This is a genomic window from Buchnera aphidicola (Thelaxes californica), assembly GCF_005080825.1.
Taxonomy (GTDB): Bacteria; Pseudomonadota; Gammaproteobacteria; order Enterobacterales; family Enterobacteriaceae; genus Buchnera_I; species Buchnera_I aphidicola_V.
In genome coordinates this window covers 131,874-189,544 of the sequence record NZ_CP034852.1, presented here as the reverse complement: position 1 = coordinate 189,544, position 57,671 = coordinate 131,874, and the positions used below count along the sequence as shown (strand labels likewise).

Here is a 57,671-nt window from a genome sequence, read left to right as displayed (position 1 = left end):
AAGCCGAAAGAACAATATATTGAGCATTAACTTCAAAATAATTACGTAAATTTTCTCTACTATCTGATTTTCCAAATCCATCCGTTCCTAAAACATGATAATAATTATGAGGAATATATTTACGTACTTGATCTGCATATAACTTCATATAATCTGAAACGGCTACTGTTGGAAAAGTTTCTACCACTTTTGAAATATAAGGTATTTTAAGTGGTTGATTAGGATGTAGTAAATTCCATCGATCACAATCTTGACCTTCTCTGGCTAACTCTGTAAAAGATGTCACACTATAAATATCTGAACCTATTCCATATAATTTTTCTAAAATCAACCCAGCTTCACAAACATTTTGTAAAATAGATCCTGAACCTAATAATTGTACTCGATAATTAAATTTACCATGATGAGTTTTTAATTTATATATTCCTTTTAAAATACCTTCATTAGCACCTTCAGGCATTGCAGGCATCACATAATTTTCATTCATCGTAGTAATATAAAAATATATGTTTTCTTGATTTAATCCATACATTCTATGTATTCCATTTTCAATAATTGTAACTAACTCATATAAATAAGCAGGATTATATGATATACAATTTGGAATTGTTAAAGATTGAATATGACTATGTCCATCTTCATGTTGTAATCCTTCACCATTTAATGTAGTTCTCCCTGAAGTAGCTCCAATTAAAAAACCTCTTGCTTGTTGATCTCCTGCAGCCCACAATAAATCCCCAATTCTTTGAAAACCAAAAATAGAATAATAAATATAAAAAGGAATCATAGGAAAATTATTATTACTATATGAAGTTGCAGCTGCTAACCAAGAAGCGGCAGCTCCTAACTCACTAATTCCTTCTTGTAAAATTTGTCCCTTATGATCTTCTTTATAGAAGATGATTTCTTGACTATCTTGAGCAGTATATTTTTGTCCATCTGGATTATATATCCCTATCTTTCTAAATAAACCTTCCATTCCAAATGTTCGTGCTTCATCTGCAATAATTGGTACAATTCTATCTTTAATATATTTATTTCGTAATAATATATTTAAAATTCTTACAAAACCAATTGTTGTAGAAATAGATTTTTTTTGTTCTAAAAGTAAAGATTGAAAATCAACAAGAGTAGGTAAAGTTAAAGAATGTGTAAAATTAATAATACGTTGAGGTACATAACCTCCTAATTTTTTTCTTTGTTGAACAATGTACTGATATTCTTTTGAATCTGTTGAAAATTTAAAATATGGTAAATTTGATAAATCACTATTTTTTATTGGTATATTTAATTTATTTTTAATAATTTTAAGTGTATCGATATCTATTTTTTTAACTTGATGAGCTGCATTTCTTCCTTCAGCTACTTTCCCCATTCCATAACCTTTAGTAGTATGCATTAAAATCACAGTAGGTTGATTTTTTATTTTTTGAGCTTTATTGAGAGCAGAAAAAACTTTTCTAAAATCATGTCCTCCTTTTTTTAGATTTTCTAATTCTAAATCTGTTAAATTTTCTACTAATTTTGCAGTTTCTTTATATTTTCCAAAAAAATTTTTTCTAAAATAAGATATATCTTTTGAAGAAAAATTTTGATAATCTCCATCTACTGTTTCATTTATTAAATGTATTAATTTTCCACTTAAATCTTTACGTAATAATTGATCCCATTCACTACTCCATATCACTTTAATCACATACCAACCAGAACCAACAAAAATATTTTCTAGCTCATTAATGATTTTTCGATTACCACTTACTGGACCATCTAAACTTTGTAAATTACAATTAATAATAAATATTAAATTATCTAAATTATTTTTTGCAGCGACAGAAATAGCTCCTTTTGATTCAGGTTCTTCCATTTCTCCATCACCTAAAAATGTATATACAGTTTGAGATGCAGTATTTTTTAATCCTCTATTTTCAAGATATTTTAAAAATTTAGCTTGATAAATTGAACAAATAGCTCCTAAACCCATTGAAACTGTAGGAAATTGCCAAAAATCAGGCATTAACTTTGGATGAGGATATGAAGATAAACCATTACCATCTACTTCTTGCCTAAAATTGTTCATTTGATGCTCGGTTAATCTTCCTTCCAAAAAAGCTCTAGCATAAATTCCAGGAGAAATATGCCCTTGAAAATATATTAAATCACCACCATTTTTTTGATTATAAGATTTAAAAAAATGATTAAAACACACTTCATAAATTACAGCAGATGATTGAAAAGAAGCTAAATGACCACCTAAATCCAAATTTTTTTTTGATGCTTTTAAAACAACAATTAAAGCATTCCATCGAATTGCAGAACATATTCTTTCTTCTAATTGAATATTACCAGGATATACACATTCTTCTTCTGGAGATATAGTATTAATATAATCATTCATAAAATCAACATGATTCAACAATATCCCTGATTTTTTAGAAACATCAATAATTTTCAATAACAAAAATTTAGCTCTTTCCACTCCTTCTTTACATATAACAGAATTAATAGAATCAATCCATTCTTGTGTTTCAATTACATCAATATCTTTAATGATTTTATCATTTTTCATATTTAATTCCTTAAATAGATAATTTAAGTAATAAAAACTTTTTGTAAAATCTTATACTAAATGATTTATATACAAGTTATCAAATTATAACAATAATATAAAACTAAACTATAAATATAGTTATTGATATGTATATAATTTAAGTATTTATTTAAATAAAATTTTGTCATAAGATACAAATTAAATTATTACAAAAAAATTTATTAATGTTATCTATTTATAATAACTTTTATAATAATATAAAAATATATAAATATTTTGTTATATATTGTATTAATAAAAATATTGAATAATAATAAACTTTTCAAAAATATTTAAAATATATACAATAAATATTTTTAATTCATATATTCAAATTATATAAATATTATATATTTTATTTATTTTAAGAACTATATCTTTATTAAAAATAATATTTCTAATATTTAATTATATACAAATTTTTTATTAAAAATAAATTCACTGATTAATATAACTACTTCTTTTTTTAACGCTTTTAACATAGATAAAAACATTATAAAAGCTTCTTTTTTATATTCTTGTTTAGGATCCTTTTGAACATATCCACATAAATGAATACTTTTTTTCATATGATCCATAGATGCTAAATGATCAGTCCAAAAAATATCTAGTGTTTTAATCATAATATTTTTTTCTATCTTATTAAATTTTTTTTTTCCAATTTTTTCTTTTCTATTTTTGTAAAAATAATTGAAAAAATCAAAAACAAAATTTATATAAAATTTATAATCAATTTTATTATTTAATTTACATTTTTTTATAAAATTAATATTCATATTAAAATATTTTAATAGATGCTCTTCTATTTTTTGAATCCCAGAATAATTTAAGTATACTTGATCAATAACAAAAGGTTTAATAATATTTTTAAAAACATCACAAGACAATTTATATATATTTTTATTAATATTATCACTACATAATATATGATTTCTTTCTTGATATATTACAAATCTTTGATCGTTAATTATGTCATCATATTCTAATAATTGTTTACGAATTTCAAAATTACGATTTTCTACTGTATGCTGTGCATTTTCTATTGCTTTATTAATTAATGGATGTTCAATTGCATCATTTGAATACATACCTAATTTTTTTAATATCATTTGTATTTTTTTTGAAGCAAATATTCTCATTAAAGAGTCATCCATTGACAAATAAAAACGAGATGATCCTGGATCTCCTTGTCTACCCGCTCTCCCTCTTAACTGATTATCAATACGTCTAGATTCATGTCTTTCAGTTCCAATAATATGTAACCCACCAACAGAAACTACAAAATCATGATCTTGTTTCCACTTTTTTCTTTGATAAAAAAATTTTTTTTGATCATGTAATTTAGATGAAAATATATTTAGTTCAGTATTAATAAAACTTCCCCCTAATACAATATCAGTACCTCTCCCAGCCATATTGGTTGCAATTGTTACAGATCCTTTTTTACCTGCTTCTGAAATAATTTCAGCTTCTCTATCAAAAGAGAGAGCATTTAAAACATTATGAATAATTCCTTTATTTTTTAATAAAGTAGAAAGTTTTTCAGATTTTTCTATCGAAATTGTTCCTACTAAAACAGGTCTTTTTTTTTTTACACAATTCTGAATATCTTGAATAATAGCACGATATTTTTGTTGTTCATTGAAAAACATAAGATCTGGTAAATCTTTACGAATCATAGGTTTATTTGTAGGTATTAATACAGTATTTAAATTATAAATTTTATTAAATTCAAATGATTCTGTAATTGCTGTTCCTGTCATACCAGATAAATGTTTATATAAACGAAAATAATTTTGAAAAGTAATAGAAGCTAAAGTTTTATTTTCATCATTTATATACACATTTTCCTTTGCTTCTATAGCTTGATGTAATCCTTCAGACCATCTACGACCTGTCATAATACGACCTGTATGTTCATCTACAATCACTATTTCATGTTTGCTATTAATAATATAATCTATATTTTTAAAATAAAATTTATGTGCTCGTAAAGACACTGAAACATATTGTAATAAAATTATATTATTCGACGAATATAATGATTCCTGATAATTTAATATTTTATTTTGAACTAATAATTTTTCTACTTTTATCAAACCTATATCTGTTAAATATACCTGTTTTTTTTCTTCATCAACTGAGAAATATTTATTTTTGACATTTTTAATATTATTTTTTAATAAACTTAATACAACTGTGTTGATTTTATAATATATTTTAGAACTGGATTCTATAGGTCCAGATATAATTAAAGGTGTACGTGATTCGTCAATAAGAATAGAATCCACTTCATCGATTAAAGCATAATCTAGTGATCTTTGTACACAATCTTTTTTAGAAAAAATCATATTGTCTTTAAGATAATCAAAACCATACTCATTGTTAGTTCCATAAGTAATATCACATAAATACGCTTGACGTTTTTTTTCAATAGATATATGTGCAGCATTTAAACCTACAGTTAAACCTAAAAACTCAAATAAAGGTTTATTAATTTGAGCATCTCTTTTAGCTAAATAATCGTTCATCGTTACTATATGAACACCATTTCCCTTTAAAGCATGTAAATATGCAGGTAAAGTAGAAGTTAAAGTTTTTCCTTCTCCTGTTCTCATCTCTGCAATACAATTTTGATGTAAAACAATACCTCCTAATAACTGTACATCAAAATGACGCATTCCAAATATACGTTTACTTGCTTCTCTTACTACTGCGAATGCTTCAGGAAGTATATTATTTAACGCAATCCCTTGTTGAATTAAAGTTCGTAATTTTTGTGTTTTATTTTGTAATTTTTGATCAGATAATTTAATCATTTTCGGTTCAATTTTATTGATATTATGAACTATACTTTGTGCTTGTTGTAAAATATAACTATTATTATTTCCAAAAAATTTGCGTAACCATTGAGTAAGCATATATATTATTCTCAATATAAAAACTTAAATATATAAAAATGTAAAAAGGTTATTTATATATAAATTTAACTACTCTTAAAATTATTTAAATTGTCATTAAAATCAAATTAAATATTAAATAATATTAATTTTAATAAACAATATTATTTTTCAAAAAATATTATAAAATACTGTATAAAATAAAAAAATTTTGTAATATCGTGTAAATATTATAACAATGTTCAAAAGATAACTGTGTATAAAAATTAAACATTATTTAAAAGTTTATTAGATCTAATAAAATATTAAAATATTATTATTAAATTCATTTTTATTAAAAATTTAAAATAATATTATTATTTATTATAATTTTATTTTTTTTATATACAGAATATTATGTTAAAATTTTTATCAAAAAATAATATGTATAATATATTTAACTATGTACATATTACACAAATATTTTATAATAATATTGTTATCATATTCAATTTTTTTTAAAATTCTTTAAAAATATTAAAATTAGTATTCCATTTTGTTATATTAAAACTTTTTGGATATTGTACAAATGTTAAATAAAGTCCAGAAGCAGGCATCGTAGGTCCCGCATATAATCTTTTCTTTAATTTTAATAACTTTTTTATCCAACTAACTTTTTTTTTATTTAATCCAATAATTAATAATGTACCCATAATATTTCTAACCATATGATATAAAAATGAATTAGCTTCTATATCTAGAAATACAAATTTATTTATTCGATATACTTGAATAAATTTTATTGTTTTAATCGGATTTTTTGATTGACAATTTTTAGCTCGAAAAACACTAAAATCATGAGTTCCTAATAATAATAAAGCAGCTTGATTCATTTTCTTTTCATCTAATTTTTGACGATAAAAATGAAATACTCTATTGTGAACTATAGCAGAACGAATTGGATAATTATAAATGATATATTGGTATCTTCTTGAAATAGCACTGTGACGAGCATGAAAACAATCTTCTGAAAACCAAGCACAGATAACAACTATATCCTTTGGTAAATAAGAATTAACTCCAATAATCCAAGATTTAATACTTCTATGTACATTAGTAACAAAATGTATAATTTGACCAATACTATGTACCCCTGTATCGGTTCTTCCTGCACATACTATTCTGATTTTTTGATTAGCAATTTTAGATATAGCTAATTCTAATTTTTCTTGAATTGTAATAGTATTTTTTTGAATTTGCCAACCAAAATATCTTGTACCATCGTATTCTATTTGTAATATAATTTTAATCATATTTTATATTTTTTTTTTAAACTATAATAAATGAAATATTAAAACTATTGTAATTGCAGCTTATACTTTTCTTACAAAAAATATTTTTTATATATATAATACAATAAATTAATGATCAAAAAAAAATAAAAATCCTATAATTCTCATATATTCCAAAAAAATTATTTATTTGTATTAAAAATAATACATTTATAAGAAATCATGTGTTATTAATTTAAATTTTAGATAAATATATTATTTAAAAATTTTTTATAAGCTTGTTTTTTTTAATAAAAAATTATATCTAAAAATATTTTATTATAACTACAAAATTGACATTTCACTTACTCGAATAATAATAATGAAATAAAATTTCACAAAAATAGGAATATAAAAATGAATAAACATCGTAAAATTTCTTCTTTAAGTATTCTCTCTATTGCTGGAGTACATCCCTATCAAGAAACAAAAGAAGAAAAATATATGAATAGCATGCAATTAACACATTTTAAAAAAATACTCACAGCTTGGAAAAATCAAATTATTTTTGAATTAAACAGACAACATGAAGATCAAAAAGAAGAACTTACTAATAATTTTCCAGATCCTATCGATCGAGCTGTACAAGAAGAAGAATTTAGTTTAAAACTAAGAAATAAAGAACGAGAAAGAAAAATAATAACAAAAATAGATAGAACATTAAATAAAATTTTAAGAAAAGAATTTGGATATTGTACCTCCTGTGGTATTGAAATAGGAATAAAAAGATTAGAAGCAAGACCTACTGCAAATTTATGTATAGATTGTAAAACATTAGAAGAAATAAGAGAAAAACAAATTTTAAGATAATTAAAAACAAAGATAGTAAAAATGGGTAAAACCCATTTTACTATTAAAATAATATGTAACAACAACAAAAAAAATTACAGTTTACTGATATATTATATTTTTACTTCATAATTAAAAAAGAACAATGTTATTCGAAATACAACAACAAAAACATTTTGTTTTATAATTTTATTTTTTTATTATTACCTTACCTATATAAGGTAAATAACGATAAGATTGTATATAATCTATTCCATAACCCACAACAAAATAATCTGGTATCGAAAATCCAACATAATCCACTTTAATATTTACTTCACGACGCTCTGGTTTATCTAATAATGTACATACTGATAATGATTTAGGATTTCTAATTGATAAAATTTCTAAAACTTTACTTAAAGTCTGTCCAGAATCAATAATATCTTCAACAATTAAAACATGTTTATTTAAAACATCGCATTCTAAATCTTTAAGTATTTTTACATCCCCACTAGGTTTCATACCACTATCATAGCTAGATATAGTCATAAAATCTATTTCATGATGTACATGAATAACTCGACATAAATCAGCTATAAAAATAAAAGAACCTCTTAATAATCCAATTAAAATCATATGATTTTTACTATTTTTATACCGATTAGTAATCATCACTCCTAATTCATTAATTTTTTTTTGAAGCTCATCTTTAGAAATAATGCTTTTAATAAAAATTTGCATAAAATATCATTACAAAGTTGAAGTACTATATATACATAATATAATAAAATATAGTATGTATATTAATTTTTGTTAAAATTTTGATTAAGATACATAGCGTAAATACTAATTGTGAAAAAAATATTAATTGATTTAAAAAATAAATAATTTTATTATTTTTTATCATGTATTGTAACTAATTAATAGAAAATAATAAAAATTTTTTTAAATCTTTTTTATATTTATTTTAAAAATATAATAAAAAATAAAAAAATATGTTTATAACTTCTTTAGTTACAATATAATTAATTAATACTATTATATTAACTAAAATTTTTAACACTGATTATTATTTTTTTTACAAAAAATATTTTGTACAATTATAATTGTAACTAAATATGATATAAAAAATTTAAATATTATAAATAAATATAAAAAATTATTATTTTTTATATTCTTTTTTTAACAATTTTTTAAATTTCTAGAGAAAAATTATGAAAATATTAAAATTTGGAGGATCTTCTTTAGCTAATGCCAAATTATTTTTATTAGTTTCAAATATTATTTTGAAAAAAAAAGAAGAAATGCAAATCGCAGTAGTATTATCAGCACCAAAAAAAATAACAAATTATTTAATAGATGCAATAGAAAAAAGTATTATAAATAATCAATTTCAACACGAAATACATGAAATTCAACAAATTTTTTATTTATTAATAAAAGAATTATTTGATAAAAATAATACTTTTCCTTATAAAATCATAGAACAAAAAATACAAAATGAATTAAATCATATCACAAGAATGTTAAAAGCAATATCTGTATTACAACAATGTCCTGATAAAATAAAAGCAATCATTATTTCAAAAGGAGAAATTTTATCCATAATTATTATGGAAGGTATTTTTAAAATGTTAAAGTATCCTACTGTAATAATTAACCCTCAAAAAGAAATCATTACTAATGATGATTATTTAAATGCTACTGTAAATATTAAAAAAACAAAAAATAACATACAAGCATTAACAATACAAAAACAATCAATAATATTAATGCCTGGATTTATTGCTAGTAACCAAAAAGGAGAAATTGTAGTATTAGGAAGAGATGGATCAGATTACTCCGCTGCTATTTTATCAGTTTGTTTAAACGCATGTTCATGTGAAATTTGGACAGATGTAAATGGAGTATATTCATATGATCCAAGAATTATTCATTCTGCACAACAGTTAAAAAGTTTATCTTATTCGGAAGCAACAATATTATCATATTTAGGAGCAAAAGTTTTACATCCAAAAACTATTTTTCCACTTGAAAAAAATAATATTAATTGCATAATTAAAAATACTTTTGATCAATATGCTTCAGGAACAATAATTTCACATCAATCTAATGATACAAACAATATTAAAGGCATTGCAGAACTCAATGATTTTAGTTTAATCTATATACAAATTAAAAAAAATGAAAATATAAAACAAACTATTCATAGTTTACAAAATATCTCTCAAAAATTAAATTCAAATATCTTTTCATTTGTTGAATTAACTGAAAATTATGAATTACATATTTGTATTAAAAAAAAATTTTTAGAAAAAATATGCCAAAAAATAAAAAAAATACATTGTGTAAAAACTAATAAAAATAATTTTTTCATAAAAAAAATAATAAATAATATTTCTATTATTTCTATTGTAGGAAATATTCAGTTATTACAAAAAAAAATTGTACCAAAATTATACAAAATATTTGAAAATGAAAAAAAACAATGTATATATAATATATTTTATTCTTCACAACAATCATTATCAGTATTATTAAAAAAAATAGAAAAAAAAAATATATATATTAAAAAAATAGATAAATTACATAATTTTATATTTAATCATTATAAAAAATATATTGAAATATTTTTAATAGGGATAGGAGGAATCGGAAAAACACTGTTACAACAAATTGCACAACAAAAAAAAATATTACAAAAAAAAAATATCTTTATTAAATTATGTAGTATTGCTAATTCTAAAAAAAGTGTAATGAATAATGAAGGAATTAATTTAAATCACTATAAATTAGAAATCAATAAATCTACAGAAAAATTTAATTTTGATCAATTAAAACAATTTATTATAGAAAATAATTGTTCTCATCCTATACTTGTGGACTGTACTTCTAGTCAGTTTATTTCTGAAAAATATATTGAATGCATAAATTATGGTATGCATATAGTTACTGCAAACAAAAAAGCAAATACTTCAAATTATAGTTATTATTTAAACATTAGAAAAGAAACACAAAAAAATAAAAAACATTTTTTTTATGAAACAAATGTTGGTGCAGGATTACCAATAATAGAAAATTTTAAAAATTTATTATTATCAGGAGATAAATTAATTCAATTTAAAGGAATATTATCTGGATCTTTATCATTTATTTTTGGGAAATTAGAAGAAAATATAAAATTTTCTGAAGCTACTATGCAAGCAATGCATGCTGGATTAACTGAACCTGACCCTAGAGAAGATTTATCAGGAATTGACGTAGCTAGAAAATTACTTATTTTAGCAAGAGAAGCCGGTTATCATTTAGAACTTAAAGATATCAAAATTGAATCAATTTTACCAAATGAATATTATTTAAAAAGTTCTAATGTTAATAATTTTATATCTAATTTATCAAAAATCGATAAATTTTTTCAAGAAAAAATATATAAAATACAAAAAAAAGGAAAAGTATTAAGATACATTGGTTTAATAGATGTTAATGGAAAATGCAGCGTTAATATTATGGAAGTTAACACTAATGATCCTTTATATTCTGTGAAAAACGGAGAAAATGCACTAGCTTTTTATACCCAATATTATCAACCAATACCTTTAGTATTAAGAGGATATGGAGCTGGTAATAATGTTACTGCTGCTGGAGTATTTTCAGATATTTTACGTACTTTATCATAGGAGAATAAAGGGAAAAATATTATGATAAAAATTTATGCACCAGCTTCTATAGGAAACATAAATGTAGGTTTTGACATTTTAGGAGCAGCTATTTATCCAATAGATAAATCTTTATTAGGAGATTGCATTACAATCAAAAAATCAAAACAATTTACGTTAAAAACTATAGGACAATTTTCACATGAATTACCTACAGATATTACAGAAAATATAGTATGGAAATGTTGGTTATATTTTTGTAAAAAAATTAAAAAAGATATCTCTGTATCAATAATATTAGAAAAAAATATGCCAATTGGTTCCGGTTTAGGTTCTAGCGCTTGTTCTGTTGTAGCCACTTTAGTAGGATTAAATAATTTTTTAAATCATCCTATAAATGATAATGAATTATTAATTTTAATGGGTAAATTAGAAAGTTTAATTTCTGGAACTATTCATTATGACAATGTTGCTCCATGTTATTTAGGAGGGATTCAATTAATTATTAACGAAAAAAAATATATTACTCAAAAAATTCCTCATTGTAATGATTGGTTTTGGATAATAGCATGGCCAGGAATAAATATAAACACTATGGAATCTAGAAATCTATTACCTAAAAAATATACTAAAAAAATTTGTATTGATCATAGTAGACATATTGCAAGTTTTATACACGCTTCTCATACTATGCAATATGATTTAGCAGCTCAAGTGATGAAAGATGTAATTGCTGAACCATATAGAACCATCTTAATGCCTCAATTTAATAATATTAAACAAAAAATTATGAATATCGGAGCAATGTCATTCGGTATTTCTGGATCAGGACCTAGCATTTTTGCAATATGTGACAATATAAATATTGCTATAAAAATTGAAAAAAAAATTAATGAAGAATATATTGTAAACAAAAATGGGTTTGTAAAAATTTGTAAAATAGATAATATTGGAACTAAAATTATAGGTTAATCAATGAAATTATATAATTTAAAAAATCACGAAGAGCAAGTTAGTTTTGCTGAAGCGGTAACATTAGGATTAGGAAAAAATCAAGGTTTATTTTTTCCTACATATTTACCAAAAATAGATTCATCTGATTTAGAAAAATTGTTAGAAATGGATTTTATATCTAGAAGTAGTAAAATATTAGAAATGTTTATAGGAGATGAAATTAACACAATAGAACTATTTAATAAGGTTAAACAAGCGTTTTCTTTTTCTGGACCAATTGTCAGAAAAGTAGAAGAAAATATTTCTTGTTTAGAAATATTTCATGGACCAACTTTAGCATTTAAAGATTTTGGAGCACGATTTATGGCTCAAATGCTATCTTTGTTAAATCAAAATAAAGATGAAAACGTTACTATTTTAACCGCAACTTCTGGAGATACAGGTGCAGCAGTAGCACATGCTTTTTATAAAATGAAAAATGTACGTGTTGTAATCCTTTTTCCAAAAGGAAAAATTAGTGAATTTCAAGAAAAAATGTTCTGTACTTTAGGAGAAAATATAACAACAATAGCTATCAATGGAAGTTTTGATGAATGCCAAACATTAGTAAAACAAGCTTTTCAAGATAAAGATTTGAGAAAAAAAACAGGATTAAATTCAGCTAATTCTATTAATATAAGTCGATTATTAGCACAAATATGCTATTATTTTGAAGCATTTTCTATGGTTCCACATAATAAAAGAAAAGAATTAATTATTTCCGTTCCTTGTGGTAATTTTGGTAATTTAACTGCTGGATTATTAGCAAAATCTTTAGGTTTACCTATTAAATCTTTTATTGCAGCCACTAATTCCAATGATACAATTCCAAGATTTTTAAAAACAGGAATTTGGAATCCAAAAGAAACAGTTTCAACAATTTCAAATGCAATGGATATTAGTCAACCAAATAATTGGACTCGAGTAAAAGAATTATTTCACAGAAAAAAATGGAAATTAAAATCTTTAGGTTATGGAAGTGTATCTGATAATGTAACAAAAGAAACTTTATTAAATTTATATAAATTAAAATATATATCGGAACCACATGCAGCAATTGCTTATAAACTATTAAAAGATCAACTAAAAAAACATGAATATGGTTTATTTTTAGGTACAGCACATCCTTCTAAATTTAAAAAAACTGTTGACAAAATATTAAATATTAACATGAATATACCTCATGTTCTGCAGCATAGAATAAGCCTTCCTTCATTATCATATAATATGAAGCCAAACTTTTTCTCACTCAAAGATTTTCTTTTAAAAAAATAAAATTTATTTATAATAATAAATAAACAGCTAACAAAAATCTTTAAATAAAGTATTTTTTGTTAGCTTTCAATTAATTATTAATAATGATTTAAAAAAATAAAAAATCATACATTAAATAAAATATTAATAATATCACCATCTTGTACAATATATTTTTTTCCTTCCGTTCTATATTTTCCTATTTTTTTAACTCCTATCTCTCCGTTATATTTTATAAAATCTTCATATGACATTACTTGTGCTCTAATAAAACCTCGTTTCATATCACTATGAATTTTTCCTGCAGCTTCAGTAATATTATCACCATGTTTTAATGTCCAAGCTTTAATTTCTTTTTTACCTACAGTAAAAAAAGTATTTAAATTTAATAATTTATAACCAGAAAGAATAATTTTTTGTATTACAGAATTATTATTATTTTTCCAATTTTTTTTAATTTTATTATCACATAAAATTTTTTGTTTTTCATATTCAATGCATAATTGAATAATTTCTGTGTTATTTTTTTTACAAAAATTATTAAATAAATCTAAATTAGGAGTATTACTTTTAATTTTACTAATATTTGCAATATACATTATTGGTTTTTTAGTAATAAAATTAAAAGAAGAAATTATTATTTCTTCTATATCATTTAATATTAACGACTTTAACATTTTTTGTTTTTTTAAATGAGTTAAACATTTAGATAATAACGTAATTTTCTGTTTAATTAACTCACTATTTTTTTTTTTAATTTGTTTTTCAAAGCTTTTTAATTCTAATTCACAAAAGTAAATATCAGCAAAAATTAATTCTAGTAAAATTAATTCTATATCTTGAATAGGATTAATTTGATCATAACAATGCACAATATTTTTTTCCAAAAAACATCGAACGACATGAACTAAAGCATCTACATTTCTAATATTTTGTAAAAATTGATTACCTAATCCTTCTCCTGAATGTGCGTTTTTTACTAAACCTGCAATATCTACAAATTCCATTGTTGTCGGAACAACATTTTTAGAAAATACAATTTTTTGTAATGTTTTTAATCGATGATCAAACACTGGAACAATAGAAATATTAGGTTCAATCGTACAAAATGGATAATTTTCTGATGGAACATTAGATTGTGTTAAAATATTAAATAAAGTGGATTTACCAACATTCGGTAAACCAATTAAACCACATTTAAATCCCATTTTATATTCCATAAAAAAATGATTAATAATGCATAAATTGTGATACACATATACTATTTATAGTACTAATACTATATTTAATTATATATTTATTGTTGAATAAAAGTATCAATAAATTTCATTGCTTGCTGTATCGATGTCGATAATATTTCTTTTTCATATTTTGAGGGACAAGTAAGTACAAATGAACTAACATTTTTTCTAGAATTAGGACGACCAATACCTATACATATTCTATGAAAAAATAGAGATTTTAAATCAACATGAGAAAAAAACTTTCTTAATGAAATAATTATGCTGCGTAAACCATTATGTCCGCTACTTCCTATAGAATATTTAAATTTTAATTGTCCTATTTTAAGATCTAAATCATCATGTACAATTAAAATGTTTTCCAGAGAAATATTAAAAAAATGTAATATATTTGATAAAGCATCTCCACTTTTATTCATATATGTATTTGGAGTAAATATATACGCATTATTTTTAAATTTTTTTACTGTACCAATATATCCTAAAAATTTTTTTTTTCAACCATGTTCACATTGTTATGTTGTGCATATGTATAAATTAATGAAGCACCTAAGTTATGTCTAGTTTCTTTATATTGAATATTTGGATTTCCTAATCCAATAATAATTTTTATTAAATTCAAAATACACCTCTTTTAAAATATATTGATATTTTGTGAAGAACAAAAACATTTTTCAAAACGAAAAATCACTTCATCCCAATTTAATATTTGCCAAAAAGACTGAATATAATCCATTCTTCTATTTTTATATTTTAAATAATATGCATGTTCCCAAATATCTAAACCAAAAATAGGATATCCATATGTTTTTGAGATTAGAGAATCTATTAAAGGATTATCTTGATTGATAGTACTTTCAATATATAACTTTTTTTTTCTTTCTACTAACCATACCCATCCTGAACCAAAGTGACTTATTGCTACTTTTTCAAACATTTGTTTAAAATTATCAAAAGAATTAAAATCTTGTTCTATTTGATTTTTTAAACGACCCCTTAATACAGTACCTCTTTTTAATAAACTCCAAAATATACTATGATTAATATGTCCACCAATATTATTTTTTAAAAAAATATAATCATTATCTAAATTGTTTGAATTTTTAATGTCTCTCAAATGCATAATAATTTGATCTATATTTTTATGTAATAAGTTCATCTTTTTAATCATCATATTTGTATTATCTATATAAGTTTGATGATGTTTTGTATGATGTATAATCATAGTTTCTGTATCAATAAAAGGTTCGAAGCTATCATATGCATATTTTAATTTTGGTAAAACATAACTCATATATTTATCCTTTTTATTTTAAATGAAATTGAATTTTTAATTCAATATTAACTAATGTTAAAAAAATTAATTTAAATAAAATAAATAAATTTTAAAAAAAAATTTTTGATAATATCATTATTATATTCAAAAAAAAATAACTTTTTTATAAAAATCTAATAAAAATTACACAAAAATTATTAATTTAATATTATAAAATTATCAGTTTTATTATTTTTTAAAATTTTTAATACAATTTTTTAAATATCTTTTTTAAACATTTTTTATAAAATAAAATTTAACAAAAATATAAAAAATGTGAAAAAAATAAAAATTAAAAAAAAAATTTAGTAAAGATATAACAATTCTATAAACAATTATAACTGAACATGTTATTTTATAACAATATACAATTCAAAGTAAAAAAAAAAAAAAAGATGAGTTACATATATGTCTAAAGATGTAAATTCTTGTTCTTTAAACCAAAGATTTAGAAGTTTTTATCCTGTGATTATTGATATTGAAACTGCCGGATTTAATCCTAAAAAACATGCATTATTAGAAATTGCAGCAATTACTTTAAGAATGGATAAATTAGGATGGATATATAAAGAAAAAACTATCCATTTTCACATACAACCATTTATTGGATCTTTAATTAATAAAAATGCATTAACTTTTAATAAAATTGATCCTTTTAACCCATTAAGAGGTGCAATTAGTGAAATACAAGCATTGAAAAAAATTTTTCAATTAATTCATCAAGGAATTAAAGAAACTAAATGTAGTAAAGCAATTATCGTAGCACATAATGCTATGTTTGATTATAATTTTTTAATGGCTGCAATAGAACGCACAAATATTGAAAGTAATCCTTTTCACCCTTTTGCAACTTTTGATACTGCATCTTTAAGTGGATTAATTCTTGGACAAACTGTTTTATCAAAAGCATGTAAAAAAGCTGGATTAAACTTTGATAATAGTCAAGCACATTCTGCATTATATGATACAACACAAACAGCAAATCTATTTTGTGAATTAGTTAACCGTTTAAAAAGAATAGGAGGGTGGCCACCTAATAACTATTAAGAATAGTAATTCTTATTTATTATATTAATAATATACATTAAAAAAATATTTAAAAATATATTTCTATATATAATAGAATAATTTTATTATTATAATTTATAAACATTTTTATATGCAATCAAAAAATGGTAATAATATCAGTATTAACTAAAAATTTTTTTAGTTAATACTGATAAAAAATAAAATATTTTTAATAATTATTTAAATAAAACCACTAAATTAATAAAAAATATTATCAAATAAATAAAAAAGATTTACTCAGATTGTTGTTCTGAAAATGTTTTTTCTAAAATTCGTTTCAATTCTCCAGAAGATGATAACTCTTGAATAATATTACAACCTCCTATTAATTCCCCCGAAACCCATAATTGTGGAAAAGTAGGCCAATTAGAATATTTAGGTAATTCTAAACGAATAGATGGATGTTGTAATACATCAACAAAAGCAAAACGAATGTTACATGTTTTTAATATATTTATTGCTTGTGCTGAAAAACCACAATTAGGATGTTCTGGTGTTCCTTTCATATAAATCAAAATAGGATTTGATCTAATTTGTTCTTTAATAACTTTATAAGTATTCATAAAAATTCCTTAATGTCATAAATCTAAAATCATGTTTTAAAAAATGTAATTATAATTATTATAATAAATACATAGACTTTAAAAAAATAATCAGTTAATATAATAAAATTATTATATATAATAGCAAAAAAACTGGGGCTGATAATTGGATTCGACAAAAATATCAAAAAATTACAGATGCATGCCGAGGAACGGTGGCCTCGTAAAAAACCGTAAAAATATAGTTGCAAACAAAAAAAATTACGCTTTAGCAGCTTAAAAAACTGTTTTAAAGCCCTTTCATTTTAAATTGATTCTCTTGACAAAATTTAAAAAGTTGTAGAAAGGTCATATTCAAATAAGAGATAATATGTAGCATTCTTACTACCTATATATTAAAATATTAGTAAGATAAATATCTAAATCATTTTTTTCTATATTTTTTTTAGAATATTTATAGTTTTTTAAAAAATAGAATAAGCATGTAGAACCTTAATTCTAGAATTTTTGGACGCGGGTTCAAATCCCGCCAGCTCCATATAAAATTTTGTATTAACAATTATTTATTATAAAATATTGCACTTATAATTAAAAATATTACACTTCATTATAAATTTCATATCTAATATTAAATATTCTAATATTTTTTTCTTTAAAATTTGTAACAAAATATATTGAATTAATTCAATTTTATATATAAATTTATTTTTTTATTGTATTTATTGTTAATATTCATAAAAAACATATTTTTTTGATATAAAAACATGAAAAATTTTAAATAAATACAAAATTAAATTTTATTAAATATTTATATATTATCAATAATACATATTCATATTTCATATATAAAAAAAATAATATTATTTTTGTGTAATGACGATATAAGATATAATATTTTCTTCAATAATCTATTGATTAAATGTTTTATAAATAAAACAACATTTTTAGTAATTTAATAAAATTCTAAATACAGTTGAAAATTTTTCAAAAAAGATTCATAATATATTAAGGAATTTTAAATACTCTAATCATTGAATAAGGAGTTTTAAAGAAATATGGAAAATAAACAAGATTGTGTAACAACAAACAACTCAAAAGTAAACAAAAAAAATGAAGAGACATTAATAAAAAAAAAACATCTTGAACCATTAGAAAAAACAATTTTAGAATTAAACGAAGAAATTAAAATATTACAAAAAAAAAAAAAAAATATAAAGTTACGTGCTCAAGCAGAAATTGAAAATATCATAAAAAAAAATGAAATAAAAAAAAAATATATAAAAGATGAACAATTCATTCTTTTTATGAAAAAAATTATTCCTATCGCTAATCAATTAAAAAATCTTTATAAAAATAAAAAAAATATTGAAAAATATAATCAAAATACAATTTTAGGAATAAAATTAATTTTTAAAACTATGTTAAATACTTTTTTTCAATTTAAAATAAAACAAGAAGGAAAAGTTAACGAACTATTTAATAAAAAAATACATAAAATCAATCAAAAAAAAAATTTTATTGATTCAGGACAACCACAATATATAAATAAAATAATACAAAATGGATATTCTTTCGGTGATGTTATTTTAAGTCCAGCTATCGTTGAAGTATATGAAAAATAAAAATCAGATTGAAAGAATAATAGAAAAAAATTGATTGTATTTTTATACATTTAAATATAAAAATAAAAATTATACAATTACCATATTATTGGTGTTTTTTTTTGCAATAATAATAATTTATTTACCTGAGAAAAATGACAGCATCCAGAAAAACCTTTATGTACAGACAAAGGTGAAGGATGCGAAGTCTGTAAAACAAAATGTTTATCTTGATCAATTAATGGCTTTAACAATTTTGCATACCTCCCCCATAACAAAAAAATAACACCCTTTAAAAAAAAATTAATTACAGAAATAACTTGATTTGTAAATATATTCCAACCTATTTTAGCATGAGAATGTGGTTTTCCTTCTTCCACTGTTAATACTCTATTTATTAAAAAAACACCTTGATATGCCCAATTTATTAAATTTCCATGATTTGGATATTTAAAATCAGGTAAATCACGTTTAATTTCTAAAAAAATGTTTTTTAATGAAGGAGGTAAGAATTGTCTAGATAAAGTTGAAAAAGCTAATCCATGAGCTTGACCTATTCGAAAATAAGGATCTTGACCAACTATAACAACTTTAATACTACTAAAATTAGTAATATTAAATGCTTGAAAAACATTCTTTTCCGAAGGAAAAATCGTTTTATTATGACGCTCGTTTTTAATATATTGTAAAATGTCTATAAAATATTTTTTTTTTATTTCATATTTTAAAATATCTTTCCAAGTAAATATTTTCTGCATAATCATAATTTCCTAAATAATATTTTTTTAAAAAAGTATAATATTAATAATAAACAAAATACAATAGAACAAATTTTTGTTAAATAATAAAAATTACCATTATTATTAAAATTATATATTTTTTAAAAAAATAAAAAATCAAATAATAACAATTATCATTTTCAAAATGTATAAAAAAAATAACATTTTAAAAAAGGAATAATCTAATGGTTTTAGTAACTTTACCAGCTCCTAATTTTACTGCTCCAGCTGTTTTAGGAAATGGACAATTAATAGAAGATTTTAATTTTAAAAAATATGCATCAGGAAAACCAACGGTACTTTTTTTTTGGCCTATGGACTTTACATTTGTTTGTCCTTCTGAATTAATTGCTTTTGATAAAATGTACCCTGAATTTCAAAAAAGAAATGTAGAAGTTGTAGGAGTATCCATAGACTCAATATTTGTTCATAATGCTTGGAGAAATACTCCGATAAATAAAGGAGGAATAGGAAAAATACAATATGTTATGGTATCTGATTTAAAAAGAGAAATTCAAAAAAAATATAATATTGAACATCCTTCAATTGGTGTTGCGTTAAGAGCATCTTTTTTAATTGATTCAAATTGGGTTATTAGACATCAATTAGTTAATGATTTACCTTTAGGTAGAAATATTCAAGAAATGTTAAGAACAATTGATGCTTTACAATTTCATGAAAAAAATGGAGAAGTTTGTCCTGCTAATTGGAAAAAAGGAAAATTAGGAATAATTCCGACTACAGAAGGAGTAATTCAATACTTTACACAAAAATAAACTAATATTACATTATCAAAAAAAAAAACCAGTATATAATACTGTATATTCTGGTTTTTTTTTAAAAAAAATAATTACTAAAAACAATAAAAAGTGTAATTATTATAATAATTCATCACCTTGATTATCTATATCTAACATATTGTCATCATGATTTTCATAATAGTCATCATCATCTTCATCTTCATCATCATATTCATCATATTCATTATTTGCTTCTTCATGATTATTTTCATAATCATGATCTAAATTTTTATTTTCATTGTTTTGAATTTTATCTTCTTCAGATAAAAAATCATCGTTTACTTTTTTTATAGAATCTGTATTTGATATTTTTGATAAATCATTTTGATTATTAATATCTATAGGTGTGCTAATTTCTTTATCAGAGTGAAATAAGTTATTTAATATGTTTCCCATAAATATACCTCCAGCAACACCTGCAGCTGTTTGTGCAGCAGAACCTAAAAAACTACTTACTCCTCCTGATGAAATAGAAGAATTACATCCTTTATTCATAGGATTTTTTTGTTCATAAAAAGCAGAATCATAATTTTTTGAAATAGTATTTTGATTTTTTTTAGTATCTAATTTCTGTGTAGATTTTATAGCGTTTTCAGTATTTTTTAAAAAACTTGGTTCTTGTATATTATTATTCTTTTTAAATAAAGAAATATCATTTTCTAATGCAATTATACGTTCATTTAATTTTTTAATAACATCTTCTTGAATTAAAACTGTTTGAATAATGTAATATATAGAATTCGGGTTCTTTTGAATACATTCATTAATAAAATTATTAGCTAATGTATTTTTTTCAGGACATTTTTCTTCAACATTTTTTAATCTTTCAAACAAATTTTCAATTATTTTTTTTTCTTCAAACTGCATAAAATTACTCTCCTAATTTTTAAAATTATATAATTAATATATATATTACATGTTGAAAACAAACATAATATTGATTAATTATACAGGTATTTTCAAATTTATGTTTTAAAATATATTAAAAATAATATTTATATAACTTTACATTATTTTTATAATAACTAACAAAAAAATTAAATCTTTTCTTTGATTCACTGAAGAATATAAATATGCTATAGTTTCAATTTAAAAAAAAATATAATAAAAATATAAATATTCTACATATAAAAGAGATAATTTATTCTATGAAAGAACTTGCTAAAGAAATTACACAAGTTGATATTGAAGAAGAATTAAAAACTTCTTATTTAGATTATGCAATGTCAGTGATCATTAGTCGAGCATTACCAGATGTACGTGATGGTCTTAAACCTGTTCACAGAAGAATATTGTTTGCTATGTATATTTTACATAATGTATGGAACAAAACATATAAAAAATCTGCTCGAATTGTAGGTGACGTAATTGGTAAATATCATCCTCATGGAGATTCCGCTGTATATGATACCATCGTTCGTATGGCTCAAACATTTTCTTTAAGGTATGTTTTAATCGATGGACAAGGTAATTTCGGTTCTATAGATGGAGATGCAGCTGCTGCAATGCGTTATACTGAAATTAGAATGTCAAAAATTGCTCAAGAATTATTAAATGATTTAGAAAAAAATACAGTAAAATTTAGTAAAAATTATGATGGAACAGAACTTATACCTGACGTATTACCTACAAATTTTCCTAATTTACTTATCAATGGATCATCTGGAATTGCAGTAGGAATGGCTACAAATATCCCTCCTCATAATATTAAAGAAGTCATTAATGCTTGCTTAGCTTATATTGATAATAATGAAATATCTTTAAAAAAAATTATGCAATATCTTCCAGGACCAGATTTTCCAACTTACGGAATTATAAATGGAAAAATAGGAATAGAAGAAGCATATCGTACAGGAAAAGGAAAAATTTCTATTCGAGCACGTATCAAAATAGAAACAAATTCAAAAACTAAAAGAGAAAAAATAATTATTTACGAATTACCTTATCAAGTCAATAAAGCTAAATTAATCGAAAAAATAGCAGAATTAGCAAAAGACAAAAAAATAGATGGTATAGTCGCTTTACGAGATGAATCTGATAAAGATGGAATGCGTATTGTGATTAAAATAAAAAAAGAAGCTAGAACAGAAATTGTATTAAATCAACTATATTTACTTACTCCATTACAAATTTCTTTTGGTATTAATATGGTTGCATTATGTAATGGCGAACCAAAAAAATTATCATTAAAAGAAATTATTCAATATTTTATTTCTCATAGAAAAGAAATTGTATTTCGTAGAAGTTTATTTGAACTTAAAAAAAAATTAAAAAAAATGCACATTTTAGAAGGTATTAGTATTGCATTAAATAATATTAATTCAATTATTAATATGATTCAAAAAACCAACAGTCCTGAAGATGCTAAAAATATATTAATACAAAAAGAATGGAAAAATTTTGATAATCGTTTTGTTATGCTAATGAAAAAAAAAGAAACAATATTATCTTCATGTAAACATCATAAAAATAACAACATTCAAAAAATATGTACATTATCTATCAAACAAGCCGAGTCTGTATTAGATTTAAAACTTCAAAAAATCACATCATTAGAACAAAAAAAAATTACAGAAGAATATTTTGTTATTTTAACAAAAATAAAAAATTTAGTAGATATATTAAATCAACCAAATTTTATGATGTCAATAATAAAAAAAGAATTACAAAATATTAGTAATCAATATGGAGATAATAGAAAAACTGAAATACAGAATAGTATATCTGAAATTAATGTAGAAGATATAATTAATAAAGAAGATGTAGTAGTAACTTTATCACATTCAGGATATGTAAAATATCAACCGTTATCTGATTATGAAGCACAAAAAAGAGGAGGAAAAGGAAAATCTGCAGCGAAAACCAAAGAAGAAGATTTTATAGAAAATTTATTAATTGCAAATACACACGATACAATTTTATGTTTTTCTAGTAAAGGTGTTATTTATTGTTTAAAAGTATATCAATTACCTGAAGCAAGTAGAAATGCAAGAGGAAAACCTATTATTAATCTTATTCCACTAAAAAACAACGAAAGAATTACAGCTATTTTACCATTTAAAAAATATCAAGAAAATGTCAACATTTTTATGGCTACCGCTCAAGGAATTGTAAAAAAAACTCCACTTAAATTTTTTAAAAAACCACGAAATAATGGAATTATTGCTATTCATTTAAAAGAACATGATGAATTAATAGGGGTTGCTTTAACTAATGGACATGATAATGTTATGTTATTCACTGCAATGGGTAAAGTTGTACATTTTTCTGAACATTCTGTTAGAGAAATGGGACGTACAGCTACTGGAGTAAAAGGGGTTAAAATCAATAAAAAAGATAGAGTTGTATCTTTAATTATACCGCAAGATAAAGGACATATACTTACAGTAACAGAAAATGGATTTGGAAAACGAACAAAAATATCAGATATTCCAATAAAATCACGATCCACACAAGGAATAATAGCTATAAAAATTACCAATAAAAATGGAATTTTAATCGGTGCAATTCAAGTTTGTCAAAATAATCAAATTATGATTATTACTGATGCTGGAACATTAGTACGTACTCGTATTTCTGAAATAGGTATATTAAAAAGAAATGCTCAAGGAGTAATTTTAATACGCACTACAAAAAAAGAAAAAGTAGTAGCGGTACAAAAATTAAATACATTATATTAATAATATAATTGATTATGATATTATTAATATATATAATACTGTTTTAATATTATAGTAATCATTTTAAATTAGTATTTTACATAAAAAATACTAATTTTTTAACATTTATAACCAACAATATTGTACTATATAGTGAATAAATTTTAGAAAACATAAATGCTATTTTTTATACTTTTAATAAAAAGATTTAAAAAAAATATTATACATATCAAAAAAAATATTGAAAATGAAACAATAAATAAAAAAAACATAATTAATTTAACAAATGACATCATATTTTAAATTTTTCAATAAAAAAATAAACAATATTTAAATATATTAAGTGAAATTACATACTCCAATATAATTTGATAATACAATAAAAATAATTTTACTTCATAATATCATCATAAAATCTAAAAAATGTAATTGATAAAAATATCCAAAATATTAATATTTAATATCCAAAGTCTTTATTCTTCATTGAAGAAGAAAAATATAAAATATTTTATTATCTATTTTATATAAACATATCAAAAAAAAATCGTGAAATATAAAAATGGATTAAAATATTAAATTTTTTTTACAAATGAAATAAATAAAATGAATTTATATGTAAAAAATAAAATCAAAATACATTTTTTATTATCTTATATAATAATGAAAGTAAAATACTTAATTAAAAATAAGTTAAAAAAATTATATAAAAAAGCACAATGGTGATATAATTAATTATTACTTAATATATTTAATAAATATCTTTATATTTCAAAATGAAATATAATTTTTCAAATTTCATTTCTCACTCCAATTATGAATAAAATGAAAATTTTCAACAAAAAATTTAATTTTTGTTTATTAACATCATATTCTTATACTATTAGTTATATTAGTATAACTAAAGATAACAATTATAAATATATTTCACAAAAAATAATATTAGTGTAACTAATTAGGATAAATTAGATATTATTCAGAACTCAATAAATAATTCAAAAAAACATTGCACAAAGAATATATTTTATTTTATAAATACCTGTATCAAAACAGTAAATCCTTGTTCAAAAAAAAAGAATGTGATTAAAAAAATATTAGATTTTATTATTTATTTTTTATATAAAAAAATATAAAATAATCATATTTATAGTTCTTTTAATACTTAAATAACACTAATTAAAAATTTAATTTATATGTATCAATATTATTAATTACACAAATAATTAAACTATATTAAAAAAATAAAAAAAAAGAATTTATTATTCTATATTTTTTAATCCCTAAATTTAGTACACATTATTTACATACATGAATTAAATAAATTATCTAAATTTTTCTTTAATATATTAAATATTTTATTAGATTATTATAATATCTTTTTAATTAAAAAAATTTAGGAAAAAAATTGTGAAAAAAAAATTTAAATTATTAATTTCACATATTATTTATTAAAAAATAAGATTCAATATTCTGATAAAAATAATAATAATGTAAAACACAAAAATTTTGGAATTATGTAATATTATTTTTTATAAATATCTTATAATTTATCACAAAAAATCTAAATATATAACATAAAAAAATTGAATTATTTTAACAAATAGAAGAATAAAGAAAAAAAATTGTAAAAATTAATTTTTAAAAACAAATTTATTTTTAATTAAATTAAGATATTTTATATAAATATATTGCATATATTATATAATCAATATGAAAAAAAAATTACCATCAATTATTACAAATCTTACAAATATCTTGTTAATTAATTATTAATTATATTCATCTATAATTCAGATAATACCTAAAAAGATAAAGTCAATTTTTTATTTAAAAAAGAAAAACGATTCTTTTTATTTATTAAGATATATTTACAATAATTATATTTTATTTATTTTTATAAATATATTTAATTATTCTTAAAAAAAATTATTTAGTTTCTTTGAAATAAATATTTTATTATATAATAAATCTATTCAATTTTATTATTTCTAATTATTTTTGTTATGAAAAAATATAAATAATTTTTATTTATATTACATAAACTTATTAAGCATGTTTAATCAAATATTAAGATTGTAAAACTGTCAACATAATTGTATACAAAATATCTTCAACAGATGCTCCTCTCGATAAATCATTAACAGGTTTTTGAATACCTTGTAAAATAGGACCAATACAAATAGCTTTAGAAGAACGTTGTACTGCTTTATACACAATATTAGCCGTATTTAAATCTGGAAATATAAAAACATTTGCTTCCCCTTTAAGTGGAGAACTTGGACATTTTATTTGACTAACTTCTCTGGATATTGCAGCATCATATTGAATTGGACCATCAATTAATATTTCTGGTCTTATATTTTTTACTAATTTAGTAGCATTAATAACTTTTAACACATTAATATCTTCAGAATTATTAATTCCAGTAATATAAGACAACATTGCAATTTTAGGTTTAATTTGAAATTTTATAGCCGTTTCATAAGATTGAATAGCAATTTCTGCTAACTGTTGGTAAGAAGGATTAATATTAATTGCACAATCTGCATACATTAATACATTATTATTAAGAAGCATAAAAAAACAAGAAGAAATTAAAGAAAATTCTTGTTTACATTTAATAATTTGAAAAGCAGGGCGTATAATTTCAGATGTTTTATGTTCAATTCCAGCTACTACACCATCTGAATAATCACTTTTTAACATTAACATAGATAAAATAATATTATTGTTAATTTCTTTTTGAGCTAATAATTTAGTCATTCCTTTATTTTTTCTTAATGAATATAAAAGAGATATATATTTTTCTTTAATATATTTTGGATCTACTATTTGAATATATTTATTCATTATAATCTTGTGTACTTTCATTTTATTTAGAATCTTTTCACTATTTCCTAATAAAATTATTTTTGCTATTTTTAAATTAGAACAAATTGAAGCAGCTTTTAAAATAAAAAGATTACTTCCTTCTGGTAAGATAATAGATTTATGATTTTTTTTTGCATTTTGTTTAATTTGAAATTGAAAAAAATAAGGATTAATTATATTTTTTTTAATAGATTTTTGTACATTTAAAAAATTTATTTTAATTTTTGTATTAATAAAATTTAAAATATTATCAATATCTTTGATATTTTTGAAATATATTGAACTTTTAAATAATCTTAATTTTTTTAATACTTGTATGAAAGAACATGAAACATAAAATATTGAAATATAATTACCAAATTGTAATACAATTTTTTCATATATTTCATGAAGATCTTGAGTATAATTAGTTATTAGTAAAGCAACATTTTTTTTTTTTTTATAATTAGATAATGTTAACAGAATATCTTTAATAGAAATATTATCGAAAATTAACAAAATATTATGCATATCATTATGTGAATAATGATTTAATAATACTACTTTATTTATATAAAAATTAATATTAACATATGTTCCTATTCTTTTTGCTTGTAAATAAAAAAATAATTCACTTATTAAAATTTGCGATAAAAAATTTTCATAATTCATATATCCTAATATTGTTAATTTAGAATCTTTTTCATTGATGGAAATATTTTGTAATAAATTATATTTTAATATTTTTTTATTGTATTTAGTCAATGAAAAAATATTTTTTCTAGATGTATTAAAAATTATTCCAATAACATCAATATTATCTATAATAAAATTTGATTTTATTATGTTTAAAATATTTTTTTGATAATTTTTTAATTGTATTAAACGATCACTGTTATATAAAATAATAACTTTCGCATTTAATCTTTTCGCTAAAAAAGTATTAAAGTGAAGAGAAAAAAGAAAATTTTTTTTATTAATAGATAAACCTTTAATAAAATTAAGTTGCACATTTTTGGAAGATTTTAAAAAATATTGTTCTACAAATTGATCTACTACATGCATTAATTGTATATGATTAATTAAAGAAGCATCAGATTCTGAAATTATCATTGGATATATATGTGAAATATTTAAATGTAATGAATTAAAAATATCTTTTATATTTACGCAAGAAATATCATTTAATTTTTTTTTTTTTAAACAATAAAAAAAATCACAAGAAATTTGTTGCTGACTAATTTTTTTTAAAATAGTCAAACTCACTGTGTCTATTCCAACATAATCATCTAAAGGAAATAATAAAATAGGACATGACATAATTTTTTATCCTTAAAAATAAAAATAACACAATAATAAAAAATTATTTTATACATATAATTTATATATTATGAATGACTGAAAAAGTTTCTTTTGCAATTGATTCTTCTTCTTGTGCAAAAATTACTAGTATAGGAATACTTTCTTTTGTGTGAATAAAATATTGCTTTTTTTTATATATTGTATCATTTTTTACATAATCAATAAAAAAACCTAACAAAGACAACTTATCAATTGTTATTTTACGCATTAAAGATGAATTTTCTCCAATTCCACCAGTAAATGCAAGAGCATCTAATTTACCATTCATTAATGATGAATATCCTGAAATATATTTAGCTAACCTATGACAAAAAATATCTATTGACAACTTTGACTGTTTATTTGTAGCATAACTATCAGTAATTTTTTGAAAATCACTAGTTTCCCCGTTTAATCCAAGTAATCCCGATTTTTTTATTAAAATATTTTCAATATCAGAAATTTTTAAATTTAAATTATGGTACATAAAAAAAATAATAGCAGGATCAATATCTCCGCTTCTAGTTCCCATAACTAATCCTTCTAAAGGAGTCAAACCCATAGAAGTATCAACAGATACACCATTTCTTATTGCGGTAATTGATGCACCATTTCCTAAATGACAACTAATCATATTTAAATTACATATTGGAATATTTAAAATTTTTGACGATTGATCCCGAACGAACTGATGACTAATTCCATGTGCTCCATATCTTCTAATTTTGTTTTTAGAATAAAACTGATAAGGTATAGCATATAAATATTTCTCTTTTTGTAATGTTTGATGAAAAACAGTATCAAAAACTCCAACATTATAATCAGATAAATGAGAAAAAAATTGTTTTGCAAACATTACTCCCAATAAATTTAAAGGATTATGTAAAGGAGCAAAACAAATTGCATCTTTAACATATTTAATATTTACTTCATTAAGTAACACAGAAGAAGTAATTTTATCGCCTCCATGAACTATACGATGCCCTATTCCAATTATTGTATTACTAATTTCTTGTTCTTGTGACAAAATAGAATGAAATAAAAATTTAAATCCTATTTCATGTGTTATAATATTTTTAAAAATTTTACGTTTTTCACATAAATTATATATTTTCCATGTAACACTAGAATTCTGCAGTCCAATAGATTCAATAGAACCATATAACAATTTTCTGGAAGAATGATGTTCTATTATAGAAAATTTTATTGATGAGCTACCACAATTTAATACTAAAATTGATTTTTGAAACATATATTTCCCTTAATAATACATATTTACAAATATTTTTGTTGTACAAAAAAGATAATTTTTTTATATAAGTAAAATTTATAATGTAAAAAAATTATCAAATCATTATCAATTATAATATTTGTTTTTCAAAATTATAAAAAAATAAATTCATATCGTATAAATATACTTTCATTATTTTTTTAAAAAAAATATCTATCATAAACTAAAAAAAATTATTAAATTATTACTTTACTAAATGAATACTTAATTAAAACAATAAAATTATTTGATATATATAATTAATTAAACAAAAAAACCAGAAAATTATATAAATAACTATATGTTTTCTTTATAATAAAAAATATTGTGTATAAAAATTACTCACATTTATTATTTTCAAGTAAAAAATAATTCAGTTATATAAAAATATTCTAACTATTTAAAAAAAAATAAAAATATTAGTAATATCATAAGGTTTATAAATATTTCATTTATATCATGAAAATTGCATCATATATTTTAATATATATTATATATATTTATCTTTTATAAAAAAAAATATAATAAGTAACATTACTAATACTTTATTAATAACAACCACATTTTTTAAAATATAAAAAATAAAATAAAAATATTTATTTAATCAAATTTAAATATAAAAAAAAACAATTTATTTATATTCATTAAAAAACTTATACTTAAAAAATAAAACTGAATATTTAAAAAACATATTACTATATCACACTAATAAAAAAATATTATATAAATAATATAAAAATGAAATTTGTTTTAACAATAATTAGATAAAAAAATATCAATTATTTTAAATAACTACAAAAAAATACAAATGAAGATTTATTTATAATATTATTAAATATTATTTGATACATTTTTAATGTAAAATAACAGATTTTTTTTGCATAACATAAATTTGCATTTTTAAAATTTCACTAACAGGATCATGAGGACACCTTTCAATAAATTGCATTAAATCAGATACAGCAACATTATCACATTCTAAATACGCGTATATTAATCCTCTATCTCTAATTTCATAAGGATCTTCAGGTTTAATTTTTATTAAAACATCACTAACTTTTAAAGCAAGTACCATGTTTTTTTCTTCAATTAAAGATAACTTTAAAGTATGTAAAAAATTACAAATGACTGTAAAGTTATCTGCTATCTTTAAATTATTTTTTTGAATTGTAGCAGTGGGAGTAATATTTCCTTGTAACCATAATGTTAATATGTTTTTATCTAAAAATTCTCCATCAAAAGGATTTATTAATAATACTTTACTCGTTTTTTTACAAAAATAACTCAAAATTAATTGAGTTGGAAAAATAATAGGATCTAAATTAATATTAAATTGCTTTGCTACATAAATTAAAATTATTCCTAAAGATAAAGCTGAACCTTGTTTTGTTTTTAAAACTTCATCTAAATATAAAATATTTGAAATTTTATAGGTACCATAAGCACTTCCAAACTTCCAATGAACATAAAATATATCTAGCATTTTTCTTAATTTATCAATAGAATCACAATCATTCAACAAACTTCCAGAAGAAGATTTAATCTTCTCATTAAATTCTGATATTAAAACATTTTTATAAACACCATCTTTTATAAAAGATAAAACTTCAAGAATAGAATCAAGAATAGAAGATTGATTAAGTTTAATTTTTTCTATTAGAAGTTTCATATTACCTCTTGTACAATGTATTTATTATTTTAATGAGTTTAATAATTATTCTTAAATCTCATATATTTTTTTAAAATGATTTAAAAACATTTTATTTCTATTAATTATTTTATACTATAAAAAATTATAACTTCCTATAATCACTCTATCACAATCATTATAATCTTTATATGACTTAATCTGTTTATAATTATTTTTATAAAATAAATTCATTACTTGAATTTTTTGTTTCCATCCATGTTCTAAAATTAACCAACCTGAATCTAATAAATAATTACTTGATTTCTCAATAATATGTTGTATATCTGATAAACCATTTTTTTTTGAAAATAATGCATTATTAGGTTCATATGTTAATTCTTTATCTAAACTATATCGTTCTGTTTCTCCAATATAAGGAGGATTACTAAGAATGTAATGAAAACGAAAATTTTTTAATGTAGAAAACCAATTGCTATGTAAAAACAACACATTATTTATTTTTAATTTGTTTGCATTATAATAAGCTATTTTTAAAGCTTTTCTACAATTATCTATTCCTACCACATAATGTTGAGGACATTCTTTCGCAATAGATAATGCAATAGCTCCACATCCTGTTCCTAAATCTAGGATATATTTTTTTCTGTTATTATTATTGATTTTTAATAATGCAATTTCTACTAATCTTTCAGTATCCACTCTAGGAATTAAAGTATCTTGAGTTACTTTAAAATTTAATGACCAAAACTCTTGGTTTTGAATAATATAAGACAGTGGCTTACTTTTCATTCTTTGATATAGTAATTTATCAAGATTTTTTTTTTGCATTAAAGTCAATTTTGTTTCATCAAAAACTCTTATCCAACTAATAGGTTTATTTAAAATTGTCGATAATAACACAAATATGTCTTTCTTGATATTAGGATAACAATTTAATTTTTGTACATTTTTTATATACCATTCTTTAATCATCATAAATTTTATTATTAAAAAGAAGATAAACCATGTGATTGATAATTTTTTATCATTGGCTCAATTAAAATGTCTAAATTACCATTTAAAATTTCACTCAATCGATATACTGTTAAATTAATACGATGATCAGTAATTCTATTATTAGGAAAATTATATGTTCTATTTCGATCTGATCGTTCTCCTGTACCTAATAAATTACGACGTATTTCAGATTCTTTTTCATGTTTTTTATTGGCTTCTGCAGCATTAATACGAGCAGATAATATTGATAATGCGCGAGCTTTATTTTTATGTTGTGATCGTTCATCTTGACATTCTACAACATGACCAGTAGGTATGTGAGTAATTCTGATTGCTGAATCAGTAGTATTAACATGTTGTCCTCCTGCTCCAGAAGATCGAAAAGTATCAATTTTTAAATCATTTGGATTAATATTTTCATATTTATTTGTTGTTTTTTCCAATGGCATAATAGCAACAGTACAAGTAGAAGTATGTACTCTTCCTTGCGTTTCAGTTTTAGGTATACGTTGCACTCTGTGACCACCAGATTCAAATTTTAATCGTTTCATTACATTGTTTCCTGAAATTTTTGCAATAATTTCTTTATAACCTCCTTTTTCTCCTTCATGAACATTTAATATTTGTACTTTCCATGAATATTGTTCTGCATATCTTACATACATTCTAAATAATTCACCAGCAAAAATTGCAGATTCATCTCCACCAGTAGCTGCTCGAATTTCTATAAAACAACTCTTTTTATCATTTGGATCATTAGGAATTAATGATTGAATTAATTTATTTTCTAAATTTACATTTTTTTTTAATAAATTTTTATATTCTAATTTTGCTTCTTGATGCAAATCAACATCTTGTAATAAAGTTTTTACACCTAAAATTTCTTGTTGATTTTTTTTCCATTTTTTAAAAATCAACACTATGTTAGTAAGATCAAAATATTCTTTAGATAATTTTTTATATAATGTGTTATTTAATATAATTTCTTTATTAGAAAGCATTTTTTCTAATTCTTGATAGTGATTAAACATTTTTTCTAATTTTATTACAATAGATTTTTTCATTATTTATCAATACTTTTTTTTAATTTTATTATATATCATATAATAAGAGATCAAAAAAATCATTATTTTTAGTATTTATGAATAAAATTGATATATATACTACATATATGCTATTATTTCATTAATTAAAACTTATTTTTCACATTAAAAATTACTTCATATTATATATTTTAAAATTATATAAAATCAAATTTTTGAAATTATCTTACAAAAATAACCCTACTTATAACTAATATTCGAATATGATTATTTTAAAAAAAAATAAAATATAATTTTTTTAAACAAGGTAGGAAATCATGTCTAACATGAAACTATTTTCTGGAAATTCTATTCCAAAACTTGCACATTATATCGCTAAAAATTTGTATACACAATTAGGAAAAGCTTCAGTAAAAAAATTTAGTGATGGAGAAATAAGTGTAGAAATAAATGAAAACGTGCGAGGACATGATGTATTTATCATACAATCGACTTGCTTTCCAACAAATGATAATTTAATGGAATTATTAGTAATGACAGATGCGTTAAAACGAGCATCTGCTGGTCGTGTAACAGCTGTTATTCCATATTTTGGTTACTCTCGTCAAGATAGAAGAGTTCGATCAGCAAGAGTACCAATTACAGCTAAACTTATAGCTGATTTTTTATCAAAAGCAGGAGTAGATCGTATACTTACAGTAGATTTACATGCTGAACAAATACAAGGTTTTTTTGATATACCTGTAGATAATGTTTTTGGAAGCTTAATTCTTTTAGAAGATATGTTAAAAATTAAATTAAATGATCCAGTTGTAGTATCTCCAGATATCGGTGGAGTAGTACGAGCTCGTGCTATTGCAAAACTTTTAAATGATACTGACATGGCTATTATAGATAAACGTCGACCAGAAATGAATACTTCTCAAGTTATGCACGTAATTGGAAAAATAAAAAATAGAGATTGTATTTTAGTCGACGATATTATTGATACAGCTGGTACATTATGTAACGCTGCTCAAGCTCTTAAAGAAAATGGAGCGAATAAGGTATTTGCTTATGCAACCCATCCTATTTTTTCAGGAAAAGCATCAAAAAATTTACAACATTCCATGTTAGACGAAATTATTGTTTGTGATACCATACCTTTAAATAAAAATATCTGTGTCTTATCTAAAGTACGTACCGTAACCCTTTCCGGGATGTTAGCAGAAGCTATTCGAAGAATTAGTAATGAAGAATCTATATCAGAAATGTTTGAACATTAAATATTGTCATATTAGATATTCTTGATGTAATTTTTATAAAAATTATTTCTTTGTACATATAATAATATTTTTTACAAAAATATTATTATATGTACAAATTCATATATTTTTTACAAAAAGTGATTAAAATAATAATTAATATTTTTTGATAAAATAATAAAATTAAATTATTTTTTAATCGCTTTTTTTTTAACTGATTAATATAAATACAAATAAAAATTAATATATTATTTTTAATAATTATTTTTATTTAAAAAATTAATCAAAGAATTTGGATTTATCCCAAAATATATTATATATATTACCAATAAAATTATCACTATTTTAGCAAATATAAACAACATTGAATTATCAACATTATTTTTATAATTCTGTCTAAGAATAGGAGAATAAAATTTATTAATAATGCGAAAATAATAAAAAATACTCACAATTGAACCAATAATACAACATATTCCTAAAATAGGAAAATCGTTTTGTAAAATATTCAATAATAAATAACACTTTCCAATAAAACCACATGTTAAAGGAATTCCAGATAAAGAAAATAATGTTATTGTCATTAATAATGTTAATAAAGGTTCTTTCCAAAATAAACCTGTATAATCATTTAAAGAAATATCTTTATATGATGATGTATGTATTATAAGATTAGTTAAAGTAAAAATACTAAATAAACTAATACTATTTAATAAATAACTAATCATATAAAAATTAATATTTAAAAAATTCATTTCATAATTATTATTTAAGCTTGCAATAATTATAGCAATAATATAACCAGATTGAATAATTGAAGTATAAGCAAAAAATTTCTTTATATTATCACATTCATAAACTGTTCTAATACTTCCAAATAATATTGAAGAACAAGCAATAATTTCTAAAATAAAATAAAAAAAATGATTTTTTATCATTGGAAAATAAATAAAAAAATGAGATAAAATTAATATAAAAATAATTTTATAAACAGATGAAAAATGACTTAAAGATATAATAGGAGCACCTTCATATATTTCTGCTATCCAAGAATGGAATGGAAACATAGAAAATTTAAAAATTAAAGAACTTATAAATAAATAAAAACCAGATAAAAATAAATAATTATCATGAATAGAATGATTTAATAAATATAATTCCCATTCACTAATATTTAATGATCCAGATACTGCATACATTAAAGTCATACCTAACAGCATAAATATTGAGCTTATACTTGATAAAACACCATATTTTAATAAAAAATAAAAAGGTTCTTTATAAGAAAGAGTATATCCTAGCATACCTATCAACGGAACAGATACTAATTCTACCCCTAAAAAAAAAGATAAAGCATGATTAGAAATAATAACCACAAGACCACCTAAAGTAGATATCATTAAAAATAAATAGAATTCTTCCTTATACAAAACTTTTTTATTTTGTATAATCCAAAAATATGAAAATAAACAAATTAATAAACTATGTATTAATAATATAATCATATATTCAATAGATATATTACCAATTTTAAATAAAACTGATGGATGTAATACCATTAATGTATGATAAAATTTTATAGAAAATATTGACAATAATATTCCACAAATACTAATTAAAAAAATAACAAAAGTGTTGGTTCGATATGACATAAAAACCGTCATTAATATAACAGAAATAACCATACTATATATGGGTATTATTTTTTTTATTTCGAATAAATTTGACACCATAATTACAAAATACCTCTTTAATTCAAAGCAATCATAGAAAAAGAATAATAGATGTTGTTCATTGCATGACTAGTAATATTTAAAATACAATTAGGAAATATTCCAATACATATTAGTAATATAAATAAAATTAAAAGTGATAATATTTCATAAAAATCACATTTTTTTATTAAACTTACTCTTTTTATTTCACCATAAAACACACTTTGAAATAATCTAATAGAATAAACTGAACAAAAAAACATGTTAATTGTGACAATAATCGTAATAATAATATGATTATTTATTAAACCTAATAACGCCATACATTCTCCCACGAAATTACCAGTACCAGGAATATTCAAATTTGCAAAAATAAAAAACAAAGAAAAAAAAGATATCCATGGTAATTCACTCCATAATCCTCCCAATTTATAAATATCATAAGTATATAACCTACGATATAATTGTGAGATTATTAAAAATAAAGCAGCTATACTAATAGTAGAGCTAAATAATTGTATTATCATACCTTGATAAGCAAAAGAAATAGGATTATATATGCTTATCAGCATTAAACCGATATGTGAAAGTGAAGCATAAGTTAAAATTTCCTTGATATTTTTTGATACTATAGCCATAAAAGTATTATAAATAATACTAACAATACCTAAAAAAAATATAAAAGTGCTTATTTTAAATGAACAATAAGGAAAAAAAAATATATTAAAACGTAATAAACCATAAATTGAAGTTTTTAACAAAATTCCAGTAATATCTAAAAAACCTGTTATTGGAGCATGTTTATGAGCATCTATTAACCATTTTTGAAAGGGAAAAATAGGTAATTTGACCATAAAACTTAAAAAAAATAATAACATAATAAAATATTCTAAATAAATATTACTAAAAAAAGAATTTCTCAATACAGCATATTCAAAAGTATAAAAATGATTTAAACGATAAAAATTTACTACTAATCCTAAAATACCTAATAACAATAATAATCCAGAAATTTGCATATAAATTAAAAACTGATTAGCAGTAAAAATTCTTATATTTCTATTAATGGTTGGTTTTCCATAATGAATAATAAAAAAATATATTGGAATAGAAGATAATTCCCAAAAAATAAAAAAAAGAAATACATCTAAAGCAATAAAAATTCCTATGATATTTGAAATCATTAACATAAAATTAAAATAAAAAAAATGATCTTGATTTGAATTATTATAATTCCACATAGAAAGAATTGATATAATACTCAATATACAAGTTAAAATAATCATCAAACAAGACAAACCATCTATACCAATAGAAAAATTTATTCCAAATTGATGTATCCAAGGAGTCGAAAACTCATAATGAAAAAGAGAATGAATAGAATTTTGAGATATTAAATTTATATGTTCAATACCATAAAAAAACAAACAAAAAAATAAAGTTAATAACATGCCCAATAAACATATTATTTTAGAAAAATTTAAATTACATAAACCTAATAAAATTGAAAAAACACCAGAACAAAAAGGAATTAAAAGTAAATATTTCAAAAACATTTTTTATTATTTCCTATTATTTTGTATTATTGTATTTACTATAACAGTAATTTGTTGAAAAAATGATTTATAACATAAAAAATTATGAAAATAAAAAATAGTAATGATGTACATAAAAGATAGATTTAATTAATAATTATTTTATTATAAAATGTATAATTATATGAAAATCATTAATAAAAAAACAGTTATTATAAATATAAAACAATTAATATAAAACCTTAATGTTTTTTTTTCATAATATGAAACATTACTATTACATAATGTATAGAGATACATAAATTTATTTGAAAGAATAATAAAAATATTTTTTTTACATTTTTTCAAAATAAATTTAAAAAAATAAATAAAAGAATTTTGATATAATTTATCAATACTACATTGAAAAAATAGATTAAAATTAAAATAAGAAAACATTTTTTTCATATAAATACTTACTATCGATTTTTCTAAAACCCAATAAACATAAGAAAAAAATACTCCACACATAGATAATAAAAATAAACTAATTTTTAGATAAACATTATGTGCATTATTATCAATATAAATATATTGCAGAGAATAATGCCGAAGCAGTATATGTAAACCAATTGAAGTAGAACAAAACATTAAACAAAATAACGGAAAATTATGAAAACTATTAATAATAGATTTATTTAAATTATCTACTTTACAATTTTCTTTATAAAATAAAACAAAAAAAAGTCTTGAAATATAAATAGAAGTGAAAAAGACACCTAAAATACTACCAATATAAAAAAATTTATTATTATAATTTACAATATCGTATAATAAAGCTTCTTTACTATAAAACCCAATTGTTATATATGGAATAGCAAGAAGAGATGAAACACCAAATAAAAAAGATGTATATATTATAGGAATACTCTTTTTTGAAAGATGTATTTTAAAAATATTACGTTCTTTAGAAGCGCTAAAAATTAACGATGCTGTAGATAAAAACAATAATGCTTTAAAAATAGCATGAGTTAATAAGTGAAAAATAGAAGATCTCCAAGAATGTACCCCTAAAGCTACAAACATATAACCAATTTGACTCATGGTAGAATAGGCTAAAATACATTTAATATCATTTTGAAAAATCGCATAAAAACCAGAAATTAATAAAGTAATAATACCTAAACATCCTGTAATAAATAAAATTTCTGGTGTTGTAAGAAAAATTGATTTTGTTCTATTAATTAAATAAACACCCGCTGTTACCATAGTAGCAGCATGAATTAATGCTGATGCTGCAGTCGGCCCTACCATGGCATCTATTAACCAAGTATGTAAAGGAAATTGAGCTGATTTACTTATACTACCAATTAGCAAAAATAAAGTAATAAAATGCAAAATATAACAATGATCAGAATATTCTGAAGAATATTTGTCTGCAATTAAAGAAATATTATATATACTTAAGCTATGAAAATGTTTATATATCAATAATATTGAAAGGAAAAAAAATACATCACCAATTTTAGTCATTAAAAATGACTTTTTTGCAGCATTTATATTTTTATTAGAAGTATAATAAAATCCAATTAATAAATAAGAACATAAACCAACACCTTCCCATCCAAAATATATTGATAATAAATTATCTGATAACACTAATACCGACATACTAAAAATAAATAAAGTGATTAAAGTAAAAAAACGAATTTGTTCATTTTTTTTTTGTATATACCAAAGAGAAAATAAATGAACTAAACAACCAATACCTAAAATCATGACTAACATAGTTATAGATAATTGATCTAATATACAATCTATATTAATATCATTTTTTTTAAATGATAATAAAGTCCATAAATGTAATATATTTTTTTTAAAATGTAATTTTTCCTGATATTGAAATAAAAATACACTACTTATAAATGAACTAAAAGTAATAAAAGTTAAAAAATAAACAAAAAATTTTTTTATAGAATGAAATCTTACATACATTATAGATATGATAAAACTAAACAATGGAGCTAATAAATTAAAATAAATACAGTTCATTATTGTATCTCAGAGAGTAAATCTATGTTTAATGTATTATATATTTTATAAAATCTAATTAACAAAGTTAAACCAATACTGGATTCTATTGCTGCAACTGTTAAAGTCACAATATACATAATTTGACCATCAATTGAACTATAATTAGCACTAATTAAAATTAAAGCTAAAGACACAGCATTTATCATTATTTCTAAACTAATTAAAATAAATAACAAATTTCTTCTAATACACAGAGAAAAAACACCAATGCAAAAAATAGTAATTGCAACAAATAAACCATAATTGAAAGAAAACATGTAATTATAACCTTAAAAGAAATTAAGTAACTTATTTTACTTAATTGAAATATTTTTTATTTTTAAAAAATGTAATACTACAACCAATGCCGATAATAAGAGAATCGAAGCTAATTCAACTATAATAAAAAAAGGTCCAAACAAAAATCTTCCAATTTCTTTTCCATCTACAAAATAAATAAATATATTATGATATTTTGTTAAAAATATAGAAAATATAAAAATGAAAAATAATAATATTATTAATAAAGTTACTTTATCTTTATAAACATTTTGCATCCATTTACGTTCTTTTTTTTCAAAATTTATATTTAAATTTAACAACATAACTATAAATAAAAATAAAACCATGATGGCTCCGGTATATATAATTATTTCTAAAACAGCTGAAAAAATTGAACCAACAATAAAAAAAATACCAGATATAGATAATAAAGAAAAAATTAAAAATAACAAAGAATTAATTGGATTATTTTGTATCACTGCAAAAAAAGTAAATAAAATAGTTAATGAACTTAAAACATAAAAAATAATATTCATAATTTTTATCTCTTTAAGGTAATAAAGTTTTTGTATCAACTATTTTGAAACAATCTTTGTTTACTTCTCCTTGTTTATCAGATATTTTTACTCCTGAAACTTTATAAAAATTATATTTGTTATTTTTTCCTGTTCCAGATATTAATAAATCTTTTTTTTCATACACTAAATTTTTTCGATTAAATTCTCCTAATTCAACATCAGGTATTAATTGAATTGCGGCAGTAGGACATGCTTCTTCACATAAACCACAAAAAATACATCGAGAAAAATTTATGCGAAAAAATTTTGCATACCATCTACCATTTTTACGTGTAGATTTTTGTAAAGATATACAATCGACTGGACATACTGCAGAACATAAATTACATGCTACACATCTTTCTTCTCCATCTGGATCTAATGTTAATATTATTTTACCTCTATATCTATTTGATAATGGTATAGGTTGATCAGGATACATTTTAGTTTCTTTTTTAGAAAAAAGATTTATACTCACTAACCACAAACTCCGAATTTGTGTAAAAAACCCAAAAAAAATTTTTTTAAAAAACATTTACAATATTCCTATTTAGTATTTATTTAAAAAGAATTATAAAACCAGTAATTAACAAATTTATTAAAGAAGCTGGTAAACAAAAAATCCAACCAAAATACAAAACTTGTTCATATCGTGGACGTTGTAAAGATGCACGAATTAAAATAAATAAAAATAAAAAAAACAATTCTTTTAAAAAAAACAACATTATTCCCGAAAAAAATGGACCTTGAAAACCACCAAAAAATAAACATGTTATTAACGCTGATACTACAATCATAGAAACATATTCACCAATAAAAAATAATCCAAATTTCATTCCAGAATATTCAATATGATATCCATCAGCTAATTCTTGTTCAGCTTCTGGTTGATCAAAAGGATGTCGATGACACAATGCAATAGATGCAATAAAAAAAGTTAAAAAACCTAAAAATTGAGGAAATACATTCCACATATCTTTTTGACTTATTATTATATCTAATAAATTAAAAGAATCAGCTTTAACTACTACTCCCATTAATGAAATTCCTAAAAAAACTTCATAACTTAAAGTTTGAGCAACAGAACGTATTGATCCCAACAAAGAATATTTATTGTTACTTGACCATCCAGCTAATAAAATTGAATATACTGATAAACTTGCCATCATTAAAAAAAATAATACACCTATATCTAAATTGATTAATACTAAATTATTTGTAATAGGTATAATAGCAAACACTAATAATAAAGATAAAAATGCAATTATAGGAGAAACAACAAAAATAAATGTTCGGCTAAAAGGAGGAATCCAATCTTCTTTAAAGAAAATTTTTATCATATCTGCAAAAACTTGAAAACATCCAAACCAACCCACTCGATTTGGTCCGCATCGATTTTGTAAAAAACCTAATATTTTACGTTCTACCAAACTCATATATGCTGCACAAAAAACTAATAAAAAAAATAATAATAATACTTTTAAAAAACAATAAAAAAATATTGTAATCGACATATTGTTTACATCACAATTTTCCACTCATCCCCCTTTAATAACTGTATCAACTTTCCAGATAAAAAAAATGGAAGATCATAAGTACCTAAAGAAATAGCAACATATTCAGAATTAATGTTATTAGAAAATTTTACATTAATTTTAAAAACATCAGATCCATATTTAAGTATTATAATAGAAGATTCTGGAATATTTAATTCTTTTGCTTTTAATATATTAATAATTCCATGATTTTTTTTATTTTTAATATTATCCATAATATTGTCATTATGTTGTTCAAATAAACAATAATACGGAATAATTTTTAAACAATTATATTTTAATACAATATTTTTATGATGAAAATTATGATGATGATATGGTTTTTTTATTTTTGTATTAACATTAATAAACACATTTTTTTTTGAATTATTGTAATCATTATCTAACATATTTAAATTAGATTTAATACTAGACTGAACAGAATTCCAACCAGGAGACCAATGAAATGGAATTTCAGAAGAATATTGTTCATAAATTTGACTACCTTCCATTGAAAAAGAAAACATAGAATCTAAATCTTGTGGTTGTGTATTTTCATGAATATTTCGATGAACATCTATAGCAGTTCGACCACTAAAACGTTGCGGTGAACGAGGTATTTTCTGACCAAAAATGCGAAAAGAAGAGTTTGGTGTGACATTAATAATGTTTTCAAAAAAAGATAATTGTTTACTACAACTTTTAATAACATCATCTAATTTTAACCAATGAATATTTTTTTTTTCAATTTTACTTTGAAGAGCATGTAACCATCTCCAACTATTTACTCGATAAATATTATCTTTATATAAAGCAGCATTATAAACCTGGAAAAATCGTTGTATACGACCTTCATAATTTATGACAGTTCCCGAAGATTCGAAATGATTAGTAACTGGAATTTTTAAATGTGCTTTTTGCATAGTTCTAGTATTTTTATGATCTAAAACAATTAAAGAAGTTTTAGAATTTTTTAAAATTTTTTTTAAAAAAAATTTCGGAAATATAGTATATATATCATGTTCTAGACAAACTAAAGTGTTCTTTTTGTTTTTTTCAACAATACTAATAACACTGTTTAAATCCATTCCATTCATCATTCCTAACCCTATACTATTCACATCAGGAGTTAATAAAATCAATCCAACATTATTATTAAACTGTTGAATTGAATTAAATATATTTACTGTTATTTGAATTAATTGTTTATCTCTACAATGTGATCCAGAAATAATCAAAGGATTTTTTGATTTTTTTAAAGCATTAACTACAGTAGTAATATATTTTAACAATGATGAATCTATTGTTTCTAAATCTATTGTAATATCTTCATTATTCAATTTTTTATTAATTAATGTACTAAGAAAAAGTGGATTAATCATAGTTTTATCATAACTCATACTGCATAATTCATCTAAATCAGTATTTAGATAATGAATAATAAAAAATGCAGCTTGTTTATTTTGACGTACATTTTTAATCGCATCAGACTGCCAAGAAAAAATTTTTTTATCAACAATATCATTAACTACATTAATATTATTATTTTTAATAGCTTGTCTTACAGATAAAGATAAACGAGGAGCAGTTTTTAATATATCTTCTCCAATTATTATAATAAAATCGTATTTCTCTACTTCTGATAAAGTTGGAATATGTATCTTTTTATTTTGAATAATAGATGTAATATAAGAGATAATTTCATTATCTAATTTTAACATACCGCTAGAAAAATTTTTTTCCCCAACTAATTTTAATAATGCAAAGTTATTTTCTATACTCGATCTAGAAGATCCAATACCAATAATTTTTTCAGAATTTTGAAAAAGGTTTACTGCTTGTAATAAAGAAGTTTCATAATCTATAGATAAAAGTTTTTTTTGATTACGATATTGAAATACAGAAGTTCTATGAATATTATTACTGTCTCTGTAAAAAAAACGACCTATGTCACAAATAAAATAACTATTAATATATGTATTAAATCTATTTTCTACTTTTCGTATCATTCCATAACGTTCTCCAACCGAGATATTACACCCAATGCTACAATGTTGACAAATACTGGGAGCATATTGCATATCCCATTTTCTATTATAATGTTCACTCTGTGTTTTATCTGTAAATACTCCAGTAGGACATATTTCTATTAAATTACCAGAATGTTCACTTTCTAAAATACCATCAGTAAAACGCCCAAAATACAGATTATTAGCAGTCCCAAAAACATTAAAATCTTTTCCTCCAGCATAATCTTTATAAAATCGTACACATCGATAACAAGATATACAACGATTCATTTCATGTTGTATGAATGGACCTAAATATTGATTATTATATATTTTTTTTTCAAAATGATATCTACGTTTATGATGTTGTGTCATCACTGTCATATCTTGTAAATGACAATTGCCACCTTCTGGGCAAACAGGACAATCATGAGGATGATTAGTCATTAATAATTCTAATATTTGTCTTCTCATTTGTACTGCTTCAGGATCTTTAATCGAAATTCTTAAATCCTTTGTAATCGCAGTCATACAAGACATCACTATAAAACCTTTTTCATCATGATCATTTGCGTATTTTTTAACAGCGCATTGACGACACGAACCCACACTTCCTAATACAGGATGCCAACAAAAATAAGGAATATCTAAACCTTGTTGTAAACAAGTTTGCAATAAATTATTTGATTCATGAGCATTATATGATTTATTATCTATATAAATTGTAACCATATATATAATTCCAAAAAAGAGTAACCAGTTATACTAAAAAAATTATTTAAAATTTATCTTTTATAATTATTATTATTTTTATATTATATCTTAATAATTTTCATTATTTTATTAATGATTGAAAATCAGAACGAAAATATTTAATAACACTTTGTAATGGTTCTATCGCTCCTGGAGCATGTGCACATACAGTTTTTCCTGGACCTAGTAATATACATAATTCTTCTAATAATAGAATATCTTTTTGTTTTCCTTTTCCAGAAATAAATTTTTTTAAAATATTAACAATCCAAGGTAAACCATCTCTACAAGGAGTACATAAACCACAAGATTCTCTTGCAAAAAATTTTTCTAAATTATATAAAACAAATACCATATTAAAACTATTATCGACAGCCATACACAACGCTGTTCCCAATCTACTACCTACTTTCATTATAGGTTCAAAATCCATTGAAACATCTAAATGTTCTTGTAATAAAAAATCAGTACTTGCACCACCTGGTTGCCAAGCTTTTAAATGAAAATTATTTTTTATTCCTCCTGCATAATCTTCTAATAATTCCCTTGCAGTAATTCCAAAAGGGACTTCCCATAATCCTGGATTAACAACATTTCCTGAAAATCCCATTAACTTAGTACCAGAACTACTACCATCTGGAGATAAATTTTGATACCAATGAGAACCATAAAGTATAATTGCTGGAATGTTCGATAACGTTTCAACATTATTAACACAAGTAGGTTTACCCCATAACCCAATATGAGCAGGAAAAGGTGGTTTAACTCTTGGGTTAGCTCGATTTCCTTCTAAAGAATTAATTAATGCTGTTTCTTCTCCACAAATATATCTCCCAGCACCACTATGTATAAAAATATCAAAACTAAAACTACTACCTAAAATATTGTTTCCTAAATACCCTATATTTTGTGCTTCTTTTATTGCTTTATTTAAAATATATTCTGATTTTAAATATTCTCCTCTTAAAAAAATATATCCTCGAGTTGCTTGTATTGCAAATGCACTAATAATCATTCCTTCTATTAAAAGATGAGGTAACTGCTCCATTAAAAACTTATCTTTATATGTTCCTGGTTCCATTTCATCTGCATTACATAATAAATATCGATGAGATGGATGATAATGATCATTATTTTGAGTATTTTTATTTACTGCAGGAATTAAGCTCCATTTTATACCAGTCAAAAAACCAGCCCCTCCTCTTCCTTTTAAACCAGATTCCTTAACTAAATCAACAATTTCTGCAGGAGAAGTTTCATTTAACAATATTTTTTCTAAAGCAATATAACCCTGTTGATTTTTATATTCTTCCATCCATATGATGTTATGGCCTTCTTTTAACCTCCACGTTAAAGGATGTGTTTCTACATCTCGTAAAATTTTTTTCATTTATATGTATCCAAGATATTAATAATAGAAAATTTATCTACTTTGTAATAAATATCAGAATTTACCATAATAACAGGAGCCTTATCACAACTACCTAAACAACACACAGGTAAAACAGTAAATTTTTTATCTTCAGTCATACAATTTATATTAATATTAAGTAAAGTATTAATTTTTTTTTCCAAAATTTCATAACCATTTAAATAACATACAACGCTATCACATAATCGAATTAAATTTCTTGCTACTGGTTTTCTAAAAATTTGACTATAAAAAGTTGCAATACTTTCAACATCTTCTGGAGACATGTTTAATAATTTCGATATTTCATAAATTCCCCAATCAGGAACCCAACCTAAACGTTTTTGTAAAATTTTTAAAGAATCTATCACTGCAGCTTTAGAATTTTCATAATTTTTTTTTACAGTTTGAATTTTAATAATTTCATTATGCAATAATTTACATTCCATATATTTATCTTCATATAATAATAAAAAATAATATAATACGATTTTATTACTCTAATTAAATGTTATCGATCTACATCAGACATGACAAAATCGATACTTCCTAGATAAGTAATTAAATCAGTTAATGTGCTTCCATTAATCACTGAAGGAATTTGTTGTAAATGAGCAAAGCTAGGAGTACGAATACGTGTTCTATAACTCATATTTCCTCCATCACTAATCACATAGTAACTATTAATACCTTTAGTAGCTTCAACCATTTGTAGTGATTCACCGATTGGCATGATAGTTCCCCAAGAAACCTGTAAAAAATGAGTAATTAAAGTTTCTATATGACTAAAAACTTTATCTTTTATAGGAGGGGTGGTTAAAGGATGATCTGTTTTAATTGGTCCTTCAGGCATATTTTTTAAACACTGTTGTAATATTTTAATACTTTCAAAAATTTCTTCAACACGTAACATAACTCTAGTATAACAATCACTAATACCATTTCCCACTGGAACTTCAAAATCAAAATATTCATAACCAGAATAAGGTCTCTGTTTTCTTAAATCAAAATTTATCCCAGTAGCTCTTAAACTAGCACCTGTTATACCCCAATTTAATGCTTCTTGTAAATTATAACATGCAACATTTTTAGATCTTGATATTAAGATGTCATTTTTAAGTGATGTACGAATATAATAATTTAATCTTTTAGGAATCCATGATATTATTTCTTTTAAATAACACTCCCATTTTTTTGGTAAATCTTTTGCTACTCCTCCAATTCTAAACCAAGCTGGATGCATTCTAGCTCCGGTAATAAATTCAATTAAATCATATATTTTTTGACGATCAGTAAAAGCTAAAAAAACAGGAGTCATTCCTCCTACATCTTGAATAAAAGTAGATAAATACAATAAATGACTATTAATACGAAATAATTCAGACAACATAACTCGAATAAATTTCACGCGATCAGAAACAACAATTCCTGCAATCTTTTCTAAAGATAAAATATAAGGCATTTCATTCATACAACCACCTAAATATTCTACTCGATCAGTGTAAGGAATAAAACTATGCCACGTTTGTCTTTCAGCCATTTTTTCCACACCACGATGGTGGTAACCTATATCAGGAACACAATCAATTATTTTTTCACCTTTTAATTGTAAAATAATTCTAAAAGCTCCATGAGAAGAAGGATGATTTGGTCCTAAATTCAAAAACATATAATCACTATCTTTATCTGATTTTTGCATTCCCCACTTTTCAGGTTGAAATTTTAAACTGTTCATAGACTGTTTTTCTTTGTGTTCATTTAAATAAAAATTCTGAAATTCTGTTGCTCGAGCTGGATAATCTTTTCTTAAAGGATGCCCTTCCCAATAATCAGGCATAATAATTCTACTTAAATGATTATGACCTAAAAAAATTATTCCGAACATTTCCCATGTTTCACGTTCATACCAATTAGCATTACAAAATATGTTAGAAATAGATTTAATTTTCAAATCTTTTGTGAATAAAGGAACTTTCAAAATAATATCATGATTTCTTTCAATCGATAAAAAATGATAAAAAACAGAAAAATCACATTGGATCATATTTTTTTTAACTTTTCGAGTTCTTTCATCTATTCCATGTAAATCATAAAGCATATTATATGGTTGCTGTACTTTTTTTAAAAAACGAATGATGTTTAATAATTTACATTTATTAATCCAAATAATAGGATAATCTATTAAAGAAGATTGAACAAAAAATTCTTGTTTATCAAACTCGTTAAATAATTGTTCTAAAATTAGAGGGTTTTCATGAATTATTTGTTTTAATTTAATAGTGTTTATATTATTGTTAATATTTTTTTTCATTAACTGCTCGCAATATTTTTAATCAATATGTAATTGATTACACAATTTAACGATATTTATATACTTTTTTTTATAAAAAAAAATTATTTTTATCAACAATTTTTCTAATCATTCTCATAATCTTTACATATTTTTCTTTTATTATATTTTTTAACTTTTTCTGGTGTAATATTAGATTTATAAATTTTTTGATCTCCAATTACCCAAGATAATGGTCTATTTTCTGCATTTATAGATTTTTGTAATAGCATTAATGCTTGTATATATGCTTCAGGTCTTGGAGGACAACCAGGAATATATACATCTACTGGCAAAAATTTATCTACACCTTGTACTACGGAATAAATATCATACATTCCTCCAGAATTAGCACAAGCTCCCATAGATATTACCCATTTTGGAGATAACATTTGATCATATAAACGTTTTATTACAGGAGCCATTTTTATAAATGGTGTTCCTGCTATTACCATAAAATCTGCTTGTCTAGGAGACGATCGCAAAACCTCAGAACCAAATCTTGCGACATCATGAACAGAAGTAAATGCTGTAACCATTTCTACATAACAACAAGATAAACCAAAATTATATGGCCATAAAGAATTTTTTCTTCCCCATTTCACCATATTTTTCAAAAAAGACGATAATTTTCCCATAAATACACATTTTTTAATATTTTCTTCTTCTATTGAAAATATTTTTTGATTTTTTTTTGATAAATTATTTGAAGTATGCTCATTTACATTAGTTAATATATAATTAACCATAAAATTTCCTTTATTAATAAGAAAAAATTTTTGAAACAATTATATAAATACTTTTTTTTTAACTATATACATTAAACTCACTAAAAGTGTCAAAATAAAAAAAAAAACTTTTATTAAACCATCTAAACCTAATTCTTGAGCACATATAGACCAAGCATATAAATAAAGTGCTTCTACATCAAATAAAACAAACAAAATTGCTATTAAGTAAAATTTAATTGAAAATCTTAAATCAGTTGTACCAACTCCTATAATACCTGATTCAAAAGGAATATTTTTATTATGAACAGTATTTTTCTCACCTAATACATAACTAATTAGTAATATTATACTACATAGTACTATTGAAATAACAAAATATAAAAAAAATGACAATTGTTGTGGATTATTGAAAATATAACTATTTAAATTTAAATGCATAATTATTCGCCATTTTATTCATTTTAAATATATACATAATATGTATTATACAATTAATATTTCTAAAAAAAAAATATATTACTGAAATAAATCATGTAAACATAAATTTAATTTCTTTAAAAAATTTTTGTCATTTAAACACAATATAAACATTTTTCTTCAAAAAATAACCAATCTCATATTTTTTTATAAATATCTTAAAAAAAATATAAATATATTTTATACTAACCCTTGATGAGTGCCTGACTCACCCCCATCTAATTGGTATTAAAAGATATATTTTAAATACATTAAATATACCTTTTCAATTTAAAAAAAAATTGTAAACATAAATAAACTATAAAAAGTTTATATTTAATGTTGTGTCACCCATTTATCAAAATTAAATCAGGAGTTATTAAAATGGGAAAAATAATAGGAATTGATTTAGGAACAACAAATTCTTGTGTTGCTATCATGGACGGAAATAAAACTAAAGTATTAGAAAATGCAGAAGGTGATCGTACTACTCCATCTATTATTGCATATACAAAAGAAGGAGAAGTATTAGTAGGTCAACCCGCTAAAAGACAAGCAATTACTAATCCAAAAAATACTTTATTTGCAATAAAACGTCTCATTGGTAGAAGATTCCAGGATGAAGAAGTACAAAGAGATATTAAAATCATGCCATACGAGATAACAAAATCAGAAAATGGAGATGCTTGGATTAAAATTAAAAAACAAAATATAGCTCCTCCTCAAATTTCTGCAGAAGTATTAAAGAAAATGAAAAAAACAGCAGAAGATTATTTAGGAGAAACAATAAAAGAAGCAGTAATTACAGTACCAGCATATTTTAATGATGCACAAAGACAAGCAACAAAAGACGCAGGAAAAATAGCTGGTTTAGAAGTTAAAAGAATTATTAATGAACCAACTGCAGCAGCATTAGCTTATGGTTTAGATAAAGGAAAAGGAAACAGAACAATTGCTGTATATGATTTAGGAGGTGGTACATTTGATATTTCTATTATTGAAATAGATGAAGTAGATAAAGAAAAAACATTTGAAGTATTATCAACAAATGGTGATACACATCTTGGCGGAGAAGACTTTGATAGTAGGTTGATCAATTATTTAGTTTCAGAATTTAAACACGAACAAACCATTGATTTAAGAAATGATCCTCTTGCTATGCAACGTTTAAAAGAAGCAGCAGAAAAAGCAAAAATTGAACTATCTTCAGCACAACAAACCGATGTAAATTTGCCATATATTACTGCTGATGCAACAGGACCAAAACATTTAAATATTAAAGTGACAAGAAAAAAATTAGAATCTTTAGTTGAAGATTTAATTTTACGTTCTATTAAACCATTAGAAGTTGCATTACAAGATGCCAAATTAACTATTTCCAATATTGATGACGTAATCTTAGTAGGTGGACAAACAAGAATGCCTTTGGTACAAAAAAAGGTAGCTAAATTCTTTGGAAAAGAACCAAGAAAAGACGTCAATCCAGATGAAGCAGTCGCTGTTGGAGCAGCTGTACAAGGTGGAGTATTATCTGGTGATGTAAAAGATGTACTATTGTTAGATGTTACTCCTTTATCTCTTGGAATTGAAACCATGGGTGGAGTTATGACACCATTAATAACAAAAAATACAACTGTTCCTACCAAACATAGTCAAATATTCTCTACAGCAGAAGATAATCAATCTGCAGTAACAATACATGTATTACAAGGGGAACGCAAAAGAGCTCAAGATAACAAATCACTTGGTCAATTTAATTTAGATGGTATTCAAGCAGCGCCAAGAGGTATGGCTCAAATAGAAGTTACCTTCGACATAGATGCAGACGGAATATTACATGTTTCTGCAAAAGATAAAAATACTGGAAAAGAACAAAAAATTACAATAAAAGCATCTTCTGGATTAAATGAAACAGAAATAAAAAAAATGGTACAAGATGCAGAAGAAAATTCTGCTGCTGATCGTAAATTTGAAGAATTAGTACAAATAAGAAATCAAGGAGATCAAATTTCTCATAATACAAAAAAACAATTAAAAGAAAAATCTGATCAAATTAACACTGATAATAAAGAAAAAATTAATAAAGCTTTAAATCAATTAGATCAATCCTTAAAAGGAGAAAATAAAAAAGATATAGAAAAAAACATTCAATGTGTATTAGATATCGCCTCTAAATTAATACCTCAAGATCAAAATAAAAAAAATGATTCACAACAAGAAAAAAATGAATCTTCAAAAACGAAAGAAGAATCAGTAGTGGATGCTGAATTCGAAGAAGTTGATGAAAAAAAAAAATAAAGTAATAACATAGCAATCTTAAAGAACGAACCTGCATAAAATTATTATATAAAAATAAATATAACACACGGGCGTTAAATATATAAATATGCTACTACGCCCGAAGTGTATTGTAACTTTCCTTCAATGTAGGATGAAAATATAATGGAAAAAAAAGATTACTATCAAACTTTAGGTGTATCAAAATCAGCAAATGAAAAAGATATAAAAAGAGCATATAAACGCTTAGCGATGAAATATCATCCTGACCGTAATCAAGGTGATAAACAATCAGAAATAAAATTTAAAGAAATTAAAGAAGCATATGAAATTTTAACTGATGAACAAAAAAGATCTGCATATGACCAATATGGACATGCAGCTTTTGAACAAGGTAATAACACAAATGATTCCTTTACTAGTAGTTTTAGTACAACTACAGATTTCGGAGATATTTTCGGAGATGTTTTTGGAGATATTTTTGGAAATAATAGTAATACACAAAGACACTCAAGAGGTGCAGATTTACAGTATAATATGGAGCTATCTCTAGAAGAAGCTGTAAAAGGAACCATTAAAGAAATAATAATACCATCTTTTCAAAGATGTACTTCATGTACAGGTAGTGGCACAAATACTAACACTAAACCAAAAAAATGTACAAGTTGTAAAGGCAGTGGTCAAATTCACATTAGAAGAGGTTTTTTTAGTGTGCAGCAATCTTGTCATCATTGTCAAGGAAAAGGTATTATTATAAAAAATCCTTGTAATATTTGTTATGGTAAAGGTAGAATTAAAAAAAATAAAAAATTATCAATAAAAATACCCTCTGGTGTAGATAATAATGATAAAATTAGACTACATAACGAAGGAGAAGTAGGAGAATATAATAGTCCTTCTGGAGATTTATTTATTAAATTTAGGATACGTTCACATCCTATTTTTCAAAGAGAAGAAAATCACTTATATTGCGAAGTGCCTATCAATTTTACCATAGCAGCTTTAGGAGGAAATATAGAAGTTCCTACCTTGGATGGAAGATTAAAAATAAAAGTTCCTCCAGAAACACAATCTGGAAAAATATTTAGAATAAGAGGAAAAGGAATTAAATCTATTAGAAATAAATACCATGGAGATTTAATGTGTAAAGTAGTGGTAGAAACCCCAGTAAACTTAAATGAACACCAAAAAAATTTACTGTCTCAATTAGGAAATAGTTTTAATGGATTAAAAGGGGATAATAACAGTCCTAAAACTAAAAGATTTTTTGATCGTGTAAAGCAATTTTTTGATAATTTAACTCTATAAAATGAAGAAAAAATATATAGTATTGCTTTTCTTTAATTAAAAAAAAGCAATACTTTTTTTTATCATAAAAATAAATCTTTTCATAAAATTATTAATTATTCATATTAATACTAAACTAAATAAAAAATATAAAAATGTATACATTTTTATATATTATTAAATTTTTATATTTTTAATATTTCTAAATAAATTTGATTTATGACGTGCTGCTTTATTTTTATGAATTAGTCCTTGTATTGCACATCTGTCTATTATTGGTTGCATTTTATAAAATGCTTTTTCTGCCTTTTTTTTATCTTTTTCAGAAATAGCAATATATACTTTTTTTATAAAAGTTTTTAACATAGAACGATGACTCATATTTCTCATTTTTTTCTTTTTAGATTTAATCATATCTTTTTGAGAAGATTTAATGTTTGCCATATTAATATCCTTTTTTTATTCAAAAATTAATAAAAATTTAATAAATAAATATTATTTATATATAATTTTAATTATTAATATTATAACAAATTATTCTAGTGGAATATATAAAAAATATATATAAACAAAATCATCAAATATTTACAAATACTATTTTTTAAAATAAAATATTTTTTAAATAACAAATATTTCTATATGTATTTTTCATAAAATTTATAAAAATATAAAAAAAATTTAAAAAATAAAAAATAACAACAACAATATTATTAATATTGATATTATATATTAAAACATTATTATTAATAATATTAATAACATATAATTTAAAAAAGTGTTTTCATAATTATTATATTGTATTAACTACATTAAAAAAATATGCACATTTATTTTTAACAAATTCTTGAAAAGAAAAAAATAGCATATTTATTAAAACATAAATATTTCTAATTTAAATAACTATGAATAAAAAATAATGTGCAATGAAATTCTGTTAAAAAAAAGAATATTATTCTTCTTCAAAAAAAGAATACAAAAAATATATTTATTATATTTCATCATATTAATACTTTAAATATTCGACCGAAACAAAAAAAATCAGAAAACTCAAATTTGTAGATATATTGTGTCTATCCATTTTAAAAAATCTTCATTATTTTTAGGAAAACATTTTTCTATTTCAGGTATTGTTCAATATGGATGTCAGAAAGGAAGACAATTAGGTTTTCCTACAGCAAATATTTCAATTCATCCAAGTTTTATTATAATAAGAGGAGTATATGCAGTAAAAATAATTATTGGAAATAAAAAAAAAAAAATATTATTCGGTGTAGCAAATATTGGTATAAAGCCAACTTTTTTTCAAAAAAAGTTGCTTTTAGAAGTTTATATTTTTAATATAAACTCAAATTTATATGGAAAAAAAATAACAATTTTTTTAATGAAAAAAATTAGAAATGAAAAAATTTTTTTTTCATTAAAATCTTTAAAAAAACAAATTAAAACAGATATTATCGAAACAAAAAATTTTTTTTTCAAACAAACTACACTTTAAAAGATTCCAATATAAAAGGAAACTGATGAATAACTATAAAAATACTTTAAATTTACCTCATACAGAATTTTCTATGAGAGGTTTATTAACTGAAAAAGAACCAAAAATTTTGTTAAAATGGAAAAAAGAAAATCTCTATTCTCTCATTAGAAAAAGTAAAAAAAATCATCCATCATTTATTTTACAAGATGGTCCTCCTTATGCCAATGGAAATATTCATTTAGGTCATGCAGTTAATAAAATATTAAAAGATATTATTATAAAATCAAAAAATATGTCAGAATTTGATGCTCCATTTATTCCTTGCTGGGATTGTCATGGTTTACCTATTGAACATCAAATTGAAAAAATATTAAAAAAAAAAAAAAAAAAAGTTTCCAACATTGAATTTCGTGTATTATGTAAACAATATGCCCAAGAACAAGTCGAAAAACAAAAAAAAGATTTTATACAATTAGGAATTATAGCTGATTGGAATAATTCACAGTTAACAATGCATCAAAAAAATGAAGCAAACACTGTCCGTGTATTATATGAAATTATTAAAAATGGATATATGTATGAACAATTAAGACCAGTACATTGGTGTAGTGATTGTAATTCTGCATTAGCTGATACAGAATTAGAATATCAACAAAAAAATTCTCCTTCTATTACTATTTTGTTTGAATCTAAAGATGCTACAAGTATTTTAAATGAATTTCATTATTTACATAATAATCAAAAAAAAATATTTATAGCAGTATGGACTACTACACCTTGGACTTTACCTGCAAATCAGGCAATCGCAATACACCCAGAATTTACATATCAATTAATAGAAACAGAAAAATTTATATTAATACTAGAACAAAAAATTGTTAAAAAATTACTAAATTCAATAAATATAAAAAAATGGAAAATATGTTCAGAAATTAAAGGAAAAAAATTAGAAAAAAAATTTTTTATACATCCATTTTTAAAATTTACAGTACCTATCATTTTAAGCAAATATATCGAACCTAACACTGGAACAGGAGCAGTGCATATTGCTCCTGACCACGGATATGAAGATTATATTCTTGCTCAAAAATATAATATCAATACAAAAAATTTAGTCGATGAAAGAGGAAAATTTAAAAAAAATATACATCCATTATTAAATGAAATTGATGTATTTAAAGCAAATAAAATTATTATAAATATATTAAAAAAAGAAAAAAAAATAATTTTATCAAAAAAAATACTACATAGTTACCCTTGTTGTTGGAGACATAAAAAAAAAATAATATTTAGAGCTACTCCACAATGGTTTATTAAGATTAATCATAAAACGTTACAATCATATGCACATAAAACGATTGAATCAACAAACTGGATACCTAATTGGGGTAAAGAAAGAATGTTGAATCTTGTTTCTAATCGTCCTGATTGGTGTATATCTCGTCAAAGAAATTGGGGTGTTCCATTATTTATTTTTATAAATAAAAAAACAAGAGCTTTACATCCAAATACTTTACAATTATTAAAAGAATTTATCAAAAAAATTGAAAAAGAAGGAATTGATTTTTGGTGGAATACCAATATAGAACAATTATTACAACATGATTCTAATAAATATATTAAAGTCACTGATATATTAGACGTTTGGTTTGAATCTGGTGCTATGAATATTAAAACTATATATAAAAATACTAAATTTCATAATGAACGTGCAGATATATATTTAGAAGGATCGGACCAATATAGAGGTTGGTTTATGTCTTCATTAATTATTGCTAATGCAACTATAAAAACAACTCCATTTAAAACAGTTATATCACATGGTTTTACTATTGATAAAACAGGTCAAAAAATGTCTAAATCATTAGGAAATACTATTAGTCCTGATACAATTGTGAAAACTATGGGTGCAGATATTTTGCGATTATGGGTTGCTTCCTCTGATCACACAAAAGACATCGTAATATCAACTACATCAATTCAACAAATTTGTGATACTTATCGAAAAATACGTAATACTATACGATTTTTTCTTGCTAATTTATATGATTTTAATCCTAAAAAAGATAGTATTCCCATCAATCAAATGATTGAATTAGATCAATGGGCAATCAATTTAACACAGGTTACACAAAAAAAAATTATTCATTGCTATGAACATTATAATTTTCACAATATTGTCAACATAATTATGCAATTTTGTTCAATTGATATGAGTTCTTTTTATTTAGATATAATAAAAGATAGACTTTATACTACATATAAAGATAGCTCTATCAGAAAAAGTAGTCAAACCACTTTATATATAATATTACAAGCTTTAGTAAGATGGATTGCTCCTATATTATCTTTTACAGCAGATGAAATTTGGAATTTTATACCCCAAAAAAATAGTAA

At 22.5% G+C, this 57,671-nt stretch carries 43 protein-coding genes and 1 other RNA gene (2 of these 44 cut by a window edge); 14 read left to right on the top strand and 30 right to left on the bottom strand.

Translation table 11 applies throughout. The features are described from left to right. The 3 genes from aceE to truA form a co-directional block, all read right to left on the bottom strand. Nucleotides 1–2,566: the 5' portion of a pyruvate dehydrogenase (acetyl-transferring), homodimeric type gene (aceE, locus tag D9V80_RS00830; protein ID WP_158353299.1), read on the bottom strand. 104 nt of this gene lie to the left of the window's left edge; only the first 2,566 of its 2,670 coding nucleotides appear in the window; the start codon lies at nucleotides 2,564–2,566; its stop codon lies off the left edge, out of view. A gap of 425 nt (nucleotides 2,567–2,991) precedes the next feature. Beyond that, nucleotides 2,992–5,508: a preprotein translocase subunit SecA gene (gene secA / locus D9V80_RS00825; protein WP_158353297.1), complete on the bottom strand. Its 2,517-nt coding sequence runs from the start codon at nucleotides 5,506–5,508 to the stop codon at nucleotides 2,992–2,994. A 476-nt stretch (nucleotides 5,509–5,984) separates the two neighbouring features. Further along, a complete protein-coding gene (gene truA, locus D9V80_RS00820) occupies nucleotides 5,985–6,779 on the bottom strand; it encodes a tRNA pseudouridine(38-40) synthase TruA (RefSeq protein WP_222836966.1) in 795 nt (264 codons plus the stop codon). A 369-nt stretch (nucleotides 6,780–7,148) separates the two neighbouring features. Here truA and dksA point away from each other — a divergent pair, with 369 nt between their 5' ends. Further along, a complete protein-coding gene (gene dksA, locus D9V80_RS00815) occupies nucleotides 7,149–7,607 on the top strand; it encodes an RNA polymerase-binding protein DksA (RefSeq protein WP_158353295.1) in 459 nt (152 codons plus the stop codon). A gap of 168 nt (nucleotides 7,608–7,775) precedes the next feature. On the opposite strand, the gene hpt is transcribed toward dksA, so the two are convergent. Beyond that, on the bottom strand, nucleotides 7,776–8,309 hold the full coding sequence (gene hpt, locus D9V80_RS00810; protein WP_158353293.1) for a hypoxanthine phosphoribosyltransferase: 534 nt from the start codon (nucleotides 8,307–8,309) through the stop codon (nucleotides 7,776–7,778). 473 nt (nucleotides 8,310–8,782) lie between these two features. On the opposite strand from hpt, the gene thrA reads away from it, so the two are divergent. Genes thrA through thrC form a run of 3 tightly spaced genes read left to right on the top strand, consistent with a single transcriptional unit; the run spans nucleotide 8,783 to nucleotide 13,492 of the window. After that, on the top strand, nucleotides 8,783–11,245 hold the full coding sequence (thrA, locus tag D9V80_RS00805) for a bifunctional aspartate kinase/homoserine dehydrogenase I (protein ID WP_158353291.1): 2,463 nt from the start codon (nucleotides 8,783–8,785) through the stop codon (nucleotides 11,243–11,245). 21 nt (nucleotides 11,246–11,266) lie between these two features. Further along, nucleotides 11,267–12,196: a homoserine kinase gene (gene thrB / locus D9V80_RS00800; protein ID WP_158353289.1), complete on the top strand. Its 930-nt coding sequence runs from the start codon at nucleotides 11,267–11,269 to the stop codon at nucleotides 12,194–12,196. A 3-nt stretch (nucleotides 12,197–12,199) separates the two neighbouring features. Further along, nucleotides 12,200–13,492 (top strand): threonine synthase, encoded by a 1,293-nt coding sequence (thrC, locus tag D9V80_RS00795; RefSeq protein ID WP_158353287.1) that lies wholly within the window; start codon nucleotides 12,200–12,202, stop codon nucleotides 13,490–13,492. Nucleotides 13,493–13,596: 104 nt separating this feature from the next. Here the strand turns inward: thrC and ychF are convergent, their stop codons facing one another. The 4 genes from ychF to D9V80_RS00775 form a co-directional block, all read right to left on the bottom strand. Beyond that, a complete protein-coding gene (gene ychF, locus D9V80_RS00790) occupies nucleotides 13,597–14,679 on the bottom strand; it encodes a redox-regulated ATPase YchF (protein ID WP_158353285.1) in 1,083 nt (360 codons plus the stop codon). An 89-nt stretch (nucleotides 14,680–14,768) separates the two neighbouring features. Next, nucleotides 14,769–15,188 (bottom strand): aminoacyl-tRNA hydrolase, encoded by a 420-nt coding sequence (pth, locus tag D9V80_RS00785; protein ID WP_261978571.1) that lies wholly within the window; start codon nucleotides 15,186–15,188, stop codon nucleotides 14,769–14,771. A gap of 5 nt (nucleotides 15,189–15,193) precedes the next feature. Beyond that, nucleotides 15,194–15,334, bottom strand: a complete 141-nt coding sequence (locus tag D9V80_RS00780; RefSeq protein ID WP_187306503.1) for a hypothetical protein — start codon at nucleotides 15,332–15,334, stop codon at nucleotides 15,194–15,196. Between the two features lie 12 nt (nucleotides 15,335–15,346). Next, on the bottom strand, nucleotides 15,347–16,006 hold the full coding sequence (locus D9V80_RS00775; RefSeq protein WP_158353279.1) for a Fe-Mn family superoxide dismutase: 660 nt from the start codon (nucleotides 16,004–16,006) through the stop codon (nucleotides 15,347–15,349). 429 nt (nucleotides 16,007–16,435) lie between these two features. Between D9V80_RS00775 and rnt the strand changes: the two genes are divergently transcribed. After that, nucleotides 16,436–17,074: a ribonuclease T gene (gene rnt, locus D9V80_RS00770; protein WP_158353277.1), complete on the top strand. Its 639-nt coding sequence runs from the start codon at nucleotides 16,436–16,438 to the stop codon at nucleotides 17,072–17,074. A gap of 254 nt (nucleotides 17,075–17,328) precedes the next feature. Here the strand turns inward: rnt and grxD are convergent, their stop codons facing one another. Further along, the gene (gene grxD, locus D9V80_RS00765; protein WP_158353276.1) at nucleotides 17,329–17,658 is read right to left on the bottom strand and encodes a Grx4 family monothiol glutaredoxin; all 330 of its coding nucleotides are present in this window, start codon (nucleotides 17,656–17,658) and stop codon (nucleotides 17,329–17,331) included. A 134-nt stretch (nucleotides 17,659–17,792) separates the two neighbouring features. On the opposite strand from grxD, the gene ssrA reads away from it, so the two are divergent. Continuing rightward, nucleotides 17,793–18,178, top strand: a transfer-messenger RNA (tmRNA) gene (gene ssrA / locus D9V80_RS00760). Nucleotides 18,179–18,692: 514 nt separating this feature from the next. After that, nucleotides 18,693–19,259, top strand: coding sequence for a nucleotide exchange factor GrpE (gene grpE, locus D9V80_RS00755; protein WP_158353274.1), 567 nt, complete (start codon nucleotides 18,693–18,695; stop codon nucleotides 19,257–19,259). A 77-nt stretch (nucleotides 19,260–19,336) separates the two neighbouring features. Here the strand turns inward: grpE and ung are convergent, their stop codons facing one another. After that, nucleotides 19,337–19,996 carry a uracil-DNA glycosylase gene (gene ung / locus D9V80_RS00750; protein ID WP_158353892.1) on the bottom strand — a complete coding sequence of 220 codons (660 nt, stop codon included), beginning with the start codon at nucleotides 19,994–19,996 and terminating at the stop codon, nucleotides 19,337–19,339. A gap of 206 nt (nucleotides 19,997–20,202) precedes the next feature. Here ung and D9V80_RS00745 point away from each other — a divergent pair, with 206 nt between their 5' ends. Further along, the gene (locus D9V80_RS00745; RefSeq protein ID WP_158353271.1) at nucleotides 20,203–20,793 is read left to right on the top strand and encodes a peroxiredoxin C; all 591 of its coding nucleotides are present in this window, start codon (nucleotides 20,203–20,205) and stop codon (nucleotides 20,791–20,793) included. A gap of 102 nt (nucleotides 20,794–20,895) precedes the next feature. On the opposite strand, the gene D9V80_RS00740 is transcribed toward D9V80_RS00745, so the two are convergent. Beyond that, on the bottom strand, nucleotides 20,896–21,684 hold the full coding sequence (locus D9V80_RS00740) for a DUF2076 domain-containing protein (RefSeq protein ID WP_158353269.1): 789 nt from the start codon (nucleotides 21,682–21,684) through the stop codon (nucleotides 20,896–20,898). A 281-nt stretch (nucleotides 21,685–21,965) separates the two neighbouring features. Between D9V80_RS00740 and gyrA the strand changes: the two genes are divergently transcribed. Then, nucleotides 21,966–24,497 carry a DNA gyrase subunit A gene (gyrA, locus tag D9V80_RS00735; protein WP_158353267.1) on the top strand — a complete coding sequence of 844 codons (2,532 nt, stop codon included), beginning with the start codon at nucleotides 21,966–21,968 and terminating at the stop codon, nucleotides 24,495–24,497. Nucleotides 24,498–26,540: 2,043 nt separating this feature from the next. Here gyrA and pta read toward each other — a convergent pair. From pta to prfA, 5 genes are all read right to left on the bottom strand, one after another. Further along, a complete protein-coding gene (gene pta / locus D9V80_RS00730) occupies nucleotides 26,541–28,643 on the bottom strand; it encodes a phosphate acetyltransferase (protein WP_158353265.1) in 2,103 nt (700 codons plus the stop codon). A gap of 61 nt (nucleotides 28,644–28,704) precedes the next feature. Then, nucleotides 28,705–29,916: an acetate kinase gene (locus tag D9V80_RS00725; RefSeq protein WP_158353264.1), complete on the bottom strand. Its 1,212-nt coding sequence runs from the start codon at nucleotides 29,914–29,916 to the stop codon at nucleotides 28,705–28,707. Nucleotides 29,917–30,787: 871 nt separating this feature from the next. Beyond that, nucleotides 30,788–31,603: a tetratricopeptide repeat protein gene (locus D9V80_RS00720; protein WP_158353261.1), complete on the bottom strand. Its 816-nt coding sequence runs from the start codon at nucleotides 31,601–31,603 to the stop codon at nucleotides 30,788–30,790. Nucleotides 31,604–31,717: 114 nt separating this feature from the next. Beyond that, on the bottom strand, nucleotides 31,718–32,560 hold the full coding sequence (prmC, locus tag D9V80_RS00715) for a peptide chain release factor N(5)-glutamine methyltransferase (RefSeq protein WP_158353259.1): 843 nt from the start codon (nucleotides 32,558–32,560) through the stop codon (nucleotides 31,718–31,720). 11 nt (nucleotides 32,561–32,571) lie between these two features. Beyond that, a complete protein-coding gene (gene prfA, locus D9V80_RS00710) occupies nucleotides 32,572–33,645 on the bottom strand; it encodes a peptide chain release factor 1 (protein ID WP_158353256.1) in 1,074 nt (357 codons plus the stop codon). 296 nt (nucleotides 33,646–33,941) lie between these two features. Between prfA and D9V80_RS00705 the strand changes: the two genes are divergently transcribed. Continuing rightward, nucleotides 33,942–34,889, top strand: coding sequence for a ribose-phosphate pyrophosphokinase (locus tag D9V80_RS00705; protein ID WP_158353254.1), 948 nt, complete (start codon nucleotides 33,942–33,944; stop codon nucleotides 34,887–34,889). 233 nt (nucleotides 34,890–35,122) lie between these two features. On the opposite strand, the gene D9V80_RS00700 is transcribed toward D9V80_RS00705, so the two are convergent. The 13 genes from D9V80_RS00700 to D9V80_RS00640 form a co-directional block, all read right to left on the bottom strand. Continuing rightward, on the bottom strand, nucleotides 35,123–36,520 hold the full coding sequence (locus D9V80_RS00700) for an NADH-quinone oxidoreductase subunit N (RefSeq protein WP_187306502.1): 1,398 nt from the start codon (nucleotides 36,518–36,520) through the stop codon (nucleotides 35,123–35,125). 98 nt (nucleotides 36,521–36,618) lie between these two features. Next, entirely contained in the window at nucleotides 36,619–38,139 is a 1,521-nt protein-coding gene (locus tag D9V80_RS00695; RefSeq protein WP_158353250.1) for a NuoM family protein, read from the bottom strand. A gap of 159 nt (nucleotides 38,140–38,298) precedes the next feature. After that, entirely contained in the window at nucleotides 38,299–40,149 is a 1,851-nt protein-coding gene (locus tag D9V80_RS00690) for an NADH-quinone oxidoreductase subunit L (RefSeq protein ID WP_158353248.1), read from the bottom strand. Beyond that, nucleotides 40,149–40,448 (bottom strand): NADH-quinone oxidoreductase subunit NuoK, encoded by a 300-nt coding sequence (gene nuoK / locus D9V80_RS00685; protein WP_158353246.1) that lies wholly within the window; start codon nucleotides 40,446–40,448, stop codon nucleotides 40,149–40,151. Before nuoK ends, D9V80_RS00690 begins: the two co-directional genes overlap by 1 nt. A 36-nt stretch (nucleotides 40,449–40,484) precedes the next feature. Then, a complete protein-coding gene (locus D9V80_RS00680) occupies nucleotides 40,485–40,988 on the bottom strand; it encodes an NADH-quinone oxidoreductase subunit J (protein ID WP_158353244.1) in 504 nt (167 codons plus the stop codon). A 13-nt stretch (nucleotides 40,989–41,001) separates the two neighbouring features. Next, the gene (nuoI, locus tag D9V80_RS00675; protein ID WP_158353242.1) at nucleotides 41,002–41,544 is read right to left on the bottom strand and encodes an NADH-quinone oxidoreductase subunit NuoI; all 543 of its coding nucleotides are present in this window, start codon (nucleotides 41,542–41,544) and stop codon (nucleotides 41,002–41,004) included. A gap of 22 nt (nucleotides 41,545–41,566) precedes the next feature. Then, entirely contained in the window at nucleotides 41,567–42,523 is a 957-nt protein-coding gene (gene nuoH, locus D9V80_RS00670) for an NADH-quinone oxidoreductase subunit NuoH (protein WP_158353240.1), read from the bottom strand. A 5-nt stretch (nucleotides 42,524–42,528) separates the two neighbouring features. After that, nucleotides 42,529–45,285 (bottom strand): NADH-quinone oxidoreductase subunit NuoG, encoded by a 2,757-nt coding sequence (gene nuoG / locus D9V80_RS00665; protein ID WP_158353238.1) that lies wholly within the window; start codon nucleotides 45,283–45,285, stop codon nucleotides 42,529–42,531. A gap of 103 nt (nucleotides 45,286–45,388) precedes the next feature. After that, on the bottom strand, nucleotides 45,389–46,696 hold the full coding sequence (nuoF, locus tag D9V80_RS00660; RefSeq protein ID WP_158353236.1) for an NADH-quinone oxidoreductase subunit NuoF: 1,308 nt from the start codon (nucleotides 46,694–46,696) through the stop codon (nucleotides 45,389–45,391). Continuing rightward, a complete protein-coding gene (gene nuoE, locus D9V80_RS00655; protein ID WP_158353234.1) occupies nucleotides 46,693–47,166 on the bottom strand; it encodes an NADH-quinone oxidoreductase subunit NuoE in 474 nt (157 codons plus the stop codon). The genes nuoF and nuoE overlap by 4 nt, the downstream gene beginning before the upstream one ends. Nucleotides 47,167–47,228: 62 nt before the next feature. Beyond that, nucleotides 47,229–49,028 carry an NADH-quinone oxidoreductase subunit C/D gene (nuoC, locus tag D9V80_RS00650; RefSeq protein WP_158353232.1) on the bottom strand — a complete coding sequence of 600 codons (1,800 nt, stop codon included), beginning with the start codon at nucleotides 49,026–49,028 and terminating at the stop codon, nucleotides 47,229–47,231. Nucleotides 49,029–49,132: 104 nt separating this feature from the next. Beyond that, entirely contained in the window at nucleotides 49,133–49,795 is a 663-nt protein-coding gene (locus D9V80_RS00645) for an NADH-quinone oxidoreductase subunit B (protein ID WP_158353230.1), read from the bottom strand. A gap of 39 nt (nucleotides 49,796–49,834) precedes the next feature. After that, on the bottom strand, nucleotides 49,835–50,215 hold the full coding sequence (locus D9V80_RS00640; RefSeq protein WP_158353228.1) for an NADH-quinone oxidoreductase subunit A: 381 nt from the start codon (nucleotides 50,213–50,215) through the stop codon (nucleotides 49,835–49,837). 402 nt (nucleotides 50,216–50,617) lie between these two features. Between D9V80_RS00640 and dnaK the strand changes: the two genes are divergently transcribed. Both dnaK and dnaJ read left to right on the top strand, forming a co-directional pair. Beyond that, a complete protein-coding gene (dnaK, locus tag D9V80_RS00635) occupies nucleotides 50,618–52,531 on the top strand; it encodes a molecular chaperone DnaK (RefSeq protein WP_158353890.1) in 1,914 nt (637 codons plus the stop codon). 144 nt (nucleotides 52,532–52,675) lie between these two features. Beyond that, complete coding sequence (gene dnaJ / locus D9V80_RS00630; protein WP_158353225.1) at nucleotides 52,676–53,818, top strand: molecular chaperone DnaJ; 1,143 nt, start codon at nucleotides 52,676–52,678, stop codon at nucleotides 53,816–53,818. Nucleotides 53,819–53,974: 156 nt separating this feature from the next. On the opposite strand, the gene rpsT is transcribed toward dnaJ, so the two are convergent. Beyond that, nucleotides 53,975–54,241: a 30S ribosomal protein S20 gene (gene rpsT / locus D9V80_RS00625; protein WP_158353223.1), complete on the bottom strand. Its 267-nt coding sequence runs from the start codon at nucleotides 54,239–54,241 to the stop codon at nucleotides 53,975–53,977. 622 nt (nucleotides 54,242–54,863) lie between these two features. On the opposite strand from rpsT, the gene D9V80_RS00620 reads away from it, so the two are divergent. Together D9V80_RS00620 and ileS are read left to right on the top strand one after the other, a co-directional pair. Further along, on the top strand, nucleotides 54,864–55,292 hold the full coding sequence (locus D9V80_RS00620; protein ID WP_187306501.1) for a riboflavin kinase: 429 nt from the start codon (nucleotides 54,864–54,866) through the stop codon (nucleotides 55,290–55,292). Between the two features lie 25 nt (nucleotides 55,293–55,317). Beyond that, nucleotides 55,318–57,671, top strand: the 5' portion of a protein-coding gene (gene ileS / locus D9V80_RS00615; RefSeq protein ID WP_158353219.1) for an isoleucine--tRNA ligase. Its footprint extends 481 nt past the window's final position; the window shows 2,354 of its 2,835 coding nt (coding positions 1–2,354); its start codon is at nucleotides 55,318–55,320; its stop codon lies beyond the right edge, outside the window.

What these genes read in the sequence shown, in the direction of transcription:
- secA (WP_158353297.1), bottom strand. Translation starts at nt 5,508, where the DNA reads ATGCTTACTCAATGGTTACGCAAATTTTTTGGAAATAATAATAGTTAT.
- truA (WP_222836966.1), bottom strand. Translation starts at nt 6,779, where the DNA reads ATGATTAAAATTATATTACAAATAGAATACGATGGTACAAGATATTTT.
- hpt (WP_158353293.1), bottom strand. Translation starts at nt 8,309, where the DNA reads ATGCAAATTTTTATTAAAAGCATTATTTCTAAAGATGAGCTTCAAAAA.
- thrA (WP_158353291.1), top strand. Translation starts at nt 8,783, where the DNA reads ATGAAAATATTAAAATTTGGAGGATCTTCTTTAGCTAATGCCAAATTA.
- thrB (WP_158353289.1), top strand. Translation starts at nt 11,267, where the DNA reads ATGATAAAAATTTATGCACCAGCTTCTATAGGAAACATAAATGTAGGT.
- thrC (WP_158353287.1), top strand. Translation starts at nt 12,200, where the DNA reads ATGAAATTATATAATTTAAAAAATCACGAAGAGCAAGTTAGTTTTGCT.
- ychF (WP_158353285.1), bottom strand. Translation starts at nt 14,679, where the DNA reads ATGGGATTTAAATGTGGTTTAATTGGTTTACCGAATGTTGGTAAATCC.
- D9V80_RS00775 (WP_158353279.1), bottom strand. Translation starts at nt 16,006, where the DNA reads ATGAGTTATGTTTTACCAAAATTAAAATATGCATATGATAGCTTCGAA.
- rnt (WP_158353277.1), top strand. Translation starts at nt 16,436, where the DNA reads ATGTCTAAAGATGTAAATTCTTGTTCTTTAAACCAAAGATTTAGAAGT.
- grxD (WP_158353276.1), bottom strand. Translation starts at nt 17,658, where the DNA reads ATGAATACTTATAAAGTTATTAAAGAACAAATTAGATCAAATCCTATT.
- grpE (WP_158353274.1), top strand. Translation starts at nt 18,693, where the DNA reads ATGGAAAATAAACAAGATTGTGTAACAACAAACAACTCAAAAGTAAAC.
- ung (WP_158353892.1), bottom strand. Translation starts at nt 19,996, where the DNA reads ATGCAGAAAATATTTACTTGGAAAGATATTTTAAAATATGAAATAAAA.
- D9V80_RS00745 (WP_158353271.1), top strand. Translation starts at nt 20,203, where the DNA reads ATGGTTTTAGTAACTTTACCAGCTCCTAATTTTACTGCTCCAGCTGTT.
- D9V80_RS00740 (WP_158353269.1), bottom strand. Translation starts at nt 21,684, where the DNA reads ATGCAGTTTGAAGAAAAAAAAATAATTGAAAATTTGTTTGAAAGATTA.
- gyrA (WP_158353267.1), top strand. Translation starts at nt 21,966, where the DNA reads ATGAAAGAACTTGCTAAAGAAATTACACAAGTTGATATTGAAGAAGAA.
- pta (WP_158353265.1), bottom strand. Translation starts at nt 28,643, where the DNA reads ATGTCATGTCCTATTTTATTATTTCCTTTAGATGATTATGTTGGAATA.
- D9V80_RS00725 (WP_158353264.1), bottom strand. Translation starts at nt 29,916, where the DNA reads ATGTTTCAAAAATCAATTTTAGTATTAAATTGTGGTAGCTCATCAATA.
- D9V80_RS00720 (WP_158353261.1), bottom strand. Translation starts at nt 31,603, where the DNA reads ATGAAACTTCTAATAGAAAAAATTAAACTTAATCAATCTTCTATTCTT.
- prmC (WP_158353259.1), bottom strand. Translation starts at nt 32,560, where the DNA reads ATGATGATTAAAGAATGGTATATAAAAAATGTACAAAAATTAAATTGT.
- prfA (WP_158353256.1), bottom strand. Translation starts at nt 33,645, where the DNA reads ATGAAAAAATCTATTGTAATAAAATTAGAAAAAATGTTTAATCACTAT.
- D9V80_RS00705 (WP_158353254.1), top strand. Translation starts at nt 33,942, where the DNA reads ATGTCTAACATGAAACTATTTTCTGGAAATTCTATTCCAAAACTTGCA.
- D9V80_RS00700 (WP_187306502.1), bottom strand. Translation starts at nt 36,520, where the DNA reads ATGTCATATCGAACCAACACTTTTGTTATTTTTTTAATTAGTATTTGT.
- D9V80_RS00695 (WP_158353250.1), bottom strand. Translation starts at nt 38,139, where the DNA reads ATGTTTTTGAAATATTTACTTTTAATTCCTTTTTGTTCTGGTGTTTTT.
- D9V80_RS00690 (WP_158353248.1), bottom strand. Translation starts at nt 40,149, where the DNA reads ATGAACTGTATTTATTTTAATTTATTAGCTCCATTGTTTAGTTTTATC.
- nuoK (WP_158353246.1), bottom strand. Translation starts at nt 40,448, where the DNA reads ATGTTTTCTTTCAATTATGGTTTATTTGTTGCAATTACTATTTTTTGC.
- D9V80_RS00680 (WP_158353244.1), bottom strand. Translation starts at nt 40,988, where the DNA reads ATGAATATTATTTTTTATGTTTTAAGTTCATTAACTATTTTATTTACT.
- nuoI (WP_158353242.1), bottom strand. Translation starts at nt 41,544, where the DNA reads ATGTTTTTTAAAAAAATTTTTTTTGGGTTTTTTACACAAATTCGGAGT.
- nuoH (WP_158353240.1), bottom strand. Translation starts at nt 42,523, where the DNA reads ATGTCGATTACAATATTTTTTTATTGTTTTTTAAAAGTATTATTATTA.
- nuoG (WP_158353238.1), bottom strand. Translation starts at nt 45,285, where the DNA reads ATGGTTACAATTTATATAGATAATAAATCATATAATGCTCATGAATCA.
- nuoF (WP_158353236.1), bottom strand. Translation starts at nt 46,696, where the DNA reads ATGAAAAAAATTTTACGAGATGTAGAAACACATCCTTTAACGTGGAGG.
- nuoE (WP_158353234.1), bottom strand. Translation starts at nt 47,166, where the DNA reads ATGGAATGTAAATTATTGCATAATGAAATTATTAAAATTCAAACTGTA.
- nuoC (WP_158353232.1), bottom strand. Translation starts at nt 49,028, where the DNA reads ATGAAAAAAAATATTAACAATAATATAAACACTATTAAATTAAAACAA.
- D9V80_RS00645 (WP_158353230.1), bottom strand. Translation starts at nt 49,795, where the DNA reads ATGGTTAATTATATATTAACTAATGTAAATGAGCATACTTCAAATAAT.
- D9V80_RS00640 (WP_158353228.1), bottom strand. Translation starts at nt 50,215, where the DNA reads ATGCATTTAAATTTAAATAGTTATATTTTCAATAATCCACAACAATTG.
- dnaK (WP_158353890.1), top strand. Translation starts at nt 50,618, where the DNA reads ATGGGAAAAATAATAGGAATTGATTTAGGAACAACAAATTCTTGTGTT.
- dnaJ (WP_158353225.1), top strand. Translation starts at nt 52,676, where the DNA reads ATGGAAAAAAAAGATTACTATCAAACTTTAGGTGTATCAAAATCAGCA.
- rpsT (WP_158353223.1), bottom strand. Translation starts at nt 54,241, where the DNA reads ATGGCAAACATTAAATCTTCTCAAAAAGATATGATTAAATCTAAAAAG.